The organism is Blastococcus sp. SYSU D00922, from assembly GCF_054050495.1.
The window spans coordinates 110363-161159 of the sequence record NZ_JBJGZL010000009.1; the positions used below are offsets into that span (position 1 = coordinate 110363).

At 74.6% G+C, this 50797-nt stretch carries 53 protein-coding genes (1 of these 53 only partly in view); 27 read left to right on the forward strand and 26 right to left on the reverse strand.

Annotated elements, in window-relative coordinates:
* Window positions 1-2, reverse strand: a 2-nt sliver of a protein-coding gene (locus ACI78T_RS14425) for a pseudouridine-5'-phosphate glycosidase (RefSeq protein WP_456558801.1). 934 nt of this gene lie to the left of the window's left edge; only 2 of the gene's 936 nt are visible here; its start codon straddles the left edge of the window (only 2 of its three bases are visible, at window positions 1-2); its stop codon lies off the left edge, out of view.
* Between the two features lie 50 nt (window positions 3-52).
* Between ACI78T_RS14425 and ACI78T_RS14430 the strand changes: the two genes are divergently transcribed.
* A complete protein-coding gene (locus ACI78T_RS14430) occupies window positions 53-283 on the forward strand; it encodes a DUF3039 domain-containing protein (protein ID WP_456558802.1) in 231 nt (76 codons plus the stop codon).
* 45 nt (window positions 284-328) lie between these two features.
* On the opposite strand, the gene ACI78T_RS14435 is transcribed toward ACI78T_RS14430, so the two are convergent.
* From ACI78T_RS14435 to ppgK, 5 genes are all read right to left on the reverse strand, one after another.
* Window positions 329-1399, reverse strand: a complete 1071-nt coding sequence (locus ACI78T_RS14435; protein ID WP_456558803.1) for a YihY/virulence factor BrkB family protein — start codon at window positions 1397-1399, stop codon at window positions 329-331.
* An 82-nt stretch (window positions 1400-1481) separates the two neighbouring features.
* Window positions 1482-3629 carry a VanW family protein gene (locus ACI78T_RS14440; RefSeq protein ID WP_456558804.1) on the reverse strand — a complete coding sequence of 716 codons (2148 nt, stop codon included), beginning with the start codon at window positions 3627-3629 and terminating at the stop codon, window positions 1482-1484.
* Window positions 3630-3771: 142 nt separating this feature from the next.
* Window positions 3772-3996 (reverse strand): DUF7455 domain-containing protein, encoded by a 225-nt coding sequence (locus ACI78T_RS14445; RefSeq protein WP_456558805.1) that lies wholly within the window; start codon window positions 3994-3996, stop codon window positions 3772-3774.
* Between the two features lie 614 nt (window positions 3997-4610).
* Window positions 4611-5981: an RNA polymerase sigma factor gene (locus ACI78T_RS14450; protein ID WP_456558806.1), complete on the reverse strand. Its 1371-nt coding sequence runs from the start codon at window positions 5979-5981 to the stop codon at window positions 4611-4613.
* 355 nt (window positions 5982-6336) lie between these two features.
* Window positions 6337-7080 (reverse strand): polyphosphate--glucose phosphotransferase, encoded by a 744-nt coding sequence (gene ppgK / locus ACI78T_RS14455; RefSeq protein WP_456558807.1) that lies wholly within the window; start codon window positions 7078-7080, stop codon window positions 6337-6339.
* 57 nt (window positions 7081-7137) lie between these two features.
* Between ppgK and ACI78T_RS14460 the strand changes: the two genes are divergently transcribed.
* Entirely contained in the window at window positions 7138-7956 is an 819-nt protein-coding gene (locus ACI78T_RS14460) for an inositol monophosphatase family protein (protein WP_456558808.1), read from the forward strand.
* Here the strand turns inward: ACI78T_RS14460 and ACI78T_RS14465 are convergent, their stop codons facing one another.
* Window positions 7957-8499 (reverse strand): LytR C-terminal domain-containing protein, encoded by a 543-nt coding sequence (locus ACI78T_RS14465; RefSeq protein WP_456558809.1) that lies wholly within the window; start codon window positions 8497-8499, stop codon window positions 7957-7959.
* A 76-nt stretch (window positions 8500-8575) separates the two neighbouring features.
* A complete protein-coding gene (locus tag ACI78T_RS14470; RefSeq protein WP_456558810.1) occupies window positions 8576-9622 on the reverse strand; it encodes a phosphotransferase family protein in 1047 nt (348 codons plus the stop codon).
* Window positions 9623-9971: 349 nt separating this feature from the next.
* Between ACI78T_RS14470 and ACI78T_RS14475 the strand changes: the two genes are divergently transcribed.
* From ACI78T_RS14475 to ACI78T_RS14500, 6 genes are all read left to right on the forward strand, one after another.
* Window positions 9972-10271 (forward strand): DUF4193 domain-containing protein, encoded by a 300-nt coding sequence (locus ACI78T_RS14475; protein WP_116450320.1) that lies wholly within the window; start codon window positions 9972-9974, stop codon window positions 10269-10271.
* A 29-nt stretch (window positions 10272-10300) separates the two neighbouring features.
* Window positions 10301-11197 carry a hypothetical protein gene (locus ACI78T_RS14480; RefSeq protein ID WP_456558811.1) on the forward strand — a complete coding sequence of 299 codons (897 nt, stop codon included), beginning with the start codon at window positions 10301-10303 and terminating at the stop codon, window positions 11195-11197.
* Between the two features lie 18 nt (window positions 11198-11215).
* Complete coding sequence (gene dut, locus ACI78T_RS14485) at window positions 11216-11719, forward strand: dUTP diphosphatase (protein ID WP_456558812.1); 504 nt, start codon at window positions 11216-11218, stop codon at window positions 11717-11719.
* A gap of 1 nt (window position 11720) precedes the next feature.
* Window positions 11721-12467 carry a DUF3710 domain-containing protein gene (locus tag ACI78T_RS14490; RefSeq protein ID WP_456558813.1) on the forward strand — a complete coding sequence of 249 codons (747 nt, stop codon included), beginning with the start codon at window positions 11721-11723 and terminating at the stop codon, window positions 12465-12467.
* A 152-nt stretch (window positions 12468-12619) separates the two neighbouring features.
* Window positions 12620-12997, forward strand: coding sequence for an OB-fold nucleic acid binding domain-containing protein (locus ACI78T_RS14495; protein ID WP_179710856.1), 378 nt, complete (start codon window positions 12620-12622; stop codon window positions 12995-12997).
* A 67-nt stretch (window positions 12998-13064) separates the two neighbouring features.
* Window positions 13065-13907, forward strand: a complete 843-nt coding sequence (locus ACI78T_RS14500) for a DUF3159 domain-containing protein (protein WP_456558814.1) — start codon at window positions 13065-13067, stop codon at window positions 13905-13907.
* Here the strand turns inward: ACI78T_RS14500 and ACI78T_RS14505 are convergent.
* Together ACI78T_RS14505 and ACI78T_RS14510 are read right to left on the reverse strand one after the other, a co-directional pair.
* Complete coding sequence (locus ACI78T_RS14505; RefSeq protein WP_116450325.1) at window positions 13904-14581, reverse strand: potassium channel family protein; 678 nt, start codon at window positions 14579-14581, stop codon at window positions 13904-13906. The two genes, ACI78T_RS14500 and ACI78T_RS14505, sit on opposite strands and share 4 nt — an antisense overlap.
* On the reverse strand, window positions 14581-15249 hold the full coding sequence (locus tag ACI78T_RS14510) for a potassium channel family protein (protein WP_456558815.1): 669 nt from the start codon (window positions 15247-15249) through the stop codon (window positions 14581-14583). The genes ACI78T_RS14505 and ACI78T_RS14510 overlap by 1 nt, the downstream gene beginning before the upstream one ends.
* Window positions 15250-15476: 227 nt before the next feature.
* On the opposite strand from ACI78T_RS14510, the gene ACI78T_RS14515 reads away from it, so the two are divergent.
* The 8 genes from ACI78T_RS14515 (at window position 15477) to ACI78T_RS14550 (ending at window position 23108) form a co-directional block, all read left to right on the forward strand.
* Window positions 15477-17465, forward strand: coding sequence for an APC family permease (locus ACI78T_RS14515; RefSeq protein WP_456558816.1), 1989 nt, complete (start codon window positions 15477-15479; stop codon window positions 17463-17465).
* Window positions 17458-18744, forward strand: coding sequence for a class I SAM-dependent RNA methyltransferase (locus ACI78T_RS14520; RefSeq protein WP_456558817.1), 1287 nt, complete (start codon window positions 17458-17460; stop codon window positions 18742-18744). Before ACI78T_RS14515 ends, ACI78T_RS14520 begins: the two co-directional genes overlap by 8 nt.
* Before the next feature lie 42 nt (window positions 18745-18786).
* A complete protein-coding gene (locus ACI78T_RS14525; RefSeq protein WP_456558818.1) occupies window positions 18787-19305 on the forward strand; it encodes a hypothetical protein in 519 nt (172 codons plus the stop codon).
* 241 nt (window positions 19306-19546) lie between these two features.
* A complete protein-coding gene (locus tag ACI78T_RS14530; RefSeq protein ID WP_456558819.1) occupies window positions 19547-20095 on the forward strand; it encodes an SGNH/GDSL hydrolase family protein in 549 nt (182 codons plus the stop codon).
* Window positions 20096-20136: 41 nt separating this feature from the next.
* Window positions 20137-20367 (forward strand): DUF4177 domain-containing protein, encoded by a 231-nt coding sequence (locus ACI78T_RS14535; RefSeq protein WP_456558820.1) that lies wholly within the window; start codon window positions 20137-20139, stop codon window positions 20365-20367.
* 37 nt (window positions 20368-20404) lie between these two features.
* Window positions 20405-20773 carry a hypothetical protein gene (locus ACI78T_RS14540; RefSeq protein WP_456558821.1) on the forward strand — a complete coding sequence of 123 codons (369 nt, stop codon included), beginning with the start codon at window positions 20405-20407 and terminating at the stop codon, window positions 20771-20773.
* Window positions 20774-20892: 119 nt separating this feature from the next.
* Window positions 20893-22809 carry a 1-deoxy-D-xylulose-5-phosphate synthase gene (dxs, locus tag ACI78T_RS14545; RefSeq protein WP_456558822.1) on the forward strand — a complete coding sequence of 639 codons (1917 nt, stop codon included), beginning with the start codon at window positions 20893-20895 and terminating at the stop codon, window positions 22807-22809.
* Window positions 22806-23108: a thiamine-binding protein gene (locus tag ACI78T_RS14550; protein WP_456558823.1), complete on the forward strand. Its 303-nt coding sequence runs from the start codon at window positions 22806-22808 to the stop codon at window positions 23106-23108. Before dxs ends, ACI78T_RS14550 begins: the two co-directional genes overlap by 4 nt.
* A gap of 139 nt (window positions 23109-23247) precedes the next feature.
* Here the strand turns inward: ACI78T_RS14550 and ACI78T_RS14555 are convergent, their stop codons facing one another.
* Together ACI78T_RS14555 and ACI78T_RS14560 are read right to left on the reverse strand one after the other, a co-directional pair.
* The gene (locus ACI78T_RS14555) at window positions 23248-25335 is read right to left on the reverse strand and encodes a 3-hydroxyacyl-CoA dehydrogenase NAD-binding domain-containing protein (protein WP_456558824.1); all 2088 of its coding nucleotides are present in this window, start codon (window positions 25333-25335) and stop codon (window positions 23248-23250) included.
* Entirely contained in the window at window positions 25332-26537 is a 1206-nt protein-coding gene (locus ACI78T_RS14560; protein ID WP_456558825.1) for a thiolase family protein, read from the reverse strand. The genes ACI78T_RS14555 and ACI78T_RS14560 overlap by 4 nt, the downstream gene beginning before the upstream one ends.
* 224 nt (window positions 26538-26761) lie before the next feature.
* Between ACI78T_RS14560 and ACI78T_RS14565 the strand changes: the two genes are divergently transcribed.
* From ACI78T_RS14565 to ACI78T_RS14575, 3 genes are all read left to right on the forward strand, one after another.
* Window positions 26762-27865: a sugar ABC transporter substrate-binding protein gene (locus tag ACI78T_RS14565; protein WP_456558826.1), complete on the forward strand. Its 1104-nt coding sequence runs from the start codon at window positions 26762-26764 to the stop codon at window positions 27863-27865.
* 84 nt (window positions 27866-27949) lie between these two features.
* Window positions 27950-28774: an ATP-binding cassette domain-containing protein gene (locus ACI78T_RS14570; protein ID WP_456558827.1), complete on the forward strand. Its 825-nt coding sequence runs from the start codon at window positions 27950-27952 to the stop codon at window positions 28772-28774.
* Window positions 28775-28777: 3 nt separating this feature from the next.
* Window positions 28778-30064, forward strand: coding sequence for a sugar ABC transporter permease (locus ACI78T_RS14575; RefSeq protein ID WP_456558828.1), 1287 nt, complete (start codon window positions 28778-28780; stop codon window positions 30062-30064).
* 27 nt (window positions 30065-30091) lie between these two features.
* On the opposite strand, the gene ACI78T_RS14580 is transcribed toward ACI78T_RS14575, so the two are convergent.
* From ACI78T_RS14580 to ACI78T_RS14600, 5 genes are all read right to left on the reverse strand, one after another.
* Window positions 30092-30535: a hypothetical protein gene (locus ACI78T_RS14580; protein WP_456558829.1), complete on the reverse strand. Its 444-nt coding sequence runs from the start codon at window positions 30533-30535 to the stop codon at window positions 30092-30094.
* The gene (locus tag ACI78T_RS14585; RefSeq protein ID WP_456558830.1) at window positions 30528-32024 is read right to left on the reverse strand and encodes a hypothetical protein; all 1497 of its coding nucleotides are present in this window, start codon (window positions 32022-32024) and stop codon (window positions 30528-30530) included. The genes ACI78T_RS14580 and ACI78T_RS14585 overlap by 8 nt, the downstream gene beginning before the upstream one ends.
* Window positions 32021-32548 carry a SigE family RNA polymerase sigma factor gene (locus ACI78T_RS14590; RefSeq protein ID WP_456558831.1) on the reverse strand — a complete coding sequence of 176 codons (528 nt, stop codon included), beginning with the start codon at window positions 32546-32548 and terminating at the stop codon, window positions 32021-32023. The genes ACI78T_RS14585 and ACI78T_RS14590 overlap by 4 nt, the downstream gene beginning before the upstream one ends.
* A 95-nt stretch (window positions 32549-32643) precedes the next feature.
* Entirely contained in the window at window positions 32644-33999 is a 1356-nt protein-coding gene (locus ACI78T_RS14595) for a ribonuclease D (protein ID WP_456558851.1), read from the reverse strand.
* 46 nt (window positions 34000-34045) lie between these two features.
* Window positions 34046-34672 carry a DUF3000 domain-containing protein gene (locus ACI78T_RS14600; protein ID WP_456558832.1) on the reverse strand — a complete coding sequence of 209 codons (627 nt, stop codon included), beginning with the start codon at window positions 34670-34672 and terminating at the stop codon, window positions 34046-34048.
* A gap of 118 nt (window positions 34673-34790) precedes the next feature.
* Between ACI78T_RS14600 and hemE the strand changes: the two genes are divergently transcribed.
* On the forward strand, window positions 34791-35849 hold the full coding sequence (gene hemE / locus ACI78T_RS14605) for a uroporphyrinogen decarboxylase (protein ID WP_456558833.1): 1059 nt from the start codon (window positions 34791-34793) through the stop codon (window positions 35847-35849).
* On the forward strand, window positions 35846-37213 hold the full coding sequence (hemG, locus tag ACI78T_RS14610) for a protoporphyrinogen oxidase (RefSeq protein WP_456558834.1): 1368 nt from the start codon (window positions 35846-35848) through the stop codon (window positions 37211-37213). The genes hemE and hemG overlap by 4 nt, the downstream gene beginning before the upstream one ends.
* Here the strand turns inward: hemG and ACI78T_RS14615 are convergent.
* A complete protein-coding gene (locus ACI78T_RS14615) occupies window positions 37210-40011 on the reverse strand; it encodes an ATP-binding protein (protein ID WP_456558835.1) in 2802 nt (933 codons plus the stop codon). The two genes, hemG and ACI78T_RS14615, sit on opposite strands and share 4 nt — an antisense overlap.
* A 153-nt stretch (window positions 40012-40164) precedes the next feature.
* On the opposite strand from ACI78T_RS14615, the gene ACI78T_RS14620 reads away from it, so the two are divergent.
* The 3 genes from ACI78T_RS14620 (at window position 40165) to hemQ (ending at window position 42309) form a co-directional block, all read left to right on the forward strand.
* Window positions 40165-40692, forward strand: coding sequence for a hypothetical protein (locus ACI78T_RS14620; protein WP_456558836.1), 528 nt, complete (start codon window positions 40165-40167; stop codon window positions 40690-40692).
* Entirely contained in the window at window positions 40689-41216 is a 528-nt protein-coding gene (locus tag ACI78T_RS14625; RefSeq protein ID WP_456558837.1) for a YceI family protein, read from the forward strand. Before ACI78T_RS14620 ends, ACI78T_RS14625 begins: the two co-directional genes overlap by 4 nt.
* Window positions 41217-41565: 349 nt before the next feature.
* Window positions 41566-42309, forward strand: a complete 744-nt coding sequence (gene hemQ, locus ACI78T_RS14630; protein WP_456558838.1) for a hydrogen peroxide-dependent heme synthase — start codon at window positions 41566-41568, stop codon at window positions 42307-42309.
* A 69-nt stretch (window positions 42310-42378) separates the two neighbouring features.
* Here hemQ and msrB read toward each other — a convergent pair whose 3' ends face one another.
* From msrB to ACI78T_RS14645, 3 genes are read right to left on the reverse strand one after another with little or no spacing between them, the layout of a single operon-like run.
* The gene (gene msrB, locus ACI78T_RS14635) at window positions 42379-42798 is read right to left on the reverse strand and encodes a peptide-methionine (R)-S-oxide reductase MsrB (protein WP_456558839.1); all 420 of its coding nucleotides are present in this window, start codon (window positions 42796-42798) and stop codon (window positions 42379-42381) included.
* Between the two features lie 31 nt (window positions 42799-42829).
* Window positions 42830-43486, reverse strand: a complete 657-nt coding sequence (locus ACI78T_RS14640; protein ID WP_456558840.1) for a response regulator — start codon at window positions 43484-43486, stop codon at window positions 42830-42832.
* Entirely contained in the window at window positions 43483-45603 is a 2121-nt protein-coding gene (locus tag ACI78T_RS14645; protein ID WP_456558841.1) for a sensor histidine kinase, read from the reverse strand. The genes ACI78T_RS14640 and ACI78T_RS14645 overlap by 4 nt, the downstream gene beginning before the upstream one ends.
* 175 nt (window positions 45604-45778) lie before the next feature.
* Between ACI78T_RS14645 and ACI78T_RS14650 the strand changes: the two genes are divergently transcribed.
* On the forward strand, window positions 45779-46420 hold the full coding sequence (locus tag ACI78T_RS14650; protein ID WP_456558842.1) for a hypothetical protein: 642 nt from the start codon (window positions 45779-45781) through the stop codon (window positions 46418-46420).
* A gap of 82 nt (window positions 46421-46502) precedes the next feature.
* Window positions 46503-46982, forward strand: a complete 480-nt coding sequence (locus ACI78T_RS14655) for a hypothetical protein (protein ID WP_456558843.1) — start codon at window positions 46503-46505, stop codon at window positions 46980-46982.
* 66 nt (window positions 46983-47048) lie between these two features.
* Here ACI78T_RS14655 and ACI78T_RS14660 read toward each other — a convergent pair whose 3' ends face one another.
* On the reverse strand, window positions 47049-47252 hold the full coding sequence (locus ACI78T_RS14660; RefSeq protein WP_040339721.1) for a cold-shock protein: 204 nt from the start codon (window positions 47250-47252) through the stop codon (window positions 47049-47051).
* Window positions 47253-47332: 80 nt separating this feature from the next.
* On the reverse strand, window positions 47333-47992 hold the full coding sequence (locus ACI78T_RS14665; protein ID WP_456558844.1) for a GNAT family N-acetyltransferase: 660 nt from the start codon (window positions 47990-47992) through the stop codon (window positions 47333-47335).
* 163 nt (window positions 47993-48155) lie between these two features.
* Here ACI78T_RS14665 and ACI78T_RS14670 point away from each other — a divergent pair, with 163 nt between their 5' ends.
* Entirely contained in the window at window positions 48156-48377 is a 222-nt protein-coding gene (locus ACI78T_RS14670; RefSeq protein ID WP_456558845.1) for a hypothetical protein, read from the forward strand.
* 1 nt (window position 48378) lies between these two features.
* Here the strand turns inward: ACI78T_RS14670 and ACI78T_RS14675 are convergent, their stop codons facing one another.
* The 3 genes from ACI78T_RS14675 to ACI78T_RS14685 form a co-directional block, all read right to left on the reverse strand.
* Window positions 48379-48780 (reverse strand): hypothetical protein, encoded by a 402-nt coding sequence (locus ACI78T_RS14675; RefSeq protein WP_456558846.1) that lies wholly within the window; start codon window positions 48778-48780, stop codon window positions 48379-48381.
* A gap of 62 nt (window positions 48781-48842) precedes the next feature.
* Window positions 48843-50051: a YncE family protein gene (locus ACI78T_RS14680; RefSeq protein ID WP_456558847.1), complete on the reverse strand. Its 1209-nt coding sequence runs from the start codon at window positions 50049-50051 to the stop codon at window positions 48843-48845.
* Window positions 50052-50273: 222 nt separating this feature from the next.
* On the reverse strand, window positions 50274-50797 hold a 524-nt coding region (locus ACI78T_RS14685), incomplete at its 5' end, for a flagellin (protein WP_456558848.1).

The following is a 50797-nucleotide window of genomic DNA, read 5'->3' on the forward strand; positions in this document are numbered from 1 at the left end:
ACCCTGTCATCATGGTGGGCGCACCGAAGCGGCCGAGCAGGGGAGTGGACCCATGAGCAGCAGCGACATCCTCGAGCGGCCGGACGTCCGCGACGCCGACACCGGCAACGCCAACGAGGTCTTCCACTACGTGCGGAAGAACAAGATCGCCGAGAGCGCGGTCATGGGCACCCTGGTGGAGGCCCTGTGCGGCGAGGTCTTCCCGGTCACGAAGAGCCCGAAGCCCGGCAGCCCGGTGTGCCCGGCCTGCAAGGAGATCTACGAGCAGCTCAAGAAGGACTGAGAGAGGGCCGGAACCCCGCGCAGCGTCTCCCGGGGCGCTGCGCGCCTACGACAAGCCGAGCCTCTTCGCCTCTGCCTGCAGCTTCGCTTCGCGGCGTTCGCGGCGGCGGCGGTCGTGCCGCCGCAGCGGTGCCGGCCAGCGGGCCTGGATGGTCGCGTTGAGCTCGGCGCCCAGCAGCACGGCCATGCCGAAGAAGAAGCAGAACAGCAGCGCGCCGATGGGCGCCGCCAGCGCGCCGTAGGGCAGCGCGGTGATGAGGATGTCGGCCACGTATGCCCGCAGCACCAGCGCGGCGACGAGGAAGAACCCCAGAGCCAGCACGGTCCCCGGCAGGTGCCGACGCCACGGCAGCCGGTTGGGCAGCACCACGTGGTAGAAGCTCGTCAGCGCCAGCAGCAGGCCGATGATCACGACCGGCCAGTAGACGGCGTTGACCAGGACCATGCCCGTGTCCCGCCAGTCCTCGGGCAGCAGCCCGACGAGCACCTCGCGCCCCAGCACCAGGAGCGGCAGCGTGAGGACGGCCATGAACATGCCGACGACGAACAGCCACAGCGCCTTGAGCCGGGTGCGGATGGGGCCGCGGACGTCGCGCTGGTCGTAGGCGATGACGATCGTGTTCATGAAGGTCGCCGTCGCCGACGACCCCGCCCACAGGGCCAGCAGGAAGCCGAGGCTGAGCAGGTCGAGCCGGCCCGACCCGAGGATGTCCGACAGCGTGGGCGCGACCAGGTCGTCGACGACATCGGGCGTGAGGACCTGCGCGGCCGCGGTGAGCAACTGGTCCTCGATCTCGCGGACCGCGTCGCCACCGATGAGCGAGCCGAGGTAGCCCAGGGACCCGAGCAGCCCGATCAGCAGCGGCGGCACCGAGAGGATCTGCCAGAACGCCGCCTCCGCCGACAGCCCCAGGATGCGGTCCTGCCACGCCTTGGCGAGCGTGCGGCCGAGCACCTGCAGCGGCACCCGCACGGGCGCCGGCCAGCCGTGCAGGCGACCGCCGGAGGACCCGTCGTCCTCGGCGTCGACCCGTGCGGCAGCCGCCGGAGCCGTCGTCACCGCCGGCTCGGGCTCCCCGGCGCGGGTCGGGGACCCGCTGGGCAGGACGGTGCTCACCTGCCCAGTGTGCACGTCCGGGCGGGGCGCAGCCGGTCTCCGGAGCCGGAGCGGCGGGCGGATCCCTCGCCCGGGGGACCGATCAGCCGCCCGGCGTGGGCGCCGGCGGGGCCGCGGGCGGGACGCACCGGATGATGGGTTCCGCCGCGTAGTGGGTGCGGAAGTCCTCGCGCCGGATCTCTGCGCCCGTGGCCAGGTCGCGGAACACGCGGGTCACGGTGATGTCGAAGCCCTGCGCGCCGGCCTGCGACTTGCAGGTGCCGTCGTCCGGCTTCTCCTGCACGGCCGGCTCCCGGACGTTCACGCGGTTGCTGCTGATCGACTGGATCTCGTAGCGCTTGGTCCCGTAGAAGGTGACGGTGATGGTGCCGGGGGTCCAGGCGGTGTCGATGTAGACGCCGGTGTCGGTGTCGTTGCGCCACTGCAGGTCGATCTGGCCCTCGTACACCGTCGCCTCGCGGCCGGCCGGGTAGCGGCTGATGTAGTAGCTGTGCGGCTTGTGGTAGACGTCCTCGAGGCCCGAGAAGAACACCGCGTTGAACATCGTGGTGGCGAACTGGCTGATGCCGCCGCCGACGGCCTGGGTGAACTGGCCACCGCTGATCACACCGGCCGGCACGTAGCCCTGGGCGGTGCCGCGCGGGCCGGTGAACCCGTTGAGGCTGAAGGTCTCGCCCGGCATGACGAGCGCGCCGTCGACCTCGGCGGCCACGACGCGGATGTTCTCGCCACTGGCCGGGTTGCCGATGTTGGTCGTGAAGGAGCCGATCTCCTCCTTGATGCCGAGGGCCTGGGCCTCCTCGGTGGTGAAGTCGGCGGGCACCGGACCGAGCTGCGCGGTGACGGTGCGGGGGGCCGGCTCGGTGAGCACGGGCACGAGCTGCTCGGCCAGGGTCGCCGGGGCGACACCGGTGCCGTCGACCGACGGGACCACGGTGACCGCGCCGCCCGACACCTGGAACTCGGCGTCCTTCGCGCCGCTGCCGAAGACGGCGAGCTCGTCACCGAGCGCCGTCTCCAGCCTGGCCGGGTCGACGCCGACGGCGAGGACGCCGTCCTCCTGCGGCGTGAAGGTGAGGGAGGTGGCGAGGGCCTCGACCGACACCTCGGCGGTGTCGTCGCTGTTCGGGACGACGACGGACACCGGTGCCGACAGCGCCGGCGTGACGGTCTCGTCCAGCACCCGCTGCGCCTCGGCCGCGTCGACGTGCACGGGGGTCACGTCGACCGGCAGCTCGATCGGCGTCGAGGCGTCGTCGCCGGAGGCGAGGGCCGCCACGATCGCGTCGGCGGAGCCCTCGCGGTCGAGGTGCCGTCCGTCGGCGGCGTCCACGACGCTCGGGGTGGTGCCCTCGATGGCGATGGTGGCGTCGACCGGTGCCCGGTCCACGCCGGCGGCGACGGTCTCGATCTGCGCGTTGAGCGCGGTGTCGTCGGAGCTGACGACCGGCTCCACCTCGCGGTCGGAGAACAACGTCACCAGCCGCGTCCAGGGGTTGAGCGGCTGGTCGTCCGCCGCGTCGATCGTGGCGTCGACGTCCAGGGCCAGGCCGGCGGTGACAGGGGAGAAGGCCGCCTCCACGTCGTCGGCGACCACCGTGCGGTCGGCGGCGATCTGGGGGGCCAGCTCCTCCTCGAGGGCGTCGGCCGCGGCGGCCGTCGACATGCCGCCGATGTCCACCCCGGCGACGATCGTGGAGCGGGGGATGTCGCCGGAGGAGATCAGCAGGTCGCCGCCGTAGACGGCGGCCAGCAGCGCCACGGCGCCCGCGGGGACGAGAACGGCGCGCCGGCGCCACCACGGGCCGCGCGGTCCGTCGGCCGGCGGCTCGTCGCCCGGCGGGGGACCGGCGGGGCCGTCGCCGTCGGCGCCGTCGTCCTGGAGCAGGAACGGCTCGCGCTCGTCCGCAGGCGGGCCGTCCACCGGCTCGGTGTCGTGGACGACGCCCTGGCGCACCGCGGCGTCCACCGGAGCGGTGTCGGTGGCGCCCAGGGGGGCCGGGTCGGACATCTCCAGCGCCTGGGTGCTTCGGTCCTCGTCGGGCTCCGGACGCGACGGCGTGTCGGCCACGGGGTCGGGGGCGCCCAGCAGCCAGTCGCGGGTGACCGGACGGGTGTCGTCGTGCTCCTCCACCGGCGCAGGCCGGCCGCCGTCCGGCGCAGGGCGCGCCTCGAGCCCCTCGGGACGCATGCGCACGGTCTCGTCGTGCACGGGCGGCTGCTGCGGCATGGGGGATTCCTCCGGCTCGGGTCGACCGGGAGTCCCCAGGAACGACGGAGCCGCCGGCCCTCCTCCCGCGCGTGGCGGAGAGGAGGACGCGGCGGCGTCGTCAGGTGAGGCGGTCATCGCGGGCGCGACGATACCGCCGAAATCACGCAGTTACGCGCTGCTCGCCCTCTGTGTCGATGAAGTCGACGGCGATGTCACGAAGCTTGCCTTCGTACTCACGGGCGTGGTGCCCGCAGAACACGAGATCGCTACCGCTCGCGAGAACGACGCGAACCTTGGCCAGGGCTCCACAACGGTCGCAGTGGAACGGGACGACGAGGTCATCGGTGGGCGGGGTCGACGTCAGCGTCTGGGTCATCTGGCTCATCACTCGCTCTCTACCGCACGGACCCGCGGCTGCGGATCGGCCTCCTGCACAGCGCCAGGATGGCCCCTCGTGTTCCCGTTCCGATGGCCTGTGATCGCGGACTCGCCGAAAGAGATGAGTCCGTGACCGGAGGGACACCTGGGTGGAACGAGTTCAGCAGGGGACACCTGGATGGGACTGTCGAGCTGGTCGATCTGCCTGACCGGCTGGCTGCCGGCCCGACCGTGGGTCCGCTGCTGTTCTGACGTCTCCCACGCTACGCCGTCTACCCGACACTTCGCCGCGCACACCGACCGCGATGACTCTGTGACCCATACGGGCGACGACACTGCGCTCCTCCGGACCGCACCGCGGCCAGGTGCCGTCCCCCGGTCGGGTGGAGCCGCTGCGTCGTCCCTGTGCGGACCCCTCCGGGGCCCACTCGGCACGACCCTGGGTCGCCCGCTGGGTGTGCAGCCTCCACCGCGGCGACGCCCAGCGGGCGCTCGCTCCTGGAGTCGGCCTCCCGCTCCTGGAGTGCTGCAGGACTCCAGGAGCACGAAGAACGCTCCACGAGCGAGGCCGGAGACGACGAAGGCCCCGAGCTCGTCGCTCGGGGCCCTCGTCGGGAGTGCTCAGTCCAGGTAGTCGCGCAGGACCTGGGAGCGGCTGGGGTGGCGCAGCTTCGACATCGTCTTCGACTCGATCTGGCGGATCCGCTCACGCGTGACGCCGTAGACCTGGCCGATCTCGTCGAGGGTGCGCGGCTGGCCGTCGGTCAGGCCGAACCGCAGCCGGACGACGCCGGCCTCCCGCTCGGAGAGCGTCTGCAGCACGCTGGTCAGCTGGTCCTGCATGAGCGTGAAGCTGACGGCGTCGACCGCGACGACGGCCTCGGAGTCCTCGATGAAGTCGCCGAGCTGGCTGTCGCCCTCGTCACCGATGGTCTGGTCGAGGCTGATCGGCTCCCGGGCGTACTGCTGGATCTCCAGCACCTTGTCCGGGGTGATGTCCATCTCCTTGGCCAGCTCCTCCGGGGTGGGCTCGCGGCCCAGGTCCTGGAGCAGCTCGCGCTGGATGCGGCCGAGCTTGTTGATGACCTCGACCATGTGCACCGGGATGCGGATGGTGCGGGCCTGGTCGGCCATGGCGCGGGTGATCGCCTGGCGGATCCACCACGTCGCGTAGGTCGAGAACTTGTAGCCCTTGGTGTAGTCGAACTTCTCGACCGCGCGGATCAGGCCGAGGTTGCCCTCCTGGATCAGGTCCAGGAACGCCATGCCGCGGCCGGTGTAGCGCTTGGCGAGGGAGACCACGAGGCGGAGGTTGGCCTCGAGCAGGTGGTTCTTGGCGCGCTCGCCGTCGCGGACGATCCAGTTGAGGTCCCGGCGCATCTGCGGCGAGATCTTCTGGCCCTCCTCCTCGACCTGGCGCAGCCGCTCGGCGCCGTAGAGCCCGGCCTCGATCCGCTTGGCGAGGTCGACCTCCTCCTCGGCGTTGAGCAGCGCCACCTTGCCGATCTGCTTGAGGTAGGCGCGGACCGAGTCCGCCGACGCGGTGAGCTCGGCGTCCTTGCGCGCCTGGCGCAGCGCCTCGGACTCCTCCTCGTCGTCCCACTCGAAGTCGGCGCCGCCCTCGGGGGCCTCCTCCTCGGTGGGGACGACCTCGACGCCGTCCTTGCCGGTGACGACGGTCTCGTCGAGCTTGAGACCCTCCGTGCCGCCGTCGACGACCGCCACTGCGGAGGCGTCGGTGGCCACGGCCGTCAGCACGGTGCCCTCACCGGTCCCCGGCGAGGGGACGACGGTGGGCTTCTTGGCGGTCGTCTTCGCCGCCGCCTTCTTCCGGGGCGCGGCCTTCGCGGCCGGCTCGGCGGCGGCCGTCACCGTCTTCGCCGTCTTGGCTGCCGCGGCGCTGGTCCGGGGAGCACGGGTACCGGTGGCGGTGCCGGAGCTCTTGCGGGTGCTCGCGGCGGCTGCTTCCGGTGCTGGCTTGTCGGCGGGCACTCAGGTTCCTTCCCGTGCTGGGTTCGTTCCCCGAGGGGCCTTCTGGTCCCTGGGCAGCGGCTCCGGTCCTCGCACCTGTGCAGCGGCAGAGGTCCCGGCAGACCGGCGCGGCGTTTGGCCGCTGGACGGGCAGGGGATCCCTCCCGGCTGGAGGGCGACGGGGTGGGGCTCTCTCATTGTAACGGCGTGTCGGGGGTTCTCCACCGCCTCGGATCCCGCAGCCTCGCTCCTCCGGGGCGAAGTGCGCGTTCCTGGGCGGTTCTCGCTCATCCGGGTGCATCGGCCGGGAGCCCGGATCGCTGAAGTCCCGGTCACCTCGCGCCCCACGCGCCTCACCCGTTCGGGCGCCCGGGGGTCAGCGGTCGGTGCGCTCGTGCGCGGCCAGGGCCGCACCGACGATCCCGGCGTCGTTCTGCAGCTGCGCCGGGACGACGGGGGTGCGGGTGGAGAGCAGCGGCACCCACTTGTGCGCCTTCTTGCTCACCCCGCCGCCCACGATGATCAGGTCGGGCCAGAGGCCGGCCTCGAGGACGTCGAGGTAGCGGTCCACCCGCTTGGCCCACTCGGGGTAGCCGAGCTCCTCGCGCTCGCGCGCGGCCGCCGAGGCGCGGCGCTCGCCGTCCTCGCCGTCCACCTGGATGTGGCCGAACTCGGTGTTGGGCACCAGGTGCCCGTCGACGAACAGGGCGCTGCCGATGCCGGTCCCGAAGGTCAGCATGAGGACGACGCCACCGCGGTCGCGGCCGGCGCCGTAGCGCATCTCCGCGATGCCGGCGGCGTCGGCGTCGTTGAGCGTCTCCACCGTGCCGGGGATGAGGGCGTCCATGCCGGCGTCGACGTCGGTGCCGATCCAGCTCTTGTCGACGTTGGCGGCGGTGTGCGCGACCCCGTTCTTCATCACGCCCGGGAAGGTGACGCCCACGCGGCCGGTCCAGCCGAAGTGCTCGACGATCTGGGCCACGACGCCGTACACGGGGTCGGGCAGCGACGGCTGCGGGGTCTCGATCCGCAGCCGCTCGCCGATCAGCTGTCCCTGCTCGAGGTCGACCAGGCACCCCTTGATGCCGCTGCCGCCGATGTCCACTCCGAAGCCCTGCACGCGGACAGATTAGTGAGCGGCCTCTCCCGCGTCCCGGGCTACGGCAGGATCACCCGGGTGAGTGCACCCGCCGCCGACCCCGACCAGCTCCTGGCCCTCGCGGTCGACGTCGCCCGGGAGGCCGCCGCGCTCGTCGCCCGGGGCCGCGCGTCGGCCGCCGACGACGTCGACGTGAAGTCCAGCCCGGTCGACGTCGTCACCGCCGTGGACCGGGCCAGCGAGGAGCTGGTCGTCGGCCGGCTGCTCGCCGCGCGCCCGGACGACGGCGTGATGGGGGAGGAGGGCGCCGACCGCACCGGGACCAGCGGCGTGCGGTGGGTGGTCGACCCCATCGACGGCACCGTGAACTTCCTCTACGACCTGCCCGCCTACGCCGTCTCGATCGCCGCGGAGGTCGACGGGGAGGTCCGTGCGGGGGTGGTGCTCAACGTGGCGACCGGCGAGCTGTTCACGGCGACCGCCGGTGGGGGCGCGTTCGCGTCGTCCCCCGGGCGGCCGGAGCCGGTGCGGCTGACCGGCAGCAGCCCGGTCTCGCTGGAGCAGACGCTCGTGGCGACCGGCTTCGGCTACCGCGTCGAGCAACGGCGGGCCCAGGGCGCCGTCGTCGCGCAGCTGCTGCCGCGCGTGCGCGACATCCGCCGGTACGGCAGCGCCGCGCTCGACCTCTGCTCGGCCGCCGCCGGCCGGGTGGACGCCTACTACGAGCTGGACCTCAACCCGTGGGACCACGCGGCAGGGGCGCTGGTGGCGGCGGAGGCCGGGCTGCTCCTCACCGGCCTCGGCGGCCGGCCGTTCGCCCAGCCGATGGCGGTCGCGGCCGCGCCGTCGATCGCCGCGCCGTTCGTGCAGCTGCTCGAGGAGCTGCACCGGGCCTGATCAGCAGTCGGCGGCCGCGCCCGTCGGCGGCACCAGCGCGGCGGCGACCTCCTCGGCGGAGGCGAGCGTCTGGAACTCCGGCCCCACGACGACGTCGACCGTCGCGTCGGCGCGGGTGTCGGGGTAGTCGCCGGCGTCCGGGATGTAGACCCGCACGTACCGGGCGGCGTCGTCGCCGCGGGGGCCGTGCCGCAGCTCGCCCACGCCGGTCACCTCGCGGCCGCTGGAGTCGTTGGCCACCTCGCCGATGACGAACCCGCGCTCCTGCAGCGCGGTCGCGACCGTCTGGGCCAGTCCGCTCGTGTCCGTGGCGTTGAGCACCCGCAGGGTGACCGAGGCCGGGTCGATGTCCGTGGGTGGCGCCGACGCCGCCGCCGACTCGCAGGCCGCGTTCTCCCGCGCCTCGTCCCGCGCCTCGGTGCGGAGCACGTTCCACCAGACGGCGGCCGCGGCCAGCGCGAGGACGGCCAGGAAGATCAGGGGCGGCCACGGGCGGCGGCCGCTCCGGGGGCGCACCGGCGGGCGCTCGGTCCGCAGCGTCACTGTCTCTCCTCGGCAGGACCCGGGAGCAGCGCTCCGGGAGGGTCGGTCGGCTGGAGCTTAGGGCCGCGACCTGGCGCTAGATCGCACCGTCTTCGAGCGCGGCGCGTCCCAGCTCGACGCACGGGTCGATGCGCTCCGCGTAGCCGGAGGTGTCCTTGCCCGCCATGGCGCCGGCAGCCGACCGGGCGACGATGCCGGCGATGATCGCCGCGAACTTGAAGAAGGCGAAGCCGACGTACCAGTTCAGGTCGGAGAGGTCGGCTCCGGTGCGCCGTGCGTAGCGCTCGGCGACCTCCGCGCGGGTGGGGAACCCGGGCAGCGTCGTCACCGGGCTCATCGTCGAGGCGCGCTCCTCACCGGCCTGCGGCCAGTAGACGAACATCATCCCGATGTCGGTGAGCGGGTCGCCCAGCGTGGACATCTCCCAGTCCAGCACCGCGCGGATCCGGCCGGGCTGCTCCGGGTCGAGCAGGCAGTTGTCCAGCCGGTAGTCGCCGTGCACGATGCTCGACCGCTGGGTCGCCGGCACCGTCTCGGCCAGGCGCGCGGCCAGGGCGTCGAGGTTCGGCCGGTCGCGGTCGCGGGTGGCGTCCCACTGCTTGGTCCAGCGGCGCACCTGGCGGGCGGCGAAGCCCTCCGGCCGGCCGAACTCGCCCAGGCCCACGGCCGCGTAGTCGACCGAGTGCAGGTCGGCCAGGACGTCGACGAGGTTCTCGCCCACCGCGCGGCGCTGCTCCGGCTCGTCGGCGTAGCCGGGCGGGAACTCGCGGACGACGTGGATGCCGACGACCCGCTCCATCACGTAGAACGGCGCCCCGAGCACCGACTCGTCCGTGCACAGGTGCAGCGTGCGGGGGACCGGCACGTCCGTGGGGCCGAGCGCGGAGATGACGCGGTGCTCGCGCGCCATGTCGTGCGCGGTGGCCAGGACGGCGCCCGTCGGAGGGCGCCGGAGGATCACCGCGTCGTCGTCCGTGCCGTCCTGCGGGGTGACCACATAGGTGAGGTTCGACATGCCCGCCGCGATGAGCTGCACGTCGACGGAGCGCCAGCGCTCGTGCCCGAGGACCGAGGCCAGGTACGGCCCGACGACGGCTGGATCAGCACCCACGGGAGTCGCCACGGCGGCAGGGTAACCTCTGGCGCTCCGCGGCCCGGGGGCCCGCTCGGAACTCGTTTCCGGAGGTGGGCACAAACCGGGGCCGCGCCGCGTTGGGGGGCTGGCCGGACCTTCCCCACCCGTCTCCGGGCGGGCGGGGCAGGAGCGGCCCGGACGGGTTCCGGTCGCCCCCCGCACCGCGGGAGCCGGCGCCGGCCCTGTCCGGAGCACCACCGGCACCCGGCAGCCCAGAAGGGGGCTGCCGGACCACGACCCACCGGTCGCCACCGCGGCCGGCAGGGCGCCGGCGCACACCCCGCGCCGGCGCCGGACGAGCGGGCCGACACCCGCAGGAACACAGGAGGGGCACCCCATGGCCACCGACTACGACGCCCCGCGCCGCAACGAGGCCGACGAGCTGGGCGAGGACTCCCTCGAGGAGCTCAAGGCTCGCCGGGCCGAGGCCCAGTCCGCCTCCGTCGACGTCGACGAGACCGACTTCAACGAGAACCTGGAGCTCCCGGGCGCCGACCTCTCCGGCGAGGAGCTCACCGTCCGCGTCCTGCCGAAGCAGGAGGACGAGTTCACCTGTTCGCGCTGCTTCCTCGTGCAGCACCGCAGCCGCCTCGCGTCGACGCGCGGTGACCAGCTGCTCTGCCGCGACTGCGCGTAAGAGGCGCGAGCGCTGACGGGAGGGGCGCGATGACCGAGCACGGTCCACGGCTGGGTGCGGCGCGGGACGTCCCGCCGCCGCGCCCGGTGGCTCCTCCCGCGCCCGTCCCCGAGGAGACCGGTCTCGGTCGCGCCGCCCGAGCCGTGGCCGACGCGGTGGCCGGCCTCGTGGGCGGCGCGGCACCGGCCGGCCAGGCCGGCGAGGCGCCGCGCCGTTCCGCGACCGGGGGTCTGCGGGACGTCGTCGGCGCGGTCGCCGGTGCGGTGGGAGCGGCGTTCGCCCCCGGCCGGGACGCGCCGCCTCCCGGTCCCGAGGCGCCCTCCGCCGAGCGCACCCCGGGGGCGCTGCTGGGGGACCTGCTCTCCGCGGCCGCACCGCGGCTGCCGATCCGGGACGCCGCGCGGCTGCGGGCCGCGCACCCGGGCGCCTCCGACGCCGAGATCGCCGACGCGCTGGTCGCCCGGGCCGCACGGGTGACGTCGACCATCGGCGCCGCGACCGGCGGTCTGTCCGCGACGCAGTGGCTGGCGCCGGCCTCGCTGCTGGCCCTGCCGCTCGAACTGGGTGCCGAGACCCTGCTCGTGGCGGGGGTCGAGGTGGTGCTGATCGGCGAGCTCCACGAGCTGCACGGCCGCCGCGCCCCGGGCGACGCGCGGGCCCGCGCCGGTGCCTACCTCGCCGCCTGGTCGGCGCAGCGCCCGGTCGACGCCTCCGCCACCGCGGGCCTCGGTTCGCTGCTCGGCGGCACCGGGATGCGTGCGCTCCAGCGGACGATGACCCGCAGGCTCGCCCGCTCCGTCCCGGCCGCCGCGCCCTTCCTGGTCGGCGCCGCCCTGGCCGGCCGCGGCAACCGCCGGGCGACCGAGAAGCTGGCCGGACGGATCCTCGGGGACCTCCGGGCCGGTCGGCCGCTGGGCCCCGCCTGACCCTCATAGGATCGCCAGGTGCCCGAGTACCCCCCGACGCTCGACGTGCCGGTCCGGCTGACCTCTCCGGAGGACGCCGCGCCGCGCTACGCCCTCCCCGGTGACGCCGGGGCGGACCTCTCCGCGGCGGAGGACGTCGAGCTGGCCCCCTTCGAGCGGGCGCTGGTCGGGACGGGTGTGGCGGTCGCCATCCCCGACGGGTACGCCGGCTTCGTCCACCCGCGCTCGGGCCTGGCGCACCGGCACGGCCTGAGCATGGTGAACGCCCCGGGGACCATCGACGCGGGATACCGCGGCGAGATCAAGGTCAACCTCGTGAACCTCGACCCGACGACGCCGATCAGCCTGCGCCGCGGGGACCGGATCGCCCAGCTGGTGGTCCAGCCCGTCGTGCAGGCGCGCTTCGTGCCGGTCGAGGAGCTGCCGGCCAGCGAGCGGGGCAGCGGCGGGCACGGATCGACCGGTGGTCACGCGGCCGCGGTGGGCGACGGAGCCGCGACGGCTCGGGAAGGTCAGGCCTGAGATGCCGTTCGGACGTCGGCGCAACCGGATCGAGCGCAGCCTGCGCGAGCGCGGCGTGCCCCCGGAGCCGCAGCACCGCGAGCGCGAGGTCGAGGAGACGACCGGCCCGTGGGACTCGGCGGACGCGCCGGACGACGGCGTGCAGCGGATCGACCTCGGCTCGATCCGCCTGCCAGGGCTGCCGGGGACCGACCTGCGGGTCGAGCTCAGCCCGCAGCAGAAGGTCATCGGCGCCACGCTCCGCTACGGCGACTCGCTCCTGCAGGTGGCGGCCTTCGCCGCGCCGCGGGCCGACGGCATCTGGGACGGCGTCCGGGCGGACCTCAAGACCAGCGCCTCCGGGCAGGGCGGTTCGCTCAGAGAGGTGGAGGGCCCGTTCGGCACCGAGCTCGCCGGCACGATCCTCGCGCCCGCGGCGCCGCAGCCCGGCCAGACCGCGGCGGCCCAGCCGGTGCGCCGGGCTGCCCGGTTCCTGGGCGTGGACGGTCCCCGCTGGTTCCTGCGCGGCATGATGACCGGCCCGGCCGCCGAGGACCCCGAGCAGGCCGCGGTGCTCGAGAACGCCTTCCGCGGGATCGTCGTCGTGCGCGGGGTCGAGCCGATGCCGGTCCGCGAGCAGCTCCCGCTCACCCTGCCGCCGCAGATGGCCGCCCAGCTGGCGCGCCAGCAGGAGGCGGCCGCCCGCGGGGCGGGCTCGCCCCCGGCCGCCGCCCAGCCGTCGGCCGCTCCTCGGCCGCCGGCCGGCTGACCCCGACCCGGGGGAGCGAGGGGCCGGTCCGTCGTCCCCCCTGCCGGCGGGCCGCGCCGTACGCTTGACCCGGTGGCCGGTTCCGCCCGGTCGCCCAGGACATCCGTCCGCCGGCACCTCGCCGGCGGACCCCCGACGAGGAAGTGGAAGCCGTGACCGAGACCCGATCGCCGAGCTGGCTGTCGCGGACGTTGCAGCGGCTCACGGCCGACGACCAGACCATCGACGCGCAGGAGCTGCGCGCCGAGTCGGCCAGCGCCGGCTGCGAGCCGCTCGTCTCCTGTCGCAAGGGCGAGGTGGTCACCGTGACCGGCCGGCTCAAGTCCGTCGTCTACACCCCCCGCGAGACCGTCCCCACCCTCGAGGCCGAGCTGTTCGACGGCTCCGGTTCCGTGACGCTGGTCTGGCTGGGCCGCCGGCGCATCCCCGGCATCGAGCCGGGCCGGACGCTGACCGCCCGCGGCCGGTTCGCCGCCTTCGACGGCAAGCGGGTCATCTACAACCCCTGGTACGAGCTCGGCGCCGGCTGATCGCCCCGCCGACGTGGACGACGCGCGGGGCGACACCCCGGCAACCGAGCTACCGGGGGAGACGGCGATGAGCGCACCGGAGGACAGCGCCGAGCGGGCCGCGGCACCCGAGACGGCCGCCGGGCAGCAGTCGGAACCGGCGCCCGCGTTCGACCGCCACCTGGTGCTCGAGCAGCTGGGCGGCTGGCGCGGCATGGTCGACGCGACGCTGCCGACGATCGCCTTCATCGTGGCCAACTCCCTGGACGGTCTGCGCACCGGCATCTGGGCCGCGCTCGGCGCGGCCGTGCTGGTGTTCCTCCTCCGCCTCGTGCGGCGGGAGACGGTGCAGCAGGCGATCAGCGGGCTGTTCGCGGTCGGCATCGCCGTCGCCATCGCCGCCTTCACGGGGCAGGCGCGCGACTTCTACGTCCCGGGCATCATCCGCAACGCGGGGCTCGCCGTCGTCCTGCTCGGCTCCGTCGCGCTGCGTCGTCCGCTCGTGGGCCTGATCGCGGAGTTCCTGGCGCCCAGCCACCTCGGCTCGATGGCCTCGCACCGGCACTCCCTGCCGGGGCTGCGGGGGCGCGTGGACCGCGCCCGGTCGGTGCTGAGCCCGGCCGAGCGCGACCCCGAGACCGGGCGGGCCAAGCCCGATCCGGAGCCCGAGCTGCACTGGCGGGAGGACCCGCGGCTCCTGCGCGCCTACGGCTGGCTGACCGTGCTGTGGGGCGGGGTGTTCCTCGTCCGGGCCGCCGTCCAGGGCTACCTCTACCTGGGCAGCGAGAACAGCAACGCCACCGACCTCGGCGTCGTCTCCCTGCTGCTGGGGCTGCCGGTGACCGCCGTCGAGGTCGTGGTCACGCTGTGGGTCGTGTCGCGGCTGCACCGGCACCGGGTGGAGAACGCCGCGCCACCGGCCGACGGCTAGACCGGGCCGGCGGACCCGTCGGGGGCGAGCACCGTCTTCAGCTGCTCCTCCACGTCGGCGTGGGTGACGAACAGCAGCTCGTCGCCGGCCTCGAGGGGCTCGTCGGGGGTCGGCGTGATGACCCGCTCCCCGCGCAGGATCGCCGTCAGCACGGTCTCGCGGGGGAGCGGCACCTCGCGCAGGGGCTTGCCCACCCACGGGGTGTCCTCGGCCAGCGTGATCTCCACCAGGTTGGCCGCGCCCTTGCGGAAGCTCATCAGCCGGACGACGTCGCCGACCGTCACCGCCTCCTCGACCAGCGCGGCCAGCACCCGCGGGGTGGAGACGGCGACGTCGACGCCCCACGCCTCGGTGTAGAGCCACTCGTTGCGCGGGTCCTTGACGCGGGCGACCACGCGGTTGACCGCGAACTCCGTCTTGGCCAGCAGGGAGACGACCAGGTTCGCCTTGTCGTCACCGGTGGCCGCGACGACGACGTCGCAGGTCGCCAGCTGGGCCTCCTCGAGCGAGGTGACCTCGCAGGCGTCGGCCTGCACCCACTCGGCGCCGGGCACGGACCGGGTCCGGACCTTGCGCGGGTCCTTCTCGATGAGCATCACGGTGTGGCCGTTGCCGAGGAGCTCCCCGGCGATCGACCGCCCCACCGCGCCGGCTCCGACGATGGCGACGCGCATCAGTGCCCGCCTCCCTGGGGAGCGTTCTCCACGACCTCGTGCACGCGGGCCGTGATGTCGTCGGTGACCGCGACGACGAGCTGGTCGCCGTCCTGCAGCACCGTGCCGGCCGTGGGCAGCTGGGCCTCGCCGAAGCGGACCAGCCACGCCGCCCGGGCACCGGAGGCGAGCTCCAGCTCGGCGAGCTTCCGGCCGACCCAGCCCTCGGTCACGGTGATCCGCATGAGCAGGACCTTCCCGGTGGGCTCGCGCCAGAGCTCGCTGACCTTGACCGACAGGAGCTCGCGGAGCAGCCGGTTCACCGTCCACGGGACCGTGGCGACGCTGGGGATCCCCATGCGCTCGTAGACCTCGGCCCGCTTGGAGTCGTAGATGCGGGCGACGACGTGCTGGACGCCGAACGTCTCGCGGGCCACCCGCGCGCTGATGATGTTGGAGTTGTCGCCGCTGCTGACCGCGGCGAAGGCGCCGGCCGAGTCGACGCCGGCGTCCAGGAGCGTCTGCCGGTCGAACCCCAGCCCGGTCACCTGCCGGCCGGCGAAGTCGGGACCCAGGCGGCGGAAGGCCTCCGGGTCCTGGTCGATGACGGCCACGCTGTGGCCGACCTCCTCGAGGCGGCGGGCGATGGCGGAGCCGACGCGTCCGCAGCCCATCACGACCACGTGCACGAAGTACTCCCGCGATGCTCGCTCCGCCGGCGCCGACCGCCGCGCGTACCGGCGCGAAGCTACACCCGGGACGGCGTCAGGCGAGGCTGTGACGGGCGACATCACACTCAGGGGCGGGGCGCGCCGGTCCGTGACGGCGCACAGCCCTCGTGCTCCGTACCATCGCCGCCGTGCCACGCCTGTCCGACCTCGGACACCTCCCGAAACGGCTCGTCGTCGGACGAGCCGTGCGCAGCGACCGCCTGGGCGAGTCGCTGCTGCCCAAGCGCTACGCGCTGCCCATCTTCGCCAGCGACCCGCTCTCCTCCGTGGCCTACGCCACCCAGGAGATCCTGCTGGTCCTGACCCTGGCCGGGACAGCGTTCCTGTACCTGGCCCCGTGGCTGGCGGTGGGCGTCGTCCTGCTGCTGGTCACCGTCGTCCTCTCGTACCGCCAGGTGGTGCGCGCCTACCCCTCCGGCGGTGGCGACTACGAGGTCGCGATGAAGAACCACGGGCAGTTCGCGGGGCTGACCGTGGCCAGCGCGCTGCTCGTCGACTACGTGCTCACCGTGGCGGTGTCGGTTGCGGCCGGGACCGACAACATCATCTCGGCGTTCCCGTCGCTGAACGAGCACCGCGTGCTCATCGCCGTCGGGCTGGTGGCGCTGCTGGCGGCGGCGAACCTGCGCGGGCTGCGGGAGTCGGGCCGCACGTTCGCCGTCCCCACCTACCTGTTCATCACCGGGATCCTGGTGATGATCGGCACGGCGCTCGTCCGGGACTTCTTCACCGACTCCCCGGTGGTGGCCGAGAGCGCGAGCTACAGCATCACCCCGGAAGCCGGGTACGGGGACCTCGCCGGGCTGGCGCTGCTGTTCTTCGTCCTGCGGGCCTTCGCGTCCGGCTGCACCGCCCTGACCGGTGTCGAGGCGATCGCCAACGGCGTCCCCGCGTTCAAGCCGCCGAAGAGCCGCAACGCGGCCACGACGCTGGCCCTCATGGGCGGCATCGCCGCCACGATGTTCGCCGGCGTGACGGCTGTGGCGCTGCTGGCGGACGTCCGGTACGCCGAGAACACCTGCGACCTGGAGGGCTTCGCGGGCAACTGCGAGACCGACCCCCAGCGGACGGTGATCGCGCAGATCGCCGCGGCCACGTTCGGCGGCGACAGCTCGCCCGGCTTCTTCTACGTCCAGGCGGCCACCGCCCTCGTGCTCATCCTGGCCGCGAACACCGCGTTCAACGGCTTCCCGCTGCTGGGCTCGGTGCTCGCCCAGGACCGGTTCATGCCGCGCCAGCTGCACACCCGCGGCGACAAGCTCGTCTACAGCAACGGCATCCTGCTGCTGGCCGGCTTCGCCGCCCTGCTGATCACCGCGTTCGACGCCGACGTCAACCGGCTGATCCAGATGTACATCGTCGGCGTCTTCACGAGCTTCTCGATCGGCCAGTGGGGGATGGTGCGCCACTGGAACCGCGAGCTGCGCGCGGAGTCCGACCCGCGCCTGCGCGCGCGGATGCGCCGCTCGCAGGCGATCAACGCCGTCGGCGGCACGCTGACCACCGTCGTCCTGGTCATCATCGTCATCACGAAGTTCACCCACGGTGCGTGGCTGGTCATCCTCGTGATGCCGGTCCTCTTCGTCCTGATGAAGGCGATCAACCGGCACTACGGCCACGTCGCCGAGCAGCTGGTGCCCGACACCGACGCCCGCATGCTGCCGAGCAAGGTGCACGCCGTCGTCCTCGTGTCGAAGGTGCACAAGCCGACGCTGCGCGCGCTCGCCTTCGCCCGCGCCACCCGGCCGGATGCGCTGACGGCGCTCACGGTGAACGTCGACGACGCCGACACCCGGCAGCTGCAGGCCGACTGGGAGCGGTACGACATCCCCGTCCCGCTCACCGTGCTGGAATCGCCGTTCCGGGAGATCACCCGCCCGGTCGTCGACTTCGTCAAGAACGTGCGGCGGGAGAGCCCGCGCGAGCTCGTCGTGGTGTTCGTGCCGCAGTACGTGGTCGGCCACTGGTGGGAGAACGTCTTGCACAACCAGAGCGCGCTCCGGCTGCGGGCCCGCCTGCAGTTCCAGCCCGGTGTGATGATCACGACCGTCCCGTGGCAGCTGGAGAGCTCGCTGGGCCGGGACAGCGACGGGGACGGCGGCGGTACCAGGTCGGCGCCCGGCGACCTCCGGCGCGGCCTGGCGGAGCCCAGCGACGTCACGCCCTATGGCTGAACGGTCCTCCCGGAACCGGCCGGACCGCGGCCTGGGCTGGACCGGCCGGGAGTTCGAGGTGACCGTCGGCCCCGTCGCCCACGGCGGGCACTGCGTCGCCCGGCACGAGGGCCGCGTCGTCTTCGTCCGGCACAGCCTGCCCGGGGAGCGGGTCGTCGTCCGGGTCACCGAGGACCGCCACCCCGGGTTCTGCCGCGCCGACGCGGTCGAGGTGCTCGAGGCCGCGCCGGCGCGCGTCGAGCGGCCCTGCCCCTACAGCGGTCCGGGCCGGTGCGGCGGCTGCGACTGGCAGCACGTCGACCCCGCCGAGCAGCGCCGGCTCAAGGCGGCGGTGGTCCGGGAGCAGCTGTCCCGCCTGGCCGGGCTCCCGGACGTCGACGTGGTGGTCGAGGAGCTCCCCGGGGGCCCCCTGCGCTGGCGGTCGCGGGCCCGGTTCGCCGTCGACCGCACGGGGGCCTCCGGGCTGCGCCGGCACCGCTCGCACGACGTCGTCCTGCTCGACGACTGCCCGATCACCGTCGAGCCCGCCGCGGCCGCCGTGCTCCAGCGGCGCTGGCCCGGGGCGGGGGCGGTCGACGTCTCCGTCGACTCCACCGGTGCGGTGACCACGACCCGGCTCGACCGGCAGGGCCGCCCCACGTCGAGCCGGGTGGTGCGGCCCGGCGGCGACCTGCCCGAGGAGCCGGTCGGCCGGGCCGAGCGGCACGCCGGCGGGCGCGACTGGGAGGTCGAGGGCACCGGCTTCTGGCAGGTGCACCCCGCGGCCGCCGACGCCCTCGTCGAGGCGGTCACCGCGTTCGCCGCCGTGCGGCCGGGGGAGACGGTGCTCGACCTGTACGCCGGCGCGGGGCTGTTCGGCGGCGCCCTGGCGCCGGCCGTCGGGCAGGAGGGCCGCGTGGTGTGCGTCGAGTCCGACGCCGGCGCGTGCGCCGCCGCCGACGCCAACCTGGCCGACCTCCCGCAGGCGGAGGTCTGGCAGGGCGACGTGGACGCCGAGGGGCTGGCCGAGCTGCTCGGCGACCTCGGAGCTCCCGACGTGGTGGTCCTCGACCCGCCGCGGGCCGGCGCGGGGAAGGCGGTCAGCGGGCTGCTCGCCGCCACCGGAGCCCGGGCCGTCGTGTACGTCGCCTGCGACCCGGCCGCCCTGGCCCGCGACGTCGCGGCGTTCCGCGCCGCGGGGTACGAGCTGGCCGCCGTCCGGGGGTTCGACGCCTTTCCCATGACCGCGCACGTCGAGTGCGTCGCCCTCCTGGTGCCGGGGGCGCCGTCGTCTGTGTGAGGGCGGTTACATGAAACGCCGCGTTCTGGGTACCGTCCCGGCATGGCCCGTGCCGCTGCCTTCCTCGGAGCCGCCGCCATCCTGGCTCTCGGTGGCTACGCCGCGCTCCCCGACGACAAGCCGCAGTACCTCGGTGACATGCCGTCCTCGCTCGAGCAGCCGGCGCCCGCCGCTGCCCCGGCCCCGCGGTCGGACCCCGGCCCCGGTGCCGGTGGCCCGCCGCCGCCGCTGCGGGGACCGTCGCCGGTGGTCCCCGAGGCGCCGGCCGCCGGTGGCGGCGCACCGGGCGAGCGCGTGCCCGACCCGGCCGGCGACACGTCCCTCGACATCGACGCCGGATCGACCGCGGGCGACGACTCCGTCGGCCAGCCGCGCCCCGGCCTCCCGGCCTTCTTCGCCGACGTCGTCGACACCGTCACGGAGCTGACCGACTGCCTGGCGGACGGCGTCCTCACGCTTCCCGACGGCGGCCTGCTCGACTGCATCACCGGCCTGCCGGTACCGGAGCTGCCCTCACCTGCGCCCAGCCTCCCCGTCCCGCTGCCGGAGACGGGTCAGTAGGTTCCCCACGGTGCCGGCTGCGGGCGACCGGTGATGCGGCCCGGTCGTTACCGTTCTGGGCATGCGACGGCGCCCTGGGAGCAGCCTCTGGTGGGGTGCGACTGCCGTCGCGGCGGCGGTGGTCCTGGTCGGCCTCGCAGCTCACGCCATCGGCCCGGGGAGCCAGCCCGCTCCGTCCGGGGCAACCTCGACGCCTCGTCCACCGGCGGAGTCGTCAGCACACGGCGGTCGCGAGCCGGTCGTGACCTTCCTGGGGGACTCGTGGACGGCCGCCTCCGGCAGCGAGAGCGGCAAGGGATACGCCGCACTCGTCGGAGAACGGCTGGGCTGGACCTACGAAGTGCTCGGGGTGGCGGGCACCGGGTACGTCCAGGGCGCACCCGACCAGGCCTTCGCGCAGCGAATCCCGGCAGCGGTCGACTCGGCGCCGGACGTGGTGGTCGTCCAGGGCAGCCTCAACGACCTCCGGAGCGACCCCCGGGTCCTCCGCCCGGCGGTGAGGGAGACCCTCGCGGCGCTGGAGGAGGCGGCCGGCCCGGGCACCGACATCCTCGTCATCGGCGCCCCGGAGGCACCGGGCACCGACGCTGCCGGAATCCAGGCGATCAACGACGCCATCGAGGAGGAAGCGACGTCCCTGGACCTCCGCTTCGTCGACCCCGTCGCGCAGGAGTGGAACGACCCCCGCGATCCGGCGATCTGGGCCGACGCCACACACCCCAACGACGCCGGCTACCGGCTGATCGCCGACCACGTCTCGGCGCTGCTCCGGGAGACCGTCGACGACTGAGCGGGCCGGGTCGCCGACGGAGCACCGGCTACGGTCTGGGGGTGCCCACGTGGGAGTACGCCTCCGTCATCACCGCCAACGAGGCCGAGTCGCAGCGCGCCGGTGTCAGCGTCAAGCTGCCCGGCGGTCAGTCCGAACGCCAGCAGGGCGACACCAGCTCGGTCCTCAACCGCCTCGGCTCCGAGGGGTGGGAGCTCGTGAGCTACCACTCGAGCGGTGCCGGCACCTGGGGCTTCGAGCAGTTCTGGCTCAAGCGCCAGTCCGGCTCCTGAGCCCTCGCCGTCGTCCTCCCGGGGGAGACTGACGGCCGTGGACGACGTCGTGCCGCCGGGCTGGCCCGAGGAGGTGCGCCCGCCGGGAGCGCCCGACTGGGAGCGCACGGCGGTCGCCTGGCTGTTCGACCTCGTCCCGCCGGACTATCGCGCCCACGAGGTGCTGCGCCGGTACCCGGTGCTGCTCGCGCGGTTCGCCGGTGACCACGTAGCCGCCGGCCTCGAGGCCGCCCGCAAGGGCTGGCGGACCGTCCGCGTCGAGCTGGCCGACCAGCTGCCCGCCGACGCGATCGAGGCGGCGATGACCGCCTACGAGCGCGAAGGTGCCCGGCTGGCCGCGGCCGCCCGCGGCGTCGAGGTCGTGGCCGGTGCCCTGCGCGGGGAGCGGTGGGTGCCGCGGCTGTGACCTGCATCCGGGTGGTGCGCTGGCTCGGAAGAGCTGCCAGGGCGCGGTTACAGTTGCTCCGCGGCCTGCTTCTCCGTTCCCGATGCAGTCCCAGCCGACCGAGAGGACACCGCCGAGCCGTGCCGCTCCTGCGATCGCTCCGTGGCCCCGAGGACGTCCGGGCCCTGCGAGCCGAAGACCTGCCCGTGCTGGCGGCCGAGATCCGCGACGCACTGGTCACCAGCGTGGCCAGGACGGGCGGTCACCTGGGCCCCAACCTGGGGTGCGTCGAGCTGACCATCGCCCTGCACCGGGTGTTCGAGTCACCGCGCGAGCCGATCGTCTTCGACACCGGGCACCAGGCCTACGTGCACAAGATGCTGACCGGCCGGGTCGAGGGCTTCGAGCGGCTGCGCCAGCGCGGCGGGCTGTCGGGCTACCCGAGCCGGGCCGAGAGCGAGCACGACTGGGTCGAGAACAGCCACGCCTCGACCTCGCTGTCCTACGCCGACGGGCTGGCCAAGGCGTTCGCCGTCCGCGGTGACGAGCGGCCGGTCGTCGCCGTCGTCGGCGACGGCGCGCTCACCGGCGGCATGGCCTGGGAGGCGCTGAACAACATCGCGGCGGCCCAGGACCGCCCCGTCGTCATCGTGGTCAACGACAACGGACGCTCGTACTCGCCGACGATCGGCGGGGTCGCCGACGCGCTCGCCACCCTGCGGCTGCGGCCGGGCTACGAGCAGGCGCTGCTGCAGGTCCGCCAGGCGCTGCACCGCGCCCCCGTGGTCGGCTCGGCGCTCTACGACGCGCTGCACGCGATCAAGAAGGGCCTCAAGGACGTCCTGTCGCCGCAGGGCATGTTCGAGGACCTCGGCCTCAAGTACATCGGCCCGGTCGACGGCCACGACATCGAGGTCATGGAGTCGGCGCTGCGCCGGGCGCGCTCGTTCGGCGGGCCGGTCATCGTGCACGCGGTCACCACCAAGGGCTTCGGCTACCCGCCGGCCGAGACCGACCAGATCGACGCCTGGCACGCAACCGGGGTCTTCGACCCCGACAGCGGCGCGAGCACCGTCGCCGCCCGGGACTGGACGACGGCCTTCTCCGACGAGCTGGTGCGGATCGGCGCGGAGCGCTCCGACGTCGTCGCCATCACCGCGGCGATGCTGCACCCGACCGGCCTCGCGGCGTTCGCCGAGCGGTACCCCGAACGGACCTTCGACGTGGGCATCGCCGAGCAGCACGCGCTGACCTCGGCGGCCGGGCTGGCGATGGGCGGCCTGCACCCGGTCGTCGCCGTCTACTCGACGTTCCTCAACCGGGCGTTCGACCAGCTGCTCATGGACGTCGCGCTGCACCGCCAGCCGGTCACCGTCGTCCTGGACCGGGCCGGGGTCACCGGCACCGACGGCGCCTCGCACAACGGCATGTGGGACATGTCGATCCTCTCGGTGGTGCCGGGCCTGCAGCTCGCCGCCCCGCGGGACGAGTCCACCCTCCGGGAGGCGCTGCGCGAGGCGGTGTCGGTCACCGACGGCCCGACGGTCGTGCGCTTCCCGAAGGGGCCGCCCCCGGTCGACATCCCGGCGCTCGAGCGCCGGGGCACGGTCGACGTGCTGCGCCGGGGCGAGCGGCCCGACGTGCTGCTGGTCGCCGTCGGCGCGATGGTGCCGATGTGCCTGGCCGTCGCCGAGCGCGCCGCCGACCACGGCATCGAGGTCACCGTCGTCGACCCGCGGTGGGTGCTGCCCGTCGCTCCCGAGCTGGTCGACCTGGCGGCCGGTCACCGGCTGGTCGTCACCGTCGAGGACGGCGGCCGGGCCGGGGGAGTCGGGACGACGCTCACCCAGGCGCTGCAGGACCGCGACTGCGACGTGCCGGTGCGCGCGGTGGGCCTGCCCCAGCAGTTCTTCGAGCACGGCAGCCGCGGTCAGGTGCTGGCCGACGCCGGCCTGACCGAGCAGGACGTCGCCCGCCGCATCGCGGAGTGGAGCGCCAAGCTGGGCGAGCGGACCGACAACCACGTCGTCGAGCCCGTGGACGGCGCGCAGCAGTGACCGAGCCGACCGGCGAGTGGGTCATCGCCGAGATCCAGGTGGCGCCCTCCCCGCCGGGCACCTCCGACAACCCGCACGCCCACGTCGAGGCCGCGATCGCCGTGATCCAGGCGTCCGGGCTGCGGTACGAGGTCGGGGCGCTCGGGACGACGCTGGAGGGGCCGGCGGACACGGTGTGGGACACGCTGCGCGCCGCGCACGAGGCGATGCTGGTCGCCGGCGCGTCCGGCGGGCTGTCGCACGTCAAGGTCGCGTCGGTGAACCGCTCGATGGACAGCCTCACCCGCAAGTTCCGGTAGCCCCGCCGGCACCAACCTCCACCTCGCGGTGCGGACGCCGTCCGCGCCGTCGCCCGCGTGGTCGACAGACCCACGGCGAGGACGACGGCGGCCCCGCACCTCCTCGTGGAGGCGCGGGGCCGTCGCGGTCAGCGGTGGATCAGGCGGGCAGCGAGGCCACACCCTTGGGCAGGAAGCGCTCGCCGGTGACCTTCTCCGAGACGCCGGCCCGGTCCAGGTAGGCGGAGATGCCGCCCAGCCAGAACGGCCACCCGGCACCGAGCAGCATGCACAGGTCGATGTCCTGCACCGCCTGCACGACGCCCTCGTCGAGCATCAGCCGGATCTCCTGCGCCAGGGCCTCGACCGCGCGCTCGCGCACCTCGTCCTCGCTCAGCGGGGAGTCGCCGGCGTCGATGCCCTCGAGCTCGGGGTCGACGACGCCGGGCTCGCTGTACACCGACGACTTGCCCAGCTCGACCATCTTCCGCAGGCCCTCGCCGACGGAGAACCGGTCGGGGAAGGCCTCGTGCATCCGCTCGGCAACGTGCAGGGCCACCGGCGGGCCGACGAGCGTGAGCAGCTCGAACGGCGTCATCGGCAGACCCAGCGGGTCGAGCGCGCGGTCGGCCACGGCCACCGGCGTGCCCTGCTCCACCGACGAGGTGACCTCGCCGAGGAAGCGGGTGAGCAGCCGGTTGACCACGAAGGCCGGGGCGTCCGCGACGAGCACGGAGCTCTTCTTCAGCTTCTTGCCGACGGCGAAGGCGGTGGCCAGCGTGGCGTCGTCGGTCTGCTCGGCGCGCACGACCTCGAGCAGCGGGAGCACCGCCACCGGGTTGAAGAAGTGCAGGCCCACCACGCGCTCGGGGTGCTCGAGCTTCGAGGCCATCTCCGTCACCGAGAGCGCGGACGTGTTCGTCGCCAGGACGCACTCCGGCGAGACGATCGCCTCGACCTCGGCGAACACCTGCTGCTTGACCGACATCTCCTCGAAGACGGCCTCGATGACGAGGTCGGCGTCGGCGAAGACCTCCTTGGACAGCGAACCGGTGACCAGGCCCTTGAGCTGGTTGAGCTTGTCCTGGTTCAGGCGTCCGCGCTGGGCCAGCTTGTCCAGCTCGCCGTGCACGTAGGCCACGCCCTTGTCCACGCGCGCCTGGTCGATGTCGGTCAGCACGACCGGCACCTTCAGCTGCCTCACGAACAGCATCGCCAGCTGCGAGGCCATCAGCCCGGCGCCCACGACGCCGACCTTGGTGACCTTGCGCGCCAGCGACTTGTCGGGCGCACCGGCGGGCCGCTTCGCCCGCTTGTTCACCAGGTCGAACGAGTACAGCGAGGCCCGCAGCGGGTCGCTCATCAGCAGGTCGGCCAGGGCGTCGTCCTCGGCGGCGGTGCCGGCCGTGAACACCTCGCCGTCCACCCCGTTGCGGGCGAGGTCGAGCAGCTCGACCGAGCGGACCGCGCCAGGGGAGGCGTTGCGGGTCCGGCCGGCCACGATGGCCTTCGCACGCGCGATCGCCTCGTCCCAGGCGCCGCGGTCGACCTCGGGACGCGACACGGTCACCGAACCGCCGAGCACGCCGACCGCCCACTCGAGCGACCGCTCCAGGAAGTCGGCCGGCTCGAGGACGGCGTCGGCGATGCCGAGCTCCGCCGCCTTCGGCGCCGGGGTCATCTTGTTCTGCGCCAGCGCGTTCTCGACGATCACCGTGACGGCGGCGTCGATGCCGATCAGGTTCGGCAGCAGCTGCGTGCCGCCCCAGCCGGGCACCAGGCCGAGGAACGCCTCGGGGAAGGCCACCATCGCCGTCGAGGCGATCGTCCGGTACCGGCAGTGCAGCGCCAGCTCCAGGCCGCCGCCGAGCGCCACGCCGTTGACGAAGGCGAACGTCGGGACGGCCGAGTCCTTGAGCCGGCGGAACACCCGGTGCCCGGTCTCGGCGATCTCCCGCGCCGCGGCCGCGTCCGTCACCGACGGGACGCCGGAGAGGTCCGCGCCCACGGCGAAGATGAACGGCTTGCCGGTCACGCCGATCGCCACGGGGGCGGGGGAGCGGGCCGCGATCTCGTCCAGCGCGGCGTCCAGCGAGGCGAGGCCGCCGGGGCCGAACGTGGACGGGCGGGTGTGGTCGTGCCCGTTGTCCAGGGTGATCAGCGCGAACTCGCCGGAGAGGCCCGGCAGGCCGAGGTACCGGACCTTGGCCTCGGTGACGACCTCGTTCTCGAACACTGCGGTGGTCACTTCGCGGCACCTTCCCAGTTCGGGTTCTCCCAGATGACGGTGGCGCCCATGCCCAGGCCCACGCACATGGCGGTGAGGCCGTACCGGACGTCGGGCCGCTCGGCGAACTGCCGGGACAGCTGCGTCATGAGCCGCACGCCGGAGGAGGCCAGCGGGTGGCCGACGGCGATGGCGCCGCCCCACGGGTTGACCCGCTCGTCGTCGTCGGCGATGCCGAAGTGGTCGAGGAAGGCCAGGACCTGGACGGCGAAGGCCTCGTTGAGCTCGAAGAGCCCGATGTCCTCGATCGTCAGGCCGGTGCGGGCGAGCGCCCGCTCCGTCGACGGGACGGGGCCGACGCCCATGACCTCGGGCTCGACGCCGACGAAGCCGTAGCCGACCAGCCGCATGCCGATGTCCAGCCCCAGCTCGAGGGCGACGTCCTCGGCGGCCAGCAGGCAGCCGGTGGCGCCGTCGTTGAGACCGGCGGCGTTACCGGCGGTCACGTGGCCGTGCGGGCGGAACGGCGTCTTGAGCGACGCCAGGCCCTCGAGGGTGGTCTGCGGCCGCGGCGGCTCGTCGACGGTGGCGACGCCCCAGCCGTTCTCGGCGGAGCGGGTCGCCATCGTCACCAGCTCCGGGCCGATCTGCCCGTTGGCGACGGCCTTGGCGTACTTCTGCTGGCTGGCCAGTGCGAAGGCGTCGGCGCGCTCCTTGGTGAGGTGCGGGAACCGGTCGTGCAGGTTCTCCGCCGTCGAGCCCATGACCAGGGCCGACTCGTCGACGAGCTTCTCGCTGAAGAACCGCGGGTTGGGGTCGGCGCCCTCGCCCATCGGGTGGCGGCCCATGTGCTCGACGCCGCCGGCGATGGCCACGTCGTAGGCGCCGAAGGCGATGCCGCTGGCGGTGGTGGTCACGGCGGTCATGGCGCCGGCGCACATGCGGTCGATCGAGTACCCGGGCACCGACTTCGGCAGCCCGGCCAGCAGCGCCGCGGTGCGGCCCAGCGTCAGGCCCTGGTCGCCGATCTGGGTGGTGGCGGCGATGGCCACCTCGTCGACGCGGTCGGCCGGCAGCGCCGGGTTGCGGCGCAGGAGCTCCCGGATGACCCGGACGACGAGGTCGTCGGCGCGGGTCTCGGCGTAGATGCCCTTCGGGCCGGCCTTGCCGAAGGGGGTGCGCACGCCGTCGACGAAGACGACCTCACGCAGCGAGCGGGACATGGGACCTCCGCAGAGTTTCGGGACCGGCCAGGTGGCGGGCGCGGCGCGCCAAAGTTACCCGTCGGTAACCGTCCGGCCAAGCGGGACCTGACCCGCGCGGGTCGGGGGCCCAGGTCACGGTCCGGCAACGGTGCAGATCTGTGCTTGCGGTCACAACCGACGACTGGAAAAGATGTGCCGCCGGAATTTCGATGTAACCCCAACAAAAAGGCAGGTCCCCTCTCATGGCGCGACGGAGCACCCTGACGACGGCGATCGCAGCCGCCCTCGTCTTCGGCTTGGCCGCATGTGGCAGCGACGACGGTGGCGACAGCGGCGGCAACGGCGGTGGCGGCGGCGGCGACGCCGCCGGCAAGGTCGGCGTGATCCTCCCGGACACCGAGTCCTCGGTCCGCTGGGAGAACTTCGACCGTCCCTACCTCGAGGCCGCCTTCGAGGAGGCCGGTGTCGAGTTCGACATCCAGAACGCCGAGGGCGACGCCCAGCGGCAGGCCACCATCGCCGAGCAGATGATCACCGAGGGCGCCACGGTCCTCGCGATCGTCAACCTGGACTCCGCCTCGGGCGCGCAGATCCAGGAGCAGGCGGCCAACGAGGGCGTGCAGACGATCGACTACGACCGCCTCACCCTCGGTGGCTCGGCCGAGTACTACGTGTCGTTCGACAACACCGAGGTCGGGCGCCTCCAGGGCGAGGGCCTGGCCCAGTGCCTCGAGGCCAACGGCGTCGCGGAGGGCCCGATCGCCTTCCTGAACGGCTCGCCGGACGACAACAACGCCACGCTGTTCTCCGCGGGCGCGCACGAGGTCCTCGACCCGCTGACCCAGTACCAGCAGGTGGCCGAGCAGGCCGTGCCGGGCTGGGACAACCAGGAAGCGGCGACGATCTTCGAGCAGATGTACACCCAGGCCGGCGGCAACATCGTCGGTGTCCTGGCCGCCAACGACGGTCTGGCCAACTCGGTGATCCAGATCCTGGGTCGCAACAACGCCGCCGGTGCGAACAACGTGACCGGTCAGGACGCCACGGTCGAGGGTCTGCAGAACATCCTCGCCGGCGACCAGTGCATGACGGTCTACAAGTCGATCCGCGAGGAGGCCAACGCGCTGGCCGAGCTGGCCGTCGCGCTGATCAACGGCGAGGAGGGCGAGACCACCGGCACCGTCGAGGACCCGGAGGGCGACCGCGAGGTCCCGTCGGTCCTGCTGACCCCGGTCTCGATCTTCCGTGACAACGTCAAGGACGTCGTCGACGACGAGTTCGTGACGGCCGAGGAGCTGTGCACCGGCGAGTTCGCCGACGCGTGCTCCGAGCTGGGCATCGAGTAGTGGTCACCGGCTGCCGGGGCGCCCATGATGGGCGCCCCGGCAGTCAACGCTGCTCCCGTACCGGCTCAACCGAGAGGCCCCGGCGTGTCCGCACCGACCGGCCGTCCCGAGGACGGCACACCCACCCTGGATCCCACGCCGACCCTGGAACTGCGGGGCGTCGACAAGAGCTTCGGCGCCATCCAGGTCCTGCACGGCGTCAACATGAAGGTCTACCCCGGCCAGGTCACCGCGCTGGTCGGTGACAACGGGGCCGGCAAGAGCACGCTGATCAAGTCGATCGCCGGCATCCACTCCATCGACGCTGGCGAGATGATCTTCGAGGGCCGGCCGGTGTCGATCTCCGGGCCCCGCGACGCCGCGGCGCTCGGCATCGAGATCGTCTACCAGGACCTCGCGCTGGCCGACAACCTCGACGTCGTCCAGAACATGTTCCTGGGCCGCGAGCGCAAGAACGGCATCGTCCTCGACGAGGTGTCGATGGAGCAGGCCGCTCGCGACACCCTGAGCAAGCTGTCGGTCCGCACGCTCAAGTCCGTGCGCCAGCTCGTCTCCAGCCTCTCCGGCGGTCAGCGGCAGACCGTCGCCATCGCCAAGGCGGTGCTCTGGGAATCCAAGCTCGTCGTCCTCGACGAGCCGACGGCGGCGCTCGGCGTCGCCCAGACGCGGCAGGTCCTCGACCTGGTCCGCCGGCTCGCCGACACCGGCCACGCGGTCGTCTTCATCTCGCACAACATGGTCGACGTGTTCGAGGTGGCCGACCGGGTCGCCGCGCTCTACCTCGGCCGCATGGCGGCGGACATCCCGATCTCCGAGGTCAACCGCAGCCAGGTCATCGAGCTCATCACCGCGGGCCGGTCCGGCGACATCGGGATCGCGCCCGCCGACGTCGCGGCCGTGGAGGTCTGAGCCATGTCGAGCACGATCTCCGAGTCCACCAGCGCCCAGGAGCCCGGCGGCGCGCCGTCCGGCTTCGAGGCCGACCGCACGGCCGACTCCGTCGGCGGCGCCGCGCGCGCCTACGTCGACAAGGTCCGGGGCGGTGACCTCGGCGCGCTCCCGGCGATCCTCGGCATCGTCGTCCTGGGCATCTTCTTCACGATCCTGCGCCCGGAGACCTTCCTGACGCCGCGCAACATGGCCAACCTGGCCGACCAGGCGGCGCCGATCATCATCCTGGCGATGGGACTGGTCTTCGTCCTGCTGCTCGGCGAGATCGACCTGTCGGCCGGCGTGGTCAGCGGCCTCTGCGCGGCCGTCATGGCGAAGCTGCTGGCCGACGCCGGGTCGCCCTGGTACGTCGCCGTCCTGGCGGCGATCCTCACCGGCGTCCTGATCGGCCTGTTCACCGGCAGCCTGGTGGGGCTGATCGGCATCCCGTCGTTCGTCGTCACCCTCGCCCTGTTCCTGGGCTGGCAGGGGGTCACCCTCCGGCTCATCGGCCAGGGCGGCACGGTGCCGGTCCGCGACGACGTCATCACCGCGATCAGCGACAAGAACCTGCCGGTGGTGCTCGGCTGGATCCTGGCCCTGGTGGTGATCGCCCTCTACGCCGCGCTGCAGCTGAACCGGTGGCGCACGCAGAAGGCGAAGGGCCTCGCGCACCAGCCGCTCGCCGTGGTGCTCATCCGGATCGGCGTCATCGCCGCCGTGGTCGTCCTGGTCACCGCGGTGCTCAGCGTCGACCGGGCCCCGGCCGTGGGCGTCGTCCTCGCGGGCATCCCGTACGCGATCCCGCTGGTCGTCATCCTGCTGCTGATCCTGACGTTCCTGCTGGGACGCACCAGTTACGGGCGGCACGTCTACGCGGTCGGCGGCAACGCCGAGGCGGCCCGCCGTGCCGGTGTCAACGTCACCAAGATCCGGGTGTCGGTCTTCGTCATCGGCCAGACCCTGGCGGCGATCAGCGGCATCGTCGCGGCCGCCCGGCTGGGCTCGGTGGCACCCGGCTCCGGCGCCGGGAACACGCTGCTGTACGCGGTCGGCGCTGCCGTCATCGGTGGCACCAGCCTCTTCGGTGGCCGCGGCCGGGTGCGGGACGCCGTCCTCGGTGGCCTGGTCGTCGCGATCATCGCGAACGGCCTGGGTCTGCTCGGCACCGAGGCCTACCTGAGCTACATCATCACCGGTGGCGTGCTGCTGCTCGCCGCGAGCGTGGACGCGCTCGCCCGGCGCCGCGCCGCGGCGACCGGTCACTAGGGGGATCGGCCCCTGCCGCCCGCCGTGTCACCTGCCGGCGGGCGGCAGGACGATCGTCTCGCGGTCCTCCCCGTACCGGAGGTGCACCGTCAGCTCGTCGTCCGGCGAGACGCCGTCCGGGAGCTCCACCTCGGTGGTGGTCGGCGACATGTCGGCGGTGCACGGGTCCCGGTCCGGGAAGAGGAGATCGATGTCGACCTCGATCTCCTGAGGACCCGTGGCCCGCACGCGGGTCGGGCCGGCCGGGCAGCTCGAGCTCCCGTACGCGGTCACCGAGAGGTGCCCGTCGTCGGTCCACGACACCGGCCGCGGCGGAGGCGGTACCTCGAACGTCTGCCCCGGCTCGTGGGGCACGGTCGGAGCCGGGGGGACCTCGAGCGTCTGCACCGGTGCCTGCTCCCGGGGAGCACCGCAGGCCCCGAGGACGACGACCACCAGGAGCGCGGCGGCCGCGCGCGCCAGGTCAGTCACCGAAGTCCGCCGCGTGCCCGAGCAGCTCGACCCGGCCCAGGGTGACCCCGCCCGCCGTCACCGCCTCCACGGTCTCGGTGCCGAGGGCCATGGGGACCACGAGGACGCCGTCCTGGGTGGTGTGCTCCTCCAGGAACACCCGGTCGCCGTCGTAGGTGCGCACCAGCGCCACCTCCGGTGGCCCGACCACCACGAGGTGGGTGCGCAAGGGCGCTCCCGACGTGTGGTCGACCGTCTCGCAGGCGACCGCCTGCACCCGGCGCTCGGGCGGCGGCCCGGCCGGGAGGATCGCCTGGCCGCAGTAGGCGCCCATGTTCGAGCCGTCGGGCAGCTCCGGCGCCAGCCACTGCGACGCCACGACGACGGCGCCGCTCGGCAGCGTCACCGTGACGACCGCCGCCTGCTCCACCTCTCCGGTGGGCACGCTGCCCACCCACTGCGCCGTGATCGTCACCTGCGCGGCGGAGAGGCCGAGCTCGCCGAGCACGTTCGCCGCCGCGAACTGCGCGGCCCGCTGGCCGAGGGCGTCCGGGCGGCCACGGGGGTACTCGACGGGCAGCGGCTGCTCGACGAGGTCCTCGTCGAGGACCGACCAGGGCATGTCCCGCGCCTCGAGCCGGTCCCCGCGCATGACGCGGTAGGACGTCGACGCGTCGTAGGCCCGCGGGAAAGGCGACACCCGGGTGACGGCGACACCGTCGTCGGTCTCGACCTTCCGCCACTCCCGGGTGGTCTGCCCCTCGGCGTCGACCATCGGCCGCTGCGACACCTCGACGCTGTCGCCGGGCCGGGCGACCACGACGAGCACGCCGCTGCGCGGGTCGGTGAGCGCGACCGGCCAGTCGCCGGCGATGCCGTTGGGCCCGCTCGCGAGCGTCATCTGCTCCGGCGTGGCGTCGACCGGGCCGGTGAACCAGGTAGCCGTGAGCTGGTCGGTGGGGACGACGTCCGGCGGCACGCCCGCCGCCGCGGCCGCCTCGGCCGACGGCGTGCCCACGACCAGCGCCCAGCGCCCGCCCGGGACCTCACCGGCGAAGGCGACGGTCCGCGCCTCGACCGGCGGGTCGGGCAGGTAGAAGAGGACCGTCCCGTCCGCCGCGCGCACGGGTGGCTCGTCGGCCCAGGGCAACGCCTTGACGCCGTCGACGAACTCCCGGTCGCCGGCCAGCGAACCGCGGGTGGGCCCGTCGAACCAGCCGGCCCGCGCAGCGCCGGCTCCCGTACCGCCGACCGGCGTGGCCGACGGCGCCTCCGTGGCGGATCCCGGGGCGGGGTCCGCGCCGTCCACCGCGCCGCCGGTCAGCCGCGGCAGCACCAGCGCCAGCAGGGCGACGCACCCCAGGGCCAGGAGCACCCCCCGGCGGGTCCGCCGGTGAGCCGACGACCGGCCGGCCACCACGTCCGCCAGCTCGGGCCCGTCGGGCGACGGCTGCCCGGTCCGGTGGGCCAAGCCGTGCAGCCGCTGGCGCAGCTCGTCCTCGACGGTCATCGCGCGACCCCGTGGACGTCGCCGCCCAGGACGTTCCGCAGGCGGGTCAGCCCGCGCGCCGCCTGGGTGTCCACGGTGCTCTCCGAGCAACCCATCACCTGGGCGGTCTGCAGCTCCGAGAGGTCCTCGTAGTAGCGGAGGACGAGCGTGGCCCGCATCCGCGGCGGCAGGCCGAGCAGCGCCCGCAGCAGCGCCTCGTCGCCGTCGAGGCGTCCGGGCGGGCCGGCCGCCACGACGTCGGCCGGGCCGTCGGCGGGCCGTACGCGGCGCCACACCCGGCGGCGCCGGCTGAGGTGGGCGGTGACCAGTGCACGGCGCACGTAGGCCGACGGCTCGCCGCGCCGGACGATCCGGTCCCAGTGCCGGTGGGTCCTCACCAGCGCCGTCCGCACGAGGTCCTCCGCCTGGCCGCGCTCGCCGGCGAGCAGGAACGCGAGCCGCAGCAGTGCCGGCTGCTGGTGGGCGACGAAGTCGGCGAAGGGCGCACCGGCCTGCGCCGGACCGCCGAGCCCGCTGACCGCCACCGCCCGTCCCCTCGCCGTCCGACGCCGCCTGTACGCAGCAGCGTGACGGGTGCACCGCCGGGGGATCGTCACGATCGCGTAACGACGGGCCGGGGTCAGGCCTTGGTGACCGCCTCGGTCAGCACGGGGAGGGTGAGCTCGACCTGCCACTCCCGCGCCCCGCCGGCCCGGAGCGCCCCGGCGACGGCCGCGGCGTCGCGGTCCTCCGGCGGGCTCCACATGATCCGGCGGACCAGGTCGGGGGAGACGATGTTCTCCACCGGCACCGAGTGCTTCTCCGACAGCTCGACCAGACCGGCCCGCGCGGCCTGGAGACGGGTGGCCGCGGCGGGGTCGCGGTCGGCCCAGCGGTTGACCGGGGGCGGCCCGTCGCCGGACCGGCTGTGCGGCGGCAGCTCCGCCTCCGGGAGGGCGCGGCCGCGCGCGATCGCGCCGAACCAGGTGGCGACCAGCCGCCGGTTGGCGCGCCCGCGGAAGACGGGCAGCTCCAGCAGCGCGCCCTCGTTGGCCGGATCGGCCTGCACGGCCGAGACCATCGCCGAGTCGGGCAGCACCCGGCCGGGGGCGACGTCGCGGCGACGCGCCATGTCGTCCCGGGCCTCCCACAGCGAGCGCAGCATCCCGAGCTGGCGACGGCTGCGCAGGCCGTGCACGCCCGAGGTGCGCCGCCACGGGTCGACCCGCGGGGCCGGCGGCCCGGCGGCGAGGATGGCCTCGAACTCCTGCCGCGCCCACTCGGTCTTGCCCTGCTCCTCGAGGATCGCCGCCAGCGCGTCGCGCAGCTCGACGAGCACCTCGACGTCCAGGGCGGCGTAGACCAGCCACTCGTCGGGCAGCGGCCGGGTGCTCCAGTCGGCGGCGGAGTGCCCCTTCTGCAGGGTGTAGCCGAGCAGCGACTCGACGACGGCGCCCAGGCCGACGCGCGGCAGTCCGGCCAGCCGCGCGGCGAGCTCGGTGTCGAAGACCCGGCGCGGCACGAGACCGATCTCGGCGAGGCAGGGCAGGTCCTGGTTGGCCGCGTGCAGCACCCATTCGGCGTCGGCGACGGCGTCCTGGATCACCGACAGGTCCGGCAGCGGGACGGGGTCGATGAGCCCGGTCCCGGAGCCCTTGCGCCGCATCTGGACCAGGTAGGCCTTCTGGCCGTAGCGGTAGCCCGAGGCCCGCTCGGCGTCCACGGCGACCGGCCCCGAGCCCTCGCGGAGGGCGCCGGCGTACTCGACGAGCTGGGTCGAGGTGTCGATGACCGGCGGAAGGCCGTCACGCGGCGCGAGCAGCGGCTCGGCCGTCGAGATCGTCTCCGCGGCGTCCTCCGCCGGGGCGGGAGTGGGCTCGGTGCTCAGTTGCCGTCCACCTTCTTGCCGGTGCTCGTCGTCGGGCCGCCGGCTCCGGGGCGTTCCCGCGGGATCCTGCGGGGGCGGGGGAGAGGGGCGCCGGCGCAGCGGGGCCAGTGCCCGGCCGCTGTCCCGATGTTAGAGACCCTCGCCGCCGGACCGGTCAGCGACTCTCCCCGCCCGGCCCGAGCAGCCGCACGCCCGGCGGGGGCAGGCCGGCCGCGTTGCCCAGCACGTCGAGCCACGCCTGCAGGTGCCGGTCGAGGGCCGTGTCCTCCGCCGTCCACGACGCCCGCATCTCGACGTCGACGCTGTGCTCGGGGCCCGCGAGGTCGCCGAACCTCGTCGAGGCGGTGCGCGTGACGGTCCCGCCGACGGCGTGGTGCTGGGCGCCGGCGTCGGCCAGCGCATCGGTGAGCCAGCTCCAGGCGACCTCGGAGAACATCGTGTCGTCGACCAGCTCCTCGTCGGTGGCGGCGGAGAGGTAGCCCACGCAGCGGGTGGTCCCCTTCCACGCCTCGTGCCCCGCGGGGTCGTAGAGCACGATGAACCGGGCGCTCGCGATCTCGAAGTCCTCGGCGCCGTCGGGGTCGGCCTCGGCCACCCGCGCGGCGACGGCGTGGGCGAAGGGCGCCAGCCGCTGCGGTGCGGGGATCTGCTCGAGCACGATCTCGGGCCGGGCGTGGACGGCGGCGAGCGCCTCCAGGGCGGCACGGAACTCGGCAGGGGGTTCGTCGCCGGTCGCGTCCCTGCCCCGGTTCCCGGCGCTGGCCAGGCTGGTGGGCTCCACGCTGGCAGGGTAGGCCGCCGGGTAGCACACCGCTCCCGACGCGCCGCAACCGCTCGGTCACCCGGCCGATCAGGACGGCGGGCCGGCACTGTCGCGCCGTCTGGGAGGATCGGCGGTCGTGAGTGCCGCCACCGACCCTGCCCGGGCGCTGCCGTCCGATTCCGACCTCGTGCGGGCCGCCCGCGGCCTGCCGGTGAGCCGGACGCCCGTGTGGTTCATGCGCCAGGCCGGGCGGTCGCTGCCGGAGTACCGGGAGCTGCGGGCCGGCACCGGGATGCTCGCCTCCTGCCAGGACCCCGATCTGGTCACCGAGATCACCCTGCAGCCGGTCCGCCGCCACCAGGTGGACGCCGCGATCCTCTTCTCCGACATCGTGCTCCCGCTGGTGGTCGCCGGTGTCGACATCGACATCAAGCCCGGGGTGGGCCCGGTCGTCGCGCAGCCGGTGCGCTCGGTGGCCGACGTCGACGCGCTGCCCCCGCTCGAGCCCGAGCGCCTGGCCTTCCTGGACACGGCGGTGCGGGCGCTTGTCGCCGAGCTGGGGCCGACGCCGCTCATCGGCTTCGCCGGCGCTCCGTTCACGCTGGCCACCTACCTCATCGAGGGCGGCCCGTCGAAGGAGCACGCCCGCACCAAGGCCTTCATGTACGCCGAGCCGGAGGCGTGGGCCCGGCTGCTCGACCGGCTCGCGGTCTCGGCCGCGACCTTCCTGCGGGCGCAGGTCGACGCGGGGGCCTCCGCGGTGCAGCTGTTCGACTCCTGGGCCGGCGTCCTCTCGGCCGCCGACTACGCCGAGCGGGTGCTGCCGCACTCCCGCGCGGTGTTCGACGGGCTGGGGGACCGCGACGTGCCGCGGATCCACTTCGGGGTCGGCACCGGCGAGCTGCTGCCGCTGATCGGCGACGCGGGCGCCGACGTCGTGGGCGTCGACTGGCGCGTGCCGCTCGACGAGGCGGCCCGCCGGGTGGGCCCGCAGCGCTCGCTGCAGGGCAACCTCGACCCGGCCGTGCTGCTCGCGGACCGGGGCACCGTCGACCGCGAGGTGCGCCGCGTGGTCGAGCAGGGCCGGGCCGCGCGCGGCCACATCTTCAACCTCGGCCACGGCGTGCTGCCCGAGACCGACCCCGATGTCCTGACCCACGTCGTCGAGCTGGTCCACGAGCTCTCGGCCCGATGAGCCGCCTCGTCGTCGTCGGCGCCGGGATCACCGGCCTGGCCGCCGCCTTCGAGTGGCGGCGGCGCCGTCCCGACGACGAGATCGTCGTCCTCGAGGCCGGCGACCGGATCGGCGGCAAGCTGCACCGGGTCGAGCTCGCCGGGCACTGGTACGACACCGGCCCCGAGGCGGTGCTCGCCCGCGTCCCCGAGGCCGTCCGGCTGATCGAGGACCTCGGGCTCGCCGACCGGCTGGTCGCGCCGGCCACCACCCAGGCGTCGGTCGTCCTGCCCGACGGCCGACACCCGCTGCCCGCGGGGACCGTCCTGGGCGTCCCGGCGTCGGCCGACGGCCTCGACGGCTTCCTCTCCCCGGACGGCGTCGCCCGCGTGCGGGCGGAGGCGGACCTGCCCCGGCTGGCCCTGGACGCCGACGTCGCGGTCGGCGGCCTGCTCCGCGAGCGGCTGGGCGACGAGGTCGTCGACCGGCTGGTCGAACCGCTGCTGGGCGGGGTCTACGCCGGCCGGGCCGACGAGCTGTCGCTGGCGGCGACGATGCCGGCGCTGGCGGCCCACCTGCCCGCCGCCGGCTCGGTGCTGGCCGCCGCCGCTGCCTCCCGGGAGGCGGGGGAGCGCAGCCGCGGCGACGCCGACGGGCCGGTCTTCGCGACGGTCGCCGACGGGATCGGCTCGCTGCCGGAGGCGCTGGTCCCGGCGTCCGGGGCCGTCGTCCGGCTGGGCACACCGGCGCACGCGCTGCGGCGGACGGCGGGCGGCTTCGAGCTGTCGGTCGGCCCGGCCGCGACGCCGGAGCTGCTCTCCGCCGACGCCGTCCTGGTGACCGCGCCGGCGCCCAAGGCCGCCCGGCTGCTGGCCGAGGTGGCGCCGGGCGCGGTGGAGCCGCTGCAGGGCATCCCGTACGCGTCGATGGCCGTCGTCGCCATGGCGTTCCCGGCGCAGGACGTCGACGCCGGATCGGGGCTGCTGGTCCCGCCGGTGACCGGGCGGCTGGTGAAGGGCGTGACCGTGTCGTCGGCGAAGTGGCCGCACCTTGCCGGGGGAGAGGCCTTGCTGGTCCGCTCGTCGGTGGGCCGGTTCCGCGACGAGTCGGAGCTGCAGCGGTCCGACGAGGACCTGACCCGCGCGGTGGTCGCCGACGTGGCGGAGCTGCTCGACCTCGACCGCCCCGAGCCGCTGGAGACCCGCGTCGTGCGCTGGGGTGGCGGGCTGCCGCAGTACCTGGTCGGCCACCCGGCACGCGTCGACGCCGTCCGCGCGGCCGTCAGCGCGGTGCCGGGGCTCGCCATCGCCGGGGCGGCCTTCCGCGGCGTGGGCGTGCCGGCCTGCATCCGCGACGCCCACCACGCGGTGGAGGCCTTGCTCTAGGGCGCGACCGTGCGCGTGGCGATCTGGGTCCGGTTGGCCAGGCCCAGCTTCGTCAGGATGTTGCGCACGTGGGTCTCCACCGTGCGGGCCGAGAGGAACAGCCGCTCGGCGATCTGGCGGTTGGTGAGCCCGGCGGCCACGAGCGCCGCGATCTCCCGCTCGCGGCTGGTGAGCGGGTCCGCCGCGCGGGCGGCCCGTCCTGCCTCCGTCACGAGGGCGGCCGCCCGCCGCTCGGGGCCGGGCATCCGCAGCCGCCGCGCCTCGGACAGCGCCGTCCGTGCCAGGCCGCCCACGCGCTCGGCCTCCCGGCCGGCGGCGAGCAGCGCCGCGGCCAGCCCGACCCGGTCGTTGACCGCGGCGGGCCGCGCCCCGGTGCGGGTGTCCGCCCGCAGGGCCTCCTCGAACCACCGGACCGCCTCGTCCCAGTCCCCGCGGACGGCGGCCAGCCGGCCGAGGAGGGCGTCGACGGAGCCGCAGCAGTAGACCCCGGCGCCGCCGGCGTCCATGCGGATGCCCGCCACGATGCCGGTCAGCGCCTCCGCGGCCCCGGTGTCGCGGAACTCCTCGACCAGCGGCACGAGGGTCTCGGCCACCCCCGCCGACTCCACGAAGTCGTGCTCGGCCACCCGCGGACGCAGCCGCGCGTACCGGGCGGCCGCCTCGTCGCGCCGGCCCGCGACCAGGGCCACGACCGCGCGGCTGGCCTGCACGATCGGCACGTCGTCGGCGAGGTCCATCAGCGCGAGGACCTCCGTGTCCAGCGCCTCGGCGTTCCCGGTGACCATCGCGTACTGGTACAGGAAGGCACCGGACATGCCGGCGGCCGACAGGTCCTGCGACAGCTCGGCGGAGCCCACCTCCCGCGCCTCCTCGTTGAGGGCGAGCGCCTGCTCGAACCTGCCGAACAGCGCCGCGACCGACGCGCGCAGCCGCAGGTCGTGCCACCGGACCAGCGGCAGCCGGGTGCGCCGTGCCAGCGCGGTGACGCGGGCGAGCTCGTCGTCGACCGTGGCCATGTCGCCGCCCTCCAGCGCGGCGTCGATCCGCCACTTCGCGCCCCACAGCTCTGCCAGCGGCTGCCCGGTGGTGGCGGCGTGCTCGATCGCCAGCAGGCCCAGCCGCATCCGCTCGTCCCGAGGAAGCGCGGTCGGGCTCGCCTTCATCCGGGCCCGGACCGCGTCCACGACCGCCTGGGGATCGCCGCTCTCCTCCGCCAGCGCGAGGGCCTGGGCGGAGGGCGCCGCCGCCGCGGCCAGCCGCCCGGCGTCGGCCAGCACGGAGGCGGTCTGGGCGAGCAGCCGCGCGTGCAGGGCGGGGCGCTCGGCGAGGGTGGGGTCGGCCAGTGCCCGCTCGCACATGCGGAGCACCGCAGGGGGGAAGCCCGGTGCGGCGACGTCCTGCACGGTGAGCGCAGCGGGGGCCAGGAGGTCGACCCGGCCGCACGCGGCGGCGGTCTCCGAGGCGGCGGTCGCGTGCTCGAGGCTCTCGCCGGACCGCCCGGCCCGGAACTCGGCGGTGGCCAGCTCCAGGAGCAGCTCCGCGCGATCCGCCGGGTCCAGGCCGGCGCGATCGGCGGCGGCCAGCGCCATCCCCAGGAAGCGGGCCGCCTCGTCGAAGGCCAGCGAGCGGGTCGCCGCGCCGGCCGCCCGCCGTGCCCAGGACGCCGCCCGGAGCAGCGCCGCGGGTTCCGACGCCGCGCGCAGCCAGTGCCCGGCCACGAGACCGGCGGCGCTGTCGTCGTCCGCGGCCGGCTGCTCCAGGGCCGTCGCCGCACGGCGGTGCAGCTCCTCCCGGGCGCTGGGCGCGAGGTCGGCGTAGATCGCGTCGCGCACCACGGCGTGCGCGAACCGACGCCGGCCCGGCAGGTCCGGCACCGCCGCCAGCACGCCGGCGCGCACCGCGGCGTCCAGCCCGTCGCCCACCTCCTCGACCGGGCGGCCGGTGACGAGGGCCAGCCGTCCCGCGTCCACCTCCTCGCCCAGGACCGCGGCGGTGTCCAGGAGGTCGAGGACCGGCGGAGGCAGCTCGGTCAGCGTCGTCCGCACGAGGTGCCGCAGCTCGGCGTCCCCGTCCGCCGTCCCGGTCGCCGAGGCCCGTGCGACGGCCCGCAGGTAGAGCGGGTTCCCGCCGCTGCGCCGGTGTGCGGCGCGGACGGTCTCCGCCGGAGCGCCCGGCAGGAACGCCCGGACGTCGTCCTCCGTCAGCGGGGCGAGCCGCAGCGTGCGGGTGGTGGGCCACCGCAGCAGCTCGGGGAGCGTGGCGTCCAGGGCGCGCACGCCGGCCCCGGCCGCCGGGTCGCGGTACGTGCCCACCACCAGCAGCCGGGATTCCCGCAGCTCGCCGGCCAGGTGGCGCAGCAGCCGCAGCGAGGTCTCGTCGGCCCAGTGCAGGTCCTCGAGGACGACGACGAGGCCGTCGTCCGCCGCCGCGTCGACCAGCGCCTCGCTCGCCGTCGCGACCAGCTGGAAGCGGGCGGCATCCGCGTCGGCGGGCGCCTCGGACGGCAGTTCCAGGCCGGCCACGGCTGCCCGGACCGCGGGGAGGGAGCGCACCACCCGGCGCCACGGCCACAGCGGCGGGGCGCCGGGGTCGTCGACGCAGCGCCCCCAGGCGACGGCGGGCGCGGCGCGCACGGCCTCCTCCACCGTGCGGGTCTTGCCGATGCCGGCCGGGCCGCAGAGCAGCAGCAGCCCGCCGCGCCCGTCCGAGGCCGCGGCTATGCCCGCCGCCAGCTCGGCGAGCTCGGCGGTGCGGCCGACGAAGGGAGCGCCGTCGGGAGGCGCGGTGGCCGTCGCCACGGCGCGCAGTATCCACGCCCGCAGCCCTCCTGCGTACCGGGTTCTCAGTGGTGGATCCCCGTGGTTCCACGGATGTCCGGGGTCCGCCGCCGCCGGATCGTTCCCCGCGACGGGGCCGGACGGGCCGGTCCCACCGACACGAGGAGCACTCCCGTGCATGCCACGATCCACACCCACCGGCGTCCCGGGGACGCCGTCGCCGGTCCGCCCGACGCCATCGGGGCGGTCGTCGTCGACCACCTGGACGATGACGAGCGCACCGTCGTCATCCTCTGGCCGGACGAGGCGCAGGCCCCGGCCGGCACCCGCACCTACCGCATGGCCGACCGCATGGACGGGACGGCCGCCGGGCGGGCCCCGCTGTTCGCCCAGATCACCTGGCTCAACGGCAGCGGGGACCCCGCCGTCGCGCAGGCGGCCGAGCGGGGCGGGCGGGAACGCATCCACCCGGCCGTCCGGGACGTCGGCGGGCTGGTCGGCGTGCTGGTGTTCCGCAGCGCGGACGAGCGCATCGTCGTGGTCGGGCTGGCCACCGCGGTGGAGACCCTCGACGAGGTGCGCGACCGCATCCGGCGCACCGACCTGCTGCCCGGCGAGGACCCGGAGCTGCTGCCGGGCGCCGACCGCGTCGCCCTCGGCCGCGTCGTGCGCGCCGACGTCCCGGCGGAGGTGCGGTCGTGACCGCCCAGCTGCGGTCCCCGCTCGTCGCCGCCGGCACGTGGGCCGTGTCGGACAGCCGGACGCGGGTGACCTTCGCCGTCCGCAACCTGGGGGCGACCGTGCACGGGGCGATCGCCTGCAGCTGGGGCGAGGTGGAGGTGGGGGACGACGCGACGCCGCGCTGGGCCGTGGGAGAGATGGACCTGCGGAGCATCGACACCGGCATCCGCCGGCGGGACACCGACCTGCGCAAGCCCTGGCTGCTCGACATCGACCGGCACCCGGCGATGACCTGGTCCGCCGACCGGTTCCGGCAGCGGGACGACGGCAGCTGGACCGCCGAGGGCGCGCTGCACGTGCGCGGCACGTCGGCGCCGCTGCCGGTGACGGCGACGGCGGAGTTCCGGCCGGACGGCTGGCTGCGCGTCCGGGCGCACGGCACCCTCGACCGGACGGCGGTGGGCATCCGGGCGCCGCGCTTGCTCATCGGCCGGGTCGTCGAGATCGACGTCGACGCGTGGCTGAGCCGCAGCCACCCCGGGTGAGGTCCGGCCCGTGGTGGCCCACACCACCACGGGCACGGGCATCCGGGAGGGCGTCCCGGTGTTGAGGGAGGCGTGAGTTCGCTCCACCGGAACCAGGCCCCTGTCCAGTTCTCCCGCCACGCCCGCTGCCTGCGCCACCACGTGTGGATGGCCGCCTGCGACGACTGCCGCGACGCCCGCACCGCACGGCTGGAGCGCGAACGGGAAACCAACCGGGCGGCAGGCTGACCCCGCCGTCCACCCGCACCGTCACTCAGGCCCTTCCCGACCGGCTCGGGAAGGGCCTTCGTGCGTCCGGGGCACCGAGGGTGTGCACGGGCACACCGCCGGCGCGAGGAACAATGGCCGCATGAGCGAGCAGCAGACCGGGGAACAGGCCGCGGAGCAGGTCGGGCAGCGCAGCATCGGCAAGCGGGCGAACGAGCTCAACGCCACTATCCGCTACACGATGTGGTCGGTGTTCCGGCTCGCCCGGCCCCTGGCGGACGAGGCCCGGACCGCGGCCGCCGACGAGCTCTCCGCGCTGGTCGACGAGCTCGCCGGCAAGGACGTCGTCGTGCGCGGCACCTACGACGTCGCGGGCTTCCGCGCCGACGCCGACGTCATGGTCTGGTGGCACGCCTCCTCGGCCGAGGCGCTGCAGGAGGCCTACACCCGGCTGCGCCGCACGGCCGTGGGCCGGCACCTCGAGCCGGTGTGGTCGCAGATGGCGCTGCACCGGCCGGCCGAGTTCAACCGCAGCCACATCCCGGCGTTCCTCGCCGACGAGGAGCCGCGCCAGTTCATCTGCGTCTACCCGTTCGTGCGCTCCTACGAGTGGTACCTGCTGCCCGACGAGGAGCGGCGCGACATGCTCAAGGAGCACGGGATGCAGGCGCGCCCGTACCCGGACGTGCGGGCCAACACGGTCGCCGCGTTCGCGCTGGGTGACTACGAGTGGATGCTGGCCTTCGAGGCCGACGAGCTGCACCGCATCGTCGACCTCATGCGCGACCTGCGGGCCAGCCGCGCCCGGCGGCACGTCCGCGAGGAGGTGCCGTTCTACACCGGCGTGCGCAAGCCGATCGCCGAGCTGGTCCGCGACCTGGCCTGATCCCGCCCGGATGCGGATGAGGGCGGCTACCGGAGTTCCGGTAGCCGCCCTCGTGCGTCTCGGAGCGGGTCACTCCGCCGGCTGGAGCCGGATCGAGACGCTGTTGATGCAGTAGCGGTCGCCGGTGGGCGTCTGCGGGGCGTCGTCGAACAGGTGGCCCAGGTGGCTGTGGCAGGTGGCGCACAGCACCTCGGTGCGGACCATCCCGTAGCTGCGGTCCTCGCGGAGGATCACGTTGTCCTCGGCCGACGCCTCGTAGAACGAGGGCCAACCGCAGTGCGAGTCGAACTTCGTCTCCGACCGGAACAGCTCGGCGCCGCACGCGCGGCACTCGTAGACGCCGACGGTCTTGGTGTCGACGTACTCACCGGTCCAGGCGCGCTCGGTGCCCGCCTGCCGGAGCACCGCGTACTCCTCGGGCGAGAGCTGGGCTCGCCACTCCTCGTCGGTCTTCTGCACCTTCGGCTGCTGCGAAGCGGACGTCGTCATGCCTCCACGGTACGAGGGCGCCGCCACCCGATCAGCGGCCGAGGCCGGCCTCCCGTGCCCGCACGATCGCCTGCGCGCGGTCGGTGACCTGCAGCTTGGTCAGCACGTTCGAGACGTTGTTCCGCACCGTCTTCGGCGAGAGGTACAGCGCCGCCGCGATCTGGGCGTTCGAGCGGCCGGCGGCGACGAGGTCGAGCACCTCCCGCTCCCGGGCGGTCAGCTGCGGGAAGGCGGTCTCCGGCCCGGCCGGGCCCGCGGCGAAGAACTGGGCGATGCGCCGGGCGAGCGCCGCGCCGAACACGGCGCCGCCACCGGCGACCGTCGTGATCGCGCGCACGACCTCCTCCTGGTCGGCGCCCTTGAGGAGGTAGCCGCGGGCGCCCGCGCGAACGGCGGCGAAGACCGTGCCGTCGTCCTCGCTCATGGTGAGGACGACGACGCCCACGGACGGCGACGCCGAGGTGATCCGCCGGGTCGCCTCGATGCCGTCGATGCCCGGCATCTGCACGTCCATGACGACGACGTCGGGCTGCTCCTCGAGCGCCACGGCCACCGCCGCCTCCCCGTCGGCGGCCGTGCCCACCACCGCCACCCCCGGGACCGACCCGAGCAGCATGGCCAAGCCGTCGCGGTACACCGGGTGGTCGTCGACCACCACGACGCGCAGTGGCTCCTCCGGCTCGCTCACCGTGCTCCTCCCGCTCCGACGGGCAGGACCGCCCGCACCACCGTCCCGCCGTCGGGCGGGCACTCGACCGTGCACCGGCCACCCAGCTCGGCGGCGCGCTCGCGCAGCGACACCAGGCCGACCCCCGCGGGAGCCGCCGGGTCGATGCCCACGCCGTCGTCGGCGACGGTGACCACCAGCGCCCCGTCGCTCCGGGCGAGCGTCACCTCGACCCGCTCGGCGGAGGCGTGCCGGGCCGCGTTGGCCAGGGCCTCCGACGCGATGCGGTAGCCGGCGACCTCGACCGCGGCCGGCAACGCGTCCACGCCCGGCGCGCCGTCGACGGTCACGGCGACCCGCGGGTCCAGCAGCCGTTCCGCCTGCTGGCGCACCGCCGCGGTCAGCCCCACGTCGTCGAGGGCGGGCGGGCGCAGGTCGTGCACCAGCCGGCGGACGTCGGCGAGGGCCGCCGCGACGTCGTCCCGGGCCTGCTGCAGCAGCTGGTCGGCCTCGCCGGCGCGGCCGGCCGTCGCGAGGTTGCGCGCGGTGTCGATGCGCAGGACGACCGCGCCCAGGCTCGGTCCCAGCCCGTCGTGCAGGTCGCGGCGCAGGCGGCGCCGCTCCTCCTCGCGGGCGGTCACCAGCTCGCCGCGGCTGGCCTGCAGCTGGGCGGCGAGGGAGTCGGCGCGGGCGGCGGCGGCGGCCTGGCGGACGACGTCGGCGAGCAGCCGCTCGTCGCCGGTGACCAGCTGGGCGCGCACGCCCTGGGCCGGCAGCAGGAGGCGGCCGACCTCCTCGCCGCGGTAGGCGATGGGCAGCGACTGCACCTCGGCGGGGCGCCGCCCGTGCTCGGCGACCAGCCGGTCACCCCGGGCGAACTCGACCTCGACGCCGACGTACGGGGAGCGAAAGGCCTGGGCCACCGCTGCCGCCACCGCGGTCAGCTGCTCCTCCGCGCCGCCGGAGCGCTCCAGCCGCTCGGCCAGGCCGGCGACGACGCGGTAGGGGTCCTCGCGCTCGCCCAGGACCCAGCGGCGGACGATCCGCCACAGCGCCCCGCGCAGCGGCACGTACACGCACGCGACGACGACGAGCGTGACCACGAGGGCGTTCTGCTCGCCGAACGGGTTCCCGAGCAGGGCCCCCGCAGCGGCCAGCACGAGGAGGTCGACGACGACGACCCCCGCGGCGAGCCCGCCGTAGACGAGGGTGCGGCCCAGGAGCCGGTCGATGTCGAAGGCGCGGGGACGCAGGATGCCGATGGTGACGGCCAGGCCCGTCAGCCCCACGGCGACGGCGAGGTCGAGGCTGGCGGTGGAGGTGGGGAAGACGAGCGCGGCCAGCATGACCAGCGCGTCGACCACCCCGGCCCACAGCAGCCAGCGCATCCGGCGCCGGTCGTCGCCGGACGCCGCGCGCAGCCGGTGACCCACCACGGCGAGCGGCAGCAGGATGCCCAGCGCGACGAGCGGGAAGGCCACCTGCAGCAGCGGCAACAGCAGCCATTCGGGCAGCGGGAGGCTGGTCAGGTCCAGGTCGAGCCGGTCGTAGACGGCCGGGGTGCCGCTGCCGGCTCGCCGGTCGGCGATCTCGGACGGCGTGATCAGGAGCAGCACGGGCAGCAGGGCCGAGCAGGCGAGCGCTGCCAGCGACACGGTGCGCCACCGGCCGGTGGGCAGCCGGCCGTCGGGGTAGAGCAGCAGGAGCAGCGGCAGGCCGAGGAGCAGCCACGCACCCACTCTTCCCACGAACCAGAAGGAGAGAGAGGCGCCGGGCAGCGGCGGATCGCTCTGTACCGCGTAGGTGAGCCAGGACGACGCCAGGGCGTCGACGGCCCAGAACAGGCCGGTCCCGGCGACCACCCAGGAGACGGCGTTGCGCGGGGCGCGCTGCACCAGCAGGCCGCCCGGGAGGGCGAGGAGCAACCCCGACAGGCCGATCATCCATCCCGGCCCGGCCTCGGCCGCCGCGCGCGCCGACTCCGGCGTGATCGCGTCCAGGACGGCGCTGCCCACCACTGCGGCCACCGTGGCGGCGGCCGCCACCCAGCCGAGCGCGGGCACCACGCGGGAGCGCGACGACCGGCCCGGCGGGACGACCGCGGGCACCGGTCCGGGGCTGCGCTCCTCGACCTCCACGCGCGGATCATGCCGGGACCGGCGTCCCGGCCGACAGAGGCACGGTGTCCCGACCAGGTCGGGACACCCCTCGGGTGAGCCGGTGCGCCGGCGCCCTGGCTGCCCGGGACGCCGGACCGGGAGCGTTTCGGTCGTCGCGGTGCACCCGGCGCCGCCCCCGCTCCTCGGAGGAACCGTGTCCATCAACACCAGCCCGCCGTCCGCCCGCACCGACGCCCGTCCCGTCCCGACCGCGCCCGCCGCGGAGGTGACGAAGCTCGTGCGGTTCGGCGGCGTGGCGATGGCCGTCGGCGCGGCGTCGTGGGCCGTCGGCTCGATGCTCACCTACGACGTGGGAACGGGGGAGGAGTACCCGCTCGCCTACAAGGCGAGCTCGCTGCTGTTCCAGCTCGGCCTGGTCGCGCTGGTCGCGGTGCAGCTGCGCACCCAGGCGACGGGGACCGGCCGGCTGGCCCGAGGCTTCCTGCACGCCGAGCACGTCATGCTCGGGCTGGCGATCGCCTCGTCGGTCCAGTGGATGGTCGCACCCGAGGTGTCGGAGCAGGTGTTCTGGCTGGCGCTGGACGCCTTCTGGCCGCTGTCGATGCTCGGCATGGCCGCGATCGGCATCCGCATCGCGATCGCCGGCCGGTGGCGCGGTGCCGCCCGGGTGTGGCCGGCGATCGCCGAGACCTGGGTGCTCGTCATGTTCCCGGCGATGGCGCTGGTCAGCGACGAGGCGACGTCCTTCGTCAGCGGCGGTCACCTGCTGCTCGGCTACACGACCCTCGGCCTGATCCTGGCCGTCCGGCCGGACCTGACCGGAGCTCGCCGCTGACGGCGGGCTCCCCGCGGCGCCCCGCCCCCTGCCCCCGGGACGGGGCGCCGACCCGTCGGCGGAGCCGGGGCAGACTGGGGGAGTGACCACCCCCGATCCCACCGCCCCGGGCGATCTGCTGCCCGACGTCTGGTTCACCCGCGACCTGCCCGTCCTCCGGGCGATCGCCCGGCTGGTCGACGAGCCCAAGCACGGCGGCGCCCCCTACCTGCTGGGCTCCGTGGTGCCGGCGAGCGGGCTGCCCAAGGCCGAGGTGGTCGCCGCGGCCAAGGCGCTGGCGTCGTGCGGCTACATCGAGCCGCTGACCAACCACGCGGGCGACATCGTCCGCATCACCGGCATCTCGGCGGAGGCCCGGCGGCTGGCCGGTCTCTGGCCGACGCCGCAGAGCGAGTGGGAGCGGCTCGGTCAGCAGCTGGCGGCCCGCGCCGCCAACGCGCCCACCGACGTCGAGCGGGCCCGGTGGCAGGCGTTCGCCGACGCCGCGGCCGCGGTCGGTGAGCACGACGGCGCGCTGCTCATGTCGGCGCTGATCGGCGGGTACGTGCCGCGCGCCCGCTGAGGCCCCCCAGCAACGACAGCGCCCCCGCCCGGAGAACCGGACGGGGGCGCTGTGCTGATCAGGTGATCAGAGCGGCGTGACGTTCGCAGCCTGCGGGCCCTTCTGGCCCTGCTCGATGTCGAACGCGATCCGCTGGCCTTCATCGAGCGAGCGGTACCCGCTGGTCTGGATGGCCGAGTAGTGGACGAAGACGTCCGGTCCGCCACCGTCGGGGGTGGCGAAGCCGAACCCCTTCTCAGCGTTGAACCACTTCACTGTTCCTTCGGGCATTGCTCGCTCCTAGCTGTGGTGGTGCATCGGGGTCCTGCCATAGCGCAGGGCCTTCCCGATGGGCCAACACTAGCCGTAGATCACCCGTTGGGAACAGGTGCGGTCGCTTCGTGACCTGCGGTTCGTCCCAGCCGACGCCGGAGGCCGTCGCGGACTGCGGGCCACTCGGCCGCGACGACCGAGTAGTAGGCGCTGTCGCGGATCGTCCCGTCGCTCGCCGTGGTGTGCGCCCGGCGGATCCCCTCGAACCGGGCGCCGAGGCGCTCGATCGCCGTCCGCGACCGCTGGTTGCGGGCGTCGGTCTTCAGCGTCACCCGCAGCACCTGCCACACGTCGAAGGCGTGGCCCAGCAGCAGCAGCTTGACCTCGGTGTTCAGCGGGGTGCGCTGGGCCGACGCCGAGTACCAGGTGCTGCCGATCTCGAGGACGCTCGGCGGCCGGTCGTCGTCGGGCAGGACGACGCCGGGGACACCGAGCACCTCCAGGTCGAGGAACCGGGTCGAGCCCACCACCGCTTCGTCGCGGGTCCGGACGACGGCGAAGGGCAGCACCTGCCCGCCGGCCTGCTCCGCCAGCGCCGTCCCGACGTATGCGGCCGAATCGGCGGGGCCGTCGGGCACGCGGGTGAACGCGTAGCTGCCGCGGTCCTCCGCGGCCGCCGCGGCGAGCCCGGGCACGTGCGCGGAGGTCAGCGGCTCGAGGCGGACGTGCTCGCCCGTCAGCCGGATCGGGGAGAGCATGCCGACGATCCAAGCACCCAGAGCCGCGGGATCGGGTCGCCCGGCCGGACGGTCCGGTCTTGCGGAATTCGTGCGGCTCCCTCGGGACTGACCTGCGGTGCGGCCCGCAGAGTCGGAGCAGCCGGGAGGGACCCGGCGCCCGACCGAGCCAGGAGATGCCGTCATGGAGACCGCAGTCGCCACCACCACCGCCCCGTTCGCCCTGCGTGACGTGGAGGACCTGCACGACGCCGACCTCGACGGCGTGCTGGCGGACGCGCTCCTGGACGCCGGTGTCGCCGTGGCGTCGGCCGGCGCCGTGGCCGGGCTGGTGGGCCGGCGCGGGGACGACGCGGTGTCCGCGCACACGCTGAGCTCCCGCGCGCTGTTCCTCGCCCTGCTCTGAGTCAGAGCAGCGTGCCGTCGTCCTTCGGGAAGCGGTGCCCGCCGAAGGAGTACGGGTTCCCCGTCCAGGACTTCTTCCTCGGCTCCTCCACGCGCTCGGCCGTGACGGCCAGCGGCTGCGGGCGCCACGCGTAGGTCCGGACCGGCCCGTCGTCCCAGATCTCGGCGTCGACGACGTGCGTCCGCTGCGCCAGCCACGCGGTCACCGCGGGCCCCCAGCGCTTGCGGCCCAGGTCGACGGCCAGGAGGACGGCGGCGCAGACGGCCACCGCGAGGAGGGCATCGGTCACCGCGGTGGCCACGTCCAGCCCCGAGACGTCGGCCCACCCGACCTGCTCGAGCTGGTGCCCGACCATCTCCAGGACGACGTACAGCACGCCGTAGACCACGAACGGGACCCTCACCCGCAAGGGATCGACCGCGCGGCCGGGTGGCTGGACCGCGCCTCACCCCTCCGGGTGAGCGGTCAGCGGGTGACGCCGGTGTGCCCCAGCGAGTAGCGGCCCGGCTGCGGCCAGACGCAGAGGCCGTGCGGCCCCTCGGCGACCGGGATGCGGGCGAGCAGCGAGCCGTCGGCCGTGGAGATCACGTACACCTCGGCGTCGTAGCGGCCGGAGAGCCACAGCTGGCTGCCGTCGGCGGTGACGCCGCCCATGTCGGGGCTCGACGGCCCGGGCAGGGTCCACTTCGTGATCGGTGCGCCGGTGTTGGCCTCCAGCACGCTGACGCTGTTGTCGCGCCGGTTGGTGACGTACAGCTGGGTCGCGTCCCGGCTGAGGTACAGGCCGTGCGCCCCCGGGCCGGTGCGCAGCTCGCCGATCACCTGCGTGGCCGCACCGTCGAGGACCCAGACGCTGCCCTGGTCGGAGTCGGCGACGTAGAAGCGCGAGCCGTCGGGGGCCAGCTTCACGTCCTGCGGACCCATGTGCGTGTGCATGACCGGCATGTCGATCATCCGCACGAGGGTGCGCGAGGGGACGTCGACCACCGCGACCCGGCCGGCGAACTCGCAGCTGAAGACGGCGGTCCGCCCGTCGGGGGTGAAGTCGGCGTGGTCGACGCCGGCGCAGTCGGAGAGGACCAGGCGGGTCTGCTCCTGCCACGTGTGCGGGTCGTAGAAGACCAGCGAGCGGCGGGCCTCCGCCACGGAGATCGCCGCCGCCCCGTCGGGCGTGAAGTACATGTTGTAGGGGTCGTCCACGGGGATCCGCGGCCCGGGGCGGCCGGTCACCGGGTCGATCGGCGTGACCGTGTTGCCGATGTCGTCGGTGGCGTACAGCGTCGCCATGTCCCAGGACGGGACGACGTGCTGGATCTCGAGACCCGCCGGGAAGCGGTCGACCACGGCGAACGTGGCCGGGTCGATCACCCACACCTCGCCGCTGTTGTGCGGCACGTACACCAGCGGCCGCGCGGCGCGGGCCGCCGCGCTGAGCATCCCCGCGCCGGTGTCGGAGTAGACGTTGCGGGCGTCGGAGACCGGGGGCATGCCGGGCAGCTGGTTCGGCACGGCGGGCGTCGTCGGGGTGGGCGTCGGGGGCGCCTCGGACGTCGTCGCGCCCGACGCCGTGTGGCCGGAGTGCTCGCCCGCGGCCTCGTCCTCGGCCGCCGGCGTGCAGGCGGCCAGCAGGGCCAGGACGGCGCCGGCCGCCAGCGCGGCCCCCTTCGACCTCACCCGCGCCATCCTGCTGCACGGGACGGTCTCGGTCACCCGTCCCGTGCGCGGCCGGCGATCGCCCGGGCGCCCGCTTGCGGCGCACCGCAGGGGCGCGCCCGGCACCTTCCGCGCATCGCGGGAGGCGATGAAGGCTACCGGGACGGCAGAGGGGGAGGGGGCCGATGGCCCCCTCCCCCTCGTGGGTCGCGACGACGTGCTGTCGCTAGCTCTGCTCGCCGATCAGCGGAGCAGCGACAGGACGCCCTGCGAGGCCTGGTTGGCCTGCGCGAGCATCGAGGTGCCGGCCTGGGACAGGATCTGGTTCCGGGTGAACTGGACCATCTCCTGCGCCATGTCGGCGTCACGGATGCGGCTCTCCGAGGCGGTGAGGTTCTCCACCGCGACGTTGAGGTTGTTGATCGTGTGGTCGAACCGGTTCTGGATGGCACCCAGGTCGGCACGCGTGGTCGACACCGTCTTGATGGCGTTGTCCAGGGCGGTGATGGCCGACGTGGCACCGCTGGCGGCGGAGAACGTCGGGGTGGCCTTGGCGATCGAGGCGGCGGTGCCGTCGATCGAACCGGCGGCGTCGGTGTAACCGGCGGTGTTGACCGGAGCGGTGAAGGTCAGCACGCCGGCCGCGTGGCTGAACGGGTTGACCGTGCTGGCCAGACCGAACGCGGCCTGGGCGGCCTTGTTCAGCGCGGCGAGGTGCTGGGTGTCGGAACCGACGGTGGCCGCGTTGTTGTCGTTGTCGACGTTGG

Excerpts from the sequence above, each read along its gene's own strand:
- ACI78T_RS14430 (WP_456558802.1), top strand. The coding sequence starts at position 53 with ATGAGCAGCAGCGACATCCTCGAGCGGCCGGACGTCCGCGACGCCGAC.
- ACI78T_RS14440 (WP_456558804.1), bottom strand. The coding sequence starts at position 3,629 with ATGCCGCAGCAGCCGCCCGTGCACGACGAGACCGTGCGCATGCGTCCC.
- ACI78T_RS14445 (WP_456558805.1), bottom strand. The coding sequence starts at position 3,996 with ATGAGCCAGATGACCCAGACGCTGACGTCGACCCCGCCCACCGATGAC.
- ACI78T_RS14475 (WP_116450320.1), top strand. The coding sequence starts at position 9,972 with ATGGCCACCGACTACGACGCCCCGCGCCGCAACGAGGCCGACGAGCTG.
- ACI78T_RS14480 (WP_456558811.1), top strand. The coding sequence starts at position 10,301 with ATGACCGAGCACGGTCCACGGCTGGGTGCGGCGCGGGACGTCCCGCCG.
- ACI78T_RS14490 (WP_456558813.1), top strand. The coding sequence starts at position 11,721 with ATGCCGTTCGGACGTCGGCGCAACCGGATCGAGCGCAGCCTGCGCGAG.
- ACI78T_RS14500 (WP_456558814.1), top strand. The coding sequence starts at position 13,065 with ATGAGCGCACCGGAGGACAGCGCCGAGCGGGCCGCGGCACCCGAGACG.
- ACI78T_RS14505 (WP_116450325.1), bottom strand. The coding sequence starts at position 14,581 with ATGCGCGTCGCCATCGTCGGAGCCGGCGCGGTGGGGCGGTCGATCGCC.
- ACI78T_RS14520 (WP_456558817.1), top strand. The coding sequence starts at position 17,458 with ATGGCTGAACGGTCCTCCCGGAACCGGCCGGACCGCGGCCTGGGCTGG.
- ACI78T_RS14525 (WP_456558818.1), top strand. The coding sequence starts at position 18,787 with ATGGCCCGTGCCGCTGCCTTCCTCGGAGCCGCCGCCATCCTGGCTCTC.
- ACI78T_RS14560 (WP_456558825.1), bottom strand. The coding sequence starts at position 26,537 with ATGTCCCGCTCGCTGCGTGAGGTCGTCTTCGTCGACGGCGTGCGCACC.
- ACI78T_RS14565 (WP_456558826.1), top strand. The coding sequence starts at position 26,762 with ATGGCGCGACGGAGCACCCTGACGACGGCGATCGCAGCCGCCCTCGTC.
- ACI78T_RS14575 (WP_456558828.1), top strand. The coding sequence starts at position 28,778 with ATGTCGAGCACGATCTCCGAGTCCACCAGCGCCCAGGAGCCCGGCGGC.
- ACI78T_RS14585 (WP_456558830.1), bottom strand. The coding sequence starts at position 32,024 with ATGACCGTCGAGGACGAGCTGCGCCAGCGGCTGCACGGCTTGGCCCAC.
- hemG (WP_456558834.1), top strand. The coding sequence starts at position 35,846 with ATGAGCCGCCTCGTCGTCGTCGGCGCCGGGATCACCGGCCTGGCCGCC.
- hemQ (WP_456558838.1), top strand. The coding sequence starts at position 41,566 with ATGAGCGAGCAGCAGACCGGGGAACAGGCCGCGGAGCAGGTCGGGCAG.
- msrB (WP_456558839.1), bottom strand. The coding sequence starts at position 42,798 with ATGACGACGTCCGCTTCGCAGCAGCCGAAGGTGCAGAAGACCGACGAG.
- ACI78T_RS14660 (WP_040339721.1), bottom strand. The coding sequence starts at position 47,252 with ATGCCCGAAGGAACAGTGAAGTGGTTCAACGCTGAGAAGGGGTTCGGC.
- ACI78T_RS14665 (WP_456558844.1), bottom strand. The coding sequence starts at position 47,992 with ATGCTCTCCCCGATCCGGCTGACGGGCGAGCACGTCCGCCTCGAGCCG.
- ACI78T_RS14670 (WP_456558845.1), top strand. The coding sequence starts at position 48,156 with ATGGAGACCGCAGTCGCCACCACCACCGCCCCGTTCGCCCTGCGTGAC.